Raw genomic sequence first — 57671 nt, forward strand, 5'->3', positions numbered from 1 at the left:
CTCCCTCACGGCGGACTCGGCCCGCTTCGCATCGAATACGCCGATCGAACCCTGCCCGTCGAGCGTCACCGGGTCGGTCATCTGTGCCTCGTTCCTCTGTGCAGTCACATGCGCGGACCCGCCCGGCCCTACGGAGTACGGCAGGCACAACGCAGGCATACGAAAAAGCCGCGCCCCCACAGGCTAGAACCTGGGGGGCGCGGCATCCATTCCGGGCCTGGTCGTAGCCCCGTGACAGGGGCCACACCGGATCGGTCAGGGGACCTAGCTCTCGGGGCGATCCTCGGGGAGCGCCTCCGTGGAGGTACCGGTCTTCTTCGTGATGTCGATGTCGGTCGGCGCGATCTCCGGAGTACCCGAGCCATTGGCAGAGCCGTTGGTGAGGGCGAGCTCCTTCGGAGAGAGCACAGGCGGACGCGTCGACGGTGTACGCCGGGCGGATCCGGTCCACGCCGGGCGGGCCGGACGCTTCACGATCGGGGCGAAAATCTCGGCGATCTGCTCCTTGCCGAGCGTCTCCTTCTCGAGGAGCTCGAGGACCAGGGCGTCGAGGATGTCGCGGTTCTCGACGAGGATTTCCCACGCGTCGTTGTGCGCGGTCTCGATGAGCTTCTTGACCTCTTCGTCGACGAGCGCCGCGACCTCTTCCGAGTAGTCGCGCTGATGGCCCATCTCCCGGCCCACGAACGGCTCGGTGTTGTCTCCACCGAACTTGATCGCACCCAGGCGCTCGGTCATGCCGTACTGCGTGACCATCGCGCGGGCCGTGGCGGTGGCCTTCTCGATGTCGTTCGCAGCACCGGTCGTCGGGTCGTGGAAGACCAGCTCCTCGGCCGCGCGCCCGCCCAGCATGTACGCCAGCTGGTCGAGCATCTCGTTACGCGTCGTGGAGTACTTGTCCTCTTCCGGGAGCACCATCGTGTAACCGAGGGCACGGCCGCGGGAGAGAATCGTGATCTTGTGGACCGGGTCCGACTGAGGTGAGGCCGCCGCGACCAGGGCGTGTCCGCCCTCGTGGTACGCGGTGATCTTCTTCTCCTTCTCGGACATGATCCGGGTCCGCTTCTGCGGTCCCGCCACGACGCGGTCGATGGCCTCGTCGAGCATGTGGTTGTCGATCAGCTTCTTGTTGCTGCGCGCCGTGAGGAGCGCCGCTTCGTTCAGCACGTTCGACAGGTCGGCACCGGTGAAGCCGGGCGTACGACGGGCGACCGCGTTGAGGTCGACGTCCTCCGCGACGGGCTTGCCCTTCTGGTGCACCTTGAGGATCTCGAGGCGGCCCTGCATGTCCGGGCGGTCGACCGCGATTTGCCGGTCGAAGCGTCCCGGGCGCAGCAGCGCCGGGTCCAGGATGTCCGGCCGGTTCGTGGCGGCGATCAGGATGACGCCGCCCTTCACGTCGAAGCCGTCCATCTCGACGAGCAGCTGGTTGAGCGTCTGCTCGCGCTCGTCGTGGCCACCGCCCATACCGGCACCGCGGTGCCGGCCGACGGCGTCGATCTCGTCGACGAAGACGATCGCCGGGGCGTTCGCCTTGGCCTGCTCGAAGAGGTCACGGACACGGGAGGCACCGACACCGACGAACATCTCGACGAAGTCGGACCCGGAGATCGAGTAGAACGGGACGCCCGCCTCGCCTGCGACGGCGCGAGCGAGCAGCGTCTTACCCGTACCGGGCGGCCCGTACAGCAGGACACCCTTGGGGATCTTGGCGCCGACGGCCTGGAACTTCGCCGGCTCCTGGAGGAATTCCTTGATCTCGTACAGTTCTTCGACGGCCTCGTCCGACCCCGCCACATCGGCGAACGTCGTCTTCGGCGTGTCCTTGGTGATCAGCTTGGCCTTGGACTTGCCGAACTGCATGACCTTCGAACCGCCACCCTGCATCTGATTCATCAGAAACAGGAACACGATCACGATCAGGACGAAGGGCAGCAGCGTCAGAAGGATCGAGACGAACGGGGACTGCTTCGACGGCGAGACGGTGTAACCCTTCTCGATGTCACCGCTCTCGAACTTCTTCTGCAGCGTGTCGGCAAGCTCGACGCCCTGGTTCCCGATGTAGCTCGCCTGGAACTTGCTGCCGGACTCGCCCTTGAGCTTCTGCTTGTCCTTCAGCTCGATCTTCAGGATCTGTTCGTCACCGGTGGTCAGCTTGGCCTGCTCCACCTGGTTCTTGCTGATCGCCTGGATCACCTTGCCGGTGTCCACCGTCTTGTAGCCGCCGGACGAGCCGACGACCTGCATCAACACGACCACGGCGAGGACGGCCAGCACGATCCACATGACCGGCCCACGGAAGTATCGCTTCACGTCCATCCATACGGAGCGAAGTCGCCCCGTCCCTCCTGCCCGTAGGTAAATGCTGCTGTGAGAAAAGACTGTTCTTCGGACGGTACCCCAGCATTGTCACCCGTGACCGCAGGGGAGGTACGACAAACCCGTCTTCGAAGGCTCCAACGGCCCGAACGCCACGAGGGTTCCCGGGAGTCCTGCCGGGTTCGGCCGCGCCGGGCCGGGCCCGGTCGGGTGGCCGCCTCAGCCGCCGTACACGTGAGGTGCGAGGGTGCCGACGAACGGGAGGTTGCGGTACTTCTCCGCGTAGTCCAGCCCGTAGCCGACGACGAACTCGTTGGGGATGTCGAAGCCGACCCACTTCACGTCGATCGCGACCTTCGCGGCGTCCGGCTTGCGGAGCAGCGTGCAGACCTCCAGGCTCGCGGGTTCACGCGAGCCGAGGTTGGTCAGCAGCCAGGACAGCGTCAGGCCGGAGTCGATGATGTCCTCGACGATCAGGACGTGCTTGCCCTTGATGTCGGTGTCGAGGTCCTTGAGGATCCGGACGACGCCCGAGGACTGGGTGCCGGCGCCGTACGACGAGACGGCCATCCAGTCCATGGTGACGGGGGTGGACAGCGCGCGGGCCAGGTCCGCCATGACCATCACCGCACCCTTGAGCACGCCGACGATGAGCAGGTCCTTGCCCGCGTACTCCGCGTCGATCTTCGCTGCCAGCTCGACGAGCTTCGCGTCGATCTCTTCCTTGGTGAGGAGCACCGACTGGAGGTCGGTGCCCATGTCCTTCTCGTTCACCCGCGTCTCTTTCTCTGCCCTGCCGGCCCCGGAACGTTCCCAGGGCCGGACCGGCGTTTCGCCTGCACTTCAGCCGCTTGCGCTTCAGCTCTGCCGAATCACCAGTCTGCCACCCTGCCGCCGCACCTCGACGCGGCCGGGCAGGTTGATGGCGCCCTGGCCCCGCCAGCCGGTGATGAGCCGGTCCACTTCCTCGATGTGACGGGCGAACAGCGAACCCGCGGGGGAGCCGGTGTCGATCACGGCCCGGCGCAGCACCCGGCGCCGCACCGCCGGCGGCAGCACGGAGAGTTTCGCGCACTCCAGCCGTCCGTCGTCGTCGCGGACCGAGCGTGCGGCCTCGGCGGCCCAGGTGTCCAGGGCGTCGGCATCGTCGCGGGAGAGCTGCGCCGTACGGGCGAGCGCCTCCACGACACCTTTGCCGAGCGCCTTCTCCAGGGCGGGCAGACCCTCGTGGCGAAGCCGGGAACGGGTGTAGGCGGGATCGATGTTGTGGGGGTCGTCCCAGACGGGGATCGACTGGACCAGGCAGGCCTTGCGTGCGGTCTGCCGGTCGAGCTGGAGGAACGGCCGACGGTAGCGGCCGGCGGGACCGGACGCCGCGGCCATCCCGGAGAGCGAGCGGATACCCGAACCCCTGGCGAGACCTAGCAGGACGGTCTCCGCCTGGTCGTCGCGGGTGTGGCCGAGGAGGACGGCGGCGGCACCGAGCCGCTCCGCCGCGGCGTCCAGGGCCGCGTAGCGCGCGTCCCGGGCGGCGGCCTCGGGCCCGCCGTCGCGGCCGACCCGCACGGCGACGGCCTCGACCGGGTCGAGCCGCATCTCGACCAGGCGGGCGACGACCTCGTCGGCGCGGAGTCCGGAGCCCGGCTGGAGATTGTGGTCGACGGTGATGCCCCCGGCGCGGACGGGGAGCTTGCGCGACTCGAAGGCGAGGGCGGAGGCGAGAGCCATGGAGTCGGCGCCCCCGGAGCACGCGACGAGCACCAGCGGGGTGTCGGGCCGCTCGGGAAGCACGGAACGCCGCCCGCCCGCCCCCGCTTCGGCGAACTCGGCGTGCTCGGCCTGTTCGGTGTGACGGTTGTGTTCGGTGACGACGTCGTGGAGTACGCGGCGGACCGCCAGGCGTATCGCCGCGACCGCAGGATGGGGACCCATGTCCGGTGCCCTTCGGGTGAAGTTTTGGGGGTGCCTCGGAGCGCGCGGGACGAAGCCCCGTCACTCAGAGTGCGTCGATGGTGACAGAGACAAGCTGTCCATCGAGCATTGCACGCCTTCCCATGCCCCTACGGTCCCTCGGATGGGTGATTGGAGGGGCAATCCCGTGCCGCCGGACCGGCCAAGATCGCTAATCTGCCTTACGGTGCACCCGCGCCACCCAGTCCGTCGGCGCGGCGATCTCGGCCTTGGTCGGGAGGGTGTTGGGAGAGGTCCACACCCGGTTGAAGCCGTCCATGCCGACCTCGTCCACCACGGCCCGGACGAACTTCTCGCCGTCGCGGTACTGCCGCAGCTTGGCGTCGAGCCCCAGCAGCTTGCGCAGTGCCAGGTCCAGCCTGCTCGCGCCGCGCGCCCTGCGCCGCTGGAACTTCTCCCGGATCTCGGCGACGGAGGTCACCACATCGGGGCCCACCCCGTCCATCACGAAGTCCGCGTGACCTTCGAGCAGCGACATCACGGCGGTGAGGCGGCCCAGGATCTCGCGCTGGGAGGGCGTCTGGACGATCTCGACGAGGCTGCGCCCGCCGTCGTCGCCCTCCTCCCCGCGTTCACCGTCGGGCCGACTGCCCCCCGAGAAGGCCTGCGCGGCCTCGCGAAGGCGTTCGAGCACCGTCATCGGGTCGACGTCGGTCTCTTCGAGGAACGACTGGATTTCGCCCTGCAGATGGTCGCGGAGCCAGGGAACCCCGGTGAACTGGGTGCGGTGCGTCTCCTCGTGGAGGGCCACCCACAGCCTGAAGTCGTGCGGGTCGACCTCGAGTTCGCGCTCGACGTGAACGATGTTGGGGGCGACCAGCAGCAGCCTGCCGCCCCCCTTCGACGAGGCGGGCAGCTCCCGGGTGGCGGGGGCGAAGGTCTCGTACTGCCCGAGGACCCGGGAGGCCAGGAAGGACAGCAGCATGCCCAGTTCGACACCGGTCACCTTGCCCCCGACCGCGCCGAGCACTGCGTTGCCCGGGCCGCCACCCCGCCGGTCCTGCATCTTCCCGAGCAGCGGACCCAGCAGCTCACGGAAGCCCGCGACGTTGGCCCTGATCCAGCCGGCCCGGTCGACGACCAGGACAGGGGTGTCCTCCGGTTCGTGCCCGTCCGGGATCATCCGGGTGAACGAACGGACGTGCTCCTCGGAGGCCTTGGCATGCCTGCGGAGCTCCGCGACGACGGCGCGGGCCTCCTCACGGCTGATCTCGGGACCCGGCCGCACGAACCGGGTCGCAGTCGCGACCGCGAGATTCCAGTCGACCATCTCGGCACCACCGATGCTCGTCATGCGTCAACCGTACGTGAGGTGGTCGCTCCGTGGTGGGGTGTCAGCCGCTCACCTGGTGCCTTCGGCGAGAACGGTGGCCAGGGCGTCGAGCGAGGCCTCCGCCTCGCCCGGCGACGTGCTGCCCGAGGCCAGGAAGGCGAAGGCGAGCAGTCGGCCCTGTGCGTCGACCGCGGTTCCGGCGAGGCTGTTCACCCCCGTGAGGGTGCCCGTCTTGGCCCTGATCAGGCCGGTCGCCGGGGAGGTCGCCGCGTAGCGGTCGCCGAGCGTGCCGCTGAACCCGGCGACGGGAAGGCCGGTGAGGACCGGGCGGAGCTCGGGGTGGTCCGGGTCGGCGGCGAGCGCGAGCAGCTCGGCCAGGAGGCCCGCCGTCACCTTGTCCGCGCGGTCGAGACCGCTGCCGTCCGCGAGCTGCGCGCCGGTCAGCGGCAGGCCGAGCGCCTTCAGCCGGGCGGTGACGGCGCGGCGGCTCCCGGCGAAGGAGGCGGGCTCCCCGGCCTTCAGCGCGGTCTGCCGGGCCAGAGCTTCGGCGATGTCGTTGTCACTGTTGGTCAGGGCCCGTTCGACCAGCGCGGAGAGCGGCTCGGACAGATGCTTGGCCACCGTCCGGGCCCCGTCGGGAGCGCGCCCGGACGAGGGGGCGGGCCGGGTGTCGACGCCGGCTTCGCCGAGGAGGCCGGCGAAAAGGCGCGCGGCGTCGCCCGCGGGGTCGTCGGTACGGGCGGCCGGCCCTCGGTCGCTCTTGTCGAGACGGCCCTCGTCGACCATGAGCGCGCTGACGGGCGCGATGTTCTCGTTGGGGCCGATGGGGTGGAGGGCCGGACCGGAGTAGCGCGAGGTGTCGTACGTCAGACGCACGGCCCCGGTGCCGCCGTCGCCGTCACGCAGGGAGCGCGCCGCGCCGGTGGCAAGGGAGCGCAGGGCCTTCTCGTCGAGGGTGGGGTCGCCGCCGCCGACGAGTGTGAGCGTCCGGGAGTCCGGGGAGAGCGTGACCTTCGTGGCGATGCGGTGGCCGGGGCCGAGAGCTGAGAGCGCGGCGGCGGTCGTGGCGATCTTCACGGTGGACGCGGGGGTCATGGGGGTCGTCGCCCCACGCGCGTACAGCTGCTTTCCGGTGGCGGCGTCGACGACCACTGCGGTGCGTACGGAACCGAGGGCGGGCGCGTCCAGCAGGGGCTCGATGGCGGTCTCCAGAGCGCTCGCTCCCGCCGGGGCCGTGAGGCCGACCGTGGCGCCGAGGGCGCTCAGGACGGAGGGTGCGCTGGGAGCGGGCGCGGGCCCGCCGGGCACCGTCCCTTCGTGATGTGCGCCACCTGCACGCTGCTGGACGGTCGCCCGGACCCGCTCGGCCTTACGCTGACCGGAGTCCCAGGGACCGGCGGCCAGGACGGCACCGACGGCGACGACCAGGCCGAGCACCGCGGAGCCTGCGACGAGCCTGAGGTCGTCCGGACCGCTCCCGCGCTTCAGGTACTTCGGGGCGTTCCACCTGCCCCACCCGTCCCACCTGCTCAACGGTTCGTCCGTCGGTCTCTTCACCGGCTCGGCCACCGTTGATCAGCCCCTTTCGCGAGCACTCATCTGCGTGAGGGACACTTAACCACCAGTCGTATGTGTTGATCATGGAGGAGCCACCCGTGGAGTTCGACGTCACCATCGAGATCCCGAAGGGTTCGCGGAACAAGTACGAGGTGGACCACGAGACCGGTCGGATCCGCCTGGACCGTCGACTCTTCACCTCGACCAGCTACCCGGCCGACTACGGCTTCGTCGAGAACACCCTCGGCGAGGACGGCGACCCGCTGGACGCGCTGGTCATCCTGGACGAGCCGACCTTCCCCGGCTGCCTCATCAAGTGCCGCGCCATCGGCATGTTCCGGATGACCGACGAGGCCGGCGGCGACGACAAGCTGCTGTGCGTCCCGGCGTCCGACCCCCGGGTGGAGCACCTGCGCGACATCCACCACGTGTCGGAGTTCGACCGCCTGGAGATCCAGCACTTCTTCGAGGTCTACAAGGACCTGGAGCCCGGCAAGTCCGTCGAGGGCGCAGACTGGGTCGGCCGCGCCGAGGCCGAAGCCGAGATCGAGGCCTCCTACAAGCGCCTCGAGGCGCAGGGCGGCGCGCACTGACGTACCCCTTCCGGCTTCCGCTTACGGGCGGGACGGCGCGGGCAACGGCACTTGGGGCCCACTGGCCCGGCTGACCGTACGACAACGGGCGGCGCACCTTGACCGGTGCGCCGCCCGTTGTGTGTGGCCGCCCATGTCCGTGCCCATACTGGGCAGAAGCGCTCCCGGAACGAGCGGTCGAGGAGGAACGAGGTCGAGTGGTGGCGGAACAGGGCGGTCCGGAGGACCAGAAGCCCCAGTCCGACGAGGCACACAGCGCCTTCGTCCCGCCCGTAGGTGTCGAGCAGCCCGCGGGCCCGCCCGAGGACGAGCATCCGACGTCGGAGTTCGCTCTCCCGCCCGGTCTGCACACCGATCCGTCGGCGCCGTCCGGCCCGGGCCAGGGTTCCGCTTCCGGTCCGGGGAGCGGTTTGGGATCCGACACGCTCACCTCCGCGTTCGTTCCGCCGAGCGGGTACAGCGCCCAGCACCAGCAGCCCTCGTTCACCCCCGCGCACGGCATTCCGATGGTCCGGCTGACCAAGGAAGCCCCGTGGCAGGACCGGATGCGCACCATGCTGCGCATGCCGGTCACCGAACGTCCGGCGCCCGAGAGCGTGCAGAGGACCGACGACTCGGGACCCGCCGTACCGCGCGTGCTCGACCTCACCCTGCGTATCGGGGAGCTGCTCCTCGCGGGCGGCGAGGGCGCCGAGGACGTCGAGGCGGCCATGTTCGCGGTGACGCGTTCGTACGGGCTCGACCGCTCCGAGCCCACGGTCACGTTCACGCTGCTGTCCATCTCGTACCAGCCGTCACTGGTCGACGACCCGATCACGGCCAGCCGTACCGTACGCCGCCGGGGCACCGACTACACCCGTCTGGCAGCGGTGTTCCGGCTGATCGACGACATCACGTCGGCGGAGCACGTCGAGGTCTCGCTGGAGGAGGCGTACCGGCGCCTGGCGGAGATCCGCCGTAACCGGCACCCGTATCCGGGCTGGGTGCTGACGGCAGCCGCAGGCCTGCTCGCGGGCTCCGCATCCGTGCTGGTCGGCGGTGGTGTGCTGGTCTTCATCGTGGCGGCGGCGGGCGCGATGCTCGGTGACCGGCTGGCCTGGCTCTGCGCCGGGCGCGGGCTGCCCGAGTTCTACCAGTTCACAGCAGCGGCCATGCCTCCGGCCGCGATGGGCATCGCGCTGACCCTCACCCATTCGACGGATGTGCGCCCTTCCGCGGTGATCACTGGTGGGCTGTTCGCACTGCTCCCCGGCCGGGCTCTGGTCGCCGGGGTGCAGGACGGCCTGACCGGTTACTACATCACCGCGGGAGCCCGTCTCCTGGAGGTCATGTACTTCTTCATCGGCATCGTGGCGGGCGTACTGCTGATGCTCTATCTGGGGGTCCAGCTCGGCGCCGAGCTCAACCCGGAGGCCCGGTTCATCGCCAACGACCGGCCGGTGCTCCAGATCCTGGTCTCGATGACCCTCACCCTGGCCTTCGCGATCCTGCTCCAGCAGGAGCGCTCCACGGTGCTCGCGGTGACCCTCAACGGAGGCGTGGCCTGGATCATCTATGGTGCGATGGCCCGCGAGGGCGGCATCTCCCCGGTGGCGGCGACGGCCGTGGCGGCCGGCCTGGTGGGGCTGTTCGGCCAGTTGTTCTCGCGCTACCGCTACACCTCGTCGCTGCCCTACATCACGGCCGCGATCGGCCCGCTGTTGCCAGGTTCGGCGACCTACTTCGGTCTGCTGGGCGTTGCGCAGAACGAGGTGAACACCGGGCTCACCTCACTCTTCACGGCTGTCGCCACGGCCCTGGCGATCGCCATCGGAGTCAATCTGGGGAGCGAGATCTCCAGGCTGTTCATGCGGGTGCCGGGCGCGATCGAGGGCGCCACCCGCCGGGCGGCCAAGCGGACCCGAGGCTTCTGACCGGCACACGACGGCGCCCCGGCCCCCTCATGGGGACCGGGGCGCCGTCGGTGCGTGCGCGGCGGGTCAGCGCCTGTCCTGCCAGCCGTACTGACCCGGGTCGTCCTGTCGGCCGTCGCCGCGCCCGGCCGGGGGCCTGTCGCCGTAGGGACCGCTCTCGGTGTCCTGACCGGGCCGGGCAGCGCCGTAGGGGCCGTCCTGCCCTCCGTCGTACGGGGCGGCCTGACTGCCGTACGGATCGCCTTGGCCGCCGTGGCCGCTGCCGTACTGAGCGGTCGGGTCCGCGGACCCGTACTGCTCCGCCTGACCGTATCCGTACCGGCCGCCCCGGTCGCCGCCGTACTGGCCGGGCTGCTCGCCGTACTGACCGCCCTGCTCGCCGTACTGACCGCCCTGCTCGCCGCCGTACCGGCCGTACTGCTGCTCGCCGTACTGGCCCTGGCCTGCGCCGTACTGGCCACCGGCCGGACCGGCGCCGTACTGGGCACCCCCCTGAGGGGCGCCGTACTGGGCACCCTGACCGCCGTACTGACCCGTCTGGCCGCCGCCGTACTGGGCACCCTGGCCGCCGTACTGTCCGCCGCCGTACGGAGCATTCCGGTCGGTGCCGTACGGAGTGCCCTGGTCAGTGGTGTATCCACCTGCCTGGTCGGTGCCGTACGGAGTGCCGCCGTACTGCCCTGCCTGGTCCGCGGTGTACAGGTGGGCGGCGGGGCCCCGGCCGTCGTTGCCCGCTCCGCCGTGAGGGCCTGCCGCGGGGCCTTCGCCGGAGGGGCCCTGGTCGTCGCCCTGCTGTGCGGCGCCTTCCTTCTTCGACCTGCTGCGGGCCCGCAGGAACTCGATCACGATCGGCACCACGGAGATGAGCACGATCAGGATGAGGATCATCTCGATGTTCTCGTGCACGAAGTCGATCTTGCCGAGGGCCGCGCCGAGTACCGTCACGCCGACACCCCAGAGGATGCCGCCGATGATGTTGTACGTGATGAACGAGCGGTAGTTCATCCGGCTGACACCGGCGATGATCGGCGTGAACGTCCGGACGATGGGGACGAAGCGGGCCAGCACCAGCGACTTCGGTCCGTACTTCTCGAAGAACTCGTGGGCCTTCTCGACGTTCTCCTGCTTGAAGAGACGGGAGTCCGGGCGCTTGAAGAGCGCCGGCCCCACCTTGCGGCCGAAGAGATAGCCGACCTGGTCACCGATGATCGCCGCCAGGGCGACCAGGACACAGACCAGCCACAGGGGGTACTTCAGGTCTCCCGTCGTCACCAGAAGTCCGGTGGTGAACAGCAGGGAGTCACCCGGCAGGAAGAAGCCGATGAGCAGTCCGGACTCGGCGAACACGATGAGCAGGAGTCCGGGAAGCCCGAAGGTGTTGAGCAGATAATCCGGGTCCAGCCAGCTCGGGCCGAGCGCAAGCGTATTCAAGGGTCCGGGCTCCAGGTTGGTCGGTGTGCGCGGCTGCGTGGCCGCCCCAAGCTATCAACGCTGCGGCGGACGCCTGGGTTCCACTGGCGTAAGCAAGGATGCGCCCGGTACGAACCGGAGCAAAGCTTTCCTCAGGAGGTGCCACGTCATGGGCATTGAGGAATACGGCGGCGGGCAGACGGCCCGCGCGGACGTGCTGGTCGTCACCACGAACGACGTACCCGGCTACCAGGTGACGCAGGTCATCGGGGAGGTGTTCGGGCTCACTGTCCGCTCCCGTCACCTCGGCAGCCAGATCGGCGCCGGTCTGAAGTCGATGGTCGGCGGTGAGCTGAAAGGGCTGACCAAGACGCTCGTCGAGACCCGCAACCAGGCGATGGAGCGGCTCGTCGAGCAGGCCAGGTCCCGCGGCGCGAACGCGGTGCTGATGATGCGCTTCGACGTGAGCGAGGCGGCGGACGTGGGCACCGAGGTCTGTGCCTACGGGACCGCGGCCGTGATCAGCGCCGCCTGACCGTCACGTCCTGAACATCGCGTCCTGATCCGCGCGTCCTGACCGCGCCTCCTCACCCCGCGCGTCCTGATCCGCACGTCCTCCCGCTCCCCGGTCCGTCCGCGTTCCTCTCCCGGAGGCTCCCGCATGCCCACACCCGTCAACGTCGCCGTCATCTACTACTCCTCCACCGGCACCGTCTCCACGATCGCCGAGGCCGTCGCCAGGGACGCCGAGAACGCCGGCGCGCAGGTACGCCTGCGCAAGGCCGCCGAACTCGCCCCACAGGCCGCCATCGACTCCAATCCGGCCTGGGCCGAACACGCCAGGGCGACCGCGGGCATCCCCGAGGTCTCGCCCGACGACATGGTCTGGGCGGACGCGGTGATCTTCGGGACACCCACCCGCTACGGGAACGTGACCGCCCAGCTCAAGCAGTTCCTCGACACGCTGGGGGGCCTCTGGCAGGCGGGCAGCCTCGCCGACAAGGTCTACAGCGGCTTCACCGCCAGCAGTACCGCCCACGGGGGCCAGGAATCCACCCTGCTGGCGCTCTACAACACCGTCTACCACTTCGGCGGCATCCTGGTCCCTCCCGGCTACACGGACCCCTCGAAGTTCGTCGACGGCAATCCGTACGGCACCTCCCACGTCTCGGGGCAGGGCGACATCCCGGTCGCAGAGCAGACCCTGACCGCCGCGCGGGTCCAGACCGAGCGCGTCGTGAAGTTCACCCGTGCCATCAAGGCCGGACTCGCGGCCGAGAACTGAGGAGACCGCCCATGCCGCTCCACAAGGGTTCGCACGGCGAGGCCGCGCCGACCGACGAGCACCGCAGACTGGCGCTGAACCCGTTCTTCGGCGAGGCCGACCCGACCGCACCGATGGTCGCCGCGCCGCCGACGCACCGTCTCCCGGACGGCCCACTGCCGCCGTCGACCGCCTACCGGCTCATCCACGACGAGCTGATGCTCGACGGCAACTCCCGGCTCAACCTCGCCACCTTCGTCACCACCTGGATGGAACCCCAGGCCGGCGTGCTGATGGGCGAGTGCCGGGACAAGAACATGATCGACAAGGACGAGTACCCGCGGACCGCCGAGCTGGAACGACGCTGCGTGGCGATGCTCGCCGACCTCTGGAACGCGCCCGACCCCGGGTCCACGGTGGGCTGCTCGACCACGGGCTCCAGCGAGGCCTGCATGCTGGCCGGGATGGCGCTGAAACGCCGCTGGTCCGCCAGGAACGCCGACCGTTATCCGGCGTCCGCCCGGCCCAATCTGGTCATGGGCGTCAACGTCCAGGTCTGCTGGGAGAAGTTCTGCACGTTCTGGGAGGTGGAGCCCCGGCAGGTCCCGATGGAGGGTGAGCGCTTCCATCTGGACCCGCAGGCGGCCGCCGAACTGTGCGACGAGAACACCATCGGTGTGGTCGGCATCCTCGGCTCCACCTTCGACGGTTCCTACGAGCCGATCGCGGAGCTCTGCGCGGCGCTGGACGATCTGCAGGAACGCACCGGGCTCGACGTCCCCGTCCATGTGGACGGGGCGTCCGGGGCGATGGTGGCGCCGTTCATCGACGAGGACATGGTGTGGGACTTCCGGCTCCCCAGGGTGTCCTCGATCAACACCTCCGGGCACAAGTACGGTCTGGTCTACCCGGGGGTGGGCTGGGCCCTGTGGCGTTCCCCGGCCGAGCTGCCGGAGGAGCTGGTGTTCCGGGTCAACTACCTGGGCGGCGACATGCCCACCTTCGCGCTCAACTTCTCCCGGCCGGGCGCGCAGGTCGTGGCGCAGTACTACACGTTCCTGCGGCTGGGCCGGGAGGGCTATCGCGCCGTCCAGCAGGCGTCCCGGGACATCGCGCTCCGACTGGCGACGGAGTTCGAGTCCCTGGACGACTTCCGGCTGCTGACCCGGGGCGACGACCTCCCGGTGTTCGCCCTGACGACGAAACCCCACGTGAAGGCGTACGACGTCTTCGACGTGTCGAGGCGCCTTCGCGAGCGCGGGTGGCTGGTGCCCGCGTACACCTTCCCCGCCAACCGCCAGGACCTGTCGGTGCTGCGCGTGGTGTGCCGCAACGGCTTCTCCTCCGACCTCGCGGAGATGCTGGTGGACGACCTGCGCGGACTCCTTCCGGAGCTGCGCGCCCAGGCGCATCCACTGAACCGGGGCGCGGGGGCCCGGACGGCCTTCCACCACTGACGCGCCGGAAGGCCGTCAGCGGCTGAGCCGCGCGAACCTCCGTACCGCCGCCGGGAAGAACACCGCGATCAGCACCACCGGCCAGAGCACCGCGAGCAGTTCGGCGTGTTCGGCGGCCCAGGAGCCCGTCGGGCCGCCCGGGTTGCCGAACAGGCCGCGTACCGCCGTCGCCGTGGCCGACATCGGGTTCCACTCCACGGCTGTGCCCAGCCAGCCCGGCATCGACTCCGGCGACGCGAAGACGTTGGAGAGGAAGCCCACCGGCCAGACGAGGATCTGCACGGCCTGCACCATCTCCGGCCTGCCCGCGACCATCGCGAGCTGGATGCCGATCCAGAGCATCGCGAACCGCAGCAGGAGCAGCAGCCCCAGAGCGGCCAGAGCGGCGGCCGTGCCGTTGTGCCAGCGCCAGCCCAGCGCGTAGCCGACTCCGGTCATCACGGCGAGAGCCGCCACCGACTGGAGCATGTCGGCGGCACTGCGCCCGACCAGGACCGCGCCCGAGACCATCGGCATGGAACGGAACCGGTCGATGAGCCCCTTGTCCAGGTCCTGGGTGACGGCCAGCATCGTGCCCTCGAGGCCGAAGGCCATGGTGAGCGCGAGCATGCCGGGGACCAGGAACTCGGTGTTGTCCCCGTCGACCGCGCTGCCGCCGCCGACCAGGTAGTTGAACATCAGGAGCAGCATCACCGGGAAGACCAGACCGACGACCACCTGGGCGGGTTGCCTCGCCCAGTGCGCCAGCTCGCGCCGGGTCATCGTCCAGCAGTCGGTCAGCGCCCAGCCGATGCGCCCCGGTCCCGCCACGGCCGTGCTCATGCCGCCACCTCCGTGTCCATGGGTGTGCGGGTCCCGCTGCCGCCTCCGGTGAGGGACAGGAAGACCTCGTCCAGCGTGGGCCGGCGCACCGCGATGTCCTCCGCCTCGATGCCCGCCTCCTCCAGCACCCGCACGGTGCGGGCCAGGGCCCGCATGCGGTCCGGGGCGGGTGCGCCGATCAGCCGCCGGTCCTCGTCCACGGTCACCCCGTCACCGAGCAACGCGGCAGCCTCGCCGAGCCGGTGCGCGTCGCGGACGACCACGTCGACGCGGTCCCCGCCGACCATCGCCTTCAGCCGGTCGGCCGTGCCCTCAGCGATGACCCGGCCGCCGTCGATGACCGAGATCCGGTCGGCCAGCTGGTCCGCCTCCTCCAGGTACTGGGTGGTCAGCAGGACAGTGGTGCCACCGACGGCCAGGGCACGCACGGCGTTCCACACCTCGGCCCGCCCCCGCGGGTCGAGTCCGGTCGTGGGCTCGTCCAGGAACAGCACCTCCGGGTCGGTGATCAGGGACGCGGCCAGGTCGAGCCGACGCCGCATGCCCCCGCTGTACTGCTTGACCGCCTTGCGCCCGGCGTCCTCGAGCCCGAACCGCTCCAGCAGTTCGTCGGCCCGGATACCCGCCCTGCGCGCGCCGAGGTGGTAGAGCCTGCCGAACATCTCCAGGTTCTGCCTGCCGCCGAGTTCCTCGTCCACCGCCGCGTGCTGCCCGAGCAGCCCGATCCGCCGCCTGACCTCACCGGCCTCGGACCGTACGTCGAACCCCGCCACCTCGGCCCGCCCCCCGTCGTGCCGCAACAGGGTCGTCAGCACGCGGACGGCGGTGGTCTTGCCCGCCCCGTTGGGGCCGAGGACCCCGTGCACCGTTCCGCCCCGGACGGCAAGGTCGAGGCCGTCCAGGGCGCGCTTCTCCCCGTACCGCTTGTGCACTCCTTCGACGACGATCGCGTCGCTCACGGTGTCCACCACCCCTTCTCTTTAGTCAAACTTGACTAGAAGGTAGAAGGTAAGCCCGTCGACATCATTCGTCAAACTTGATTAGCGGGGAGCTCGGTCAGCCGGGGTCCCCCGGACGGGGGACCTCCGCGGCATAGGGGTTCTCCTGCCCCTCGGCGAGCACCCCGATGAAGGGTTCGCCCTCACCCGCGAAGGTGTACGCCCCCGCCTCGATCCGGGCGATCAGGCCGCGGGTCCACTCGGCACCCGCGTCCGCCGAGTGCACCCACATGTTCATGATCTCGCCGATGTGGCCGATCGACTCCGGACCTTCCGCGGGCGTGTAGTGCTCCGTGACCGAGGCCCGCCAGCCCTCGATGGCGGTGATGCGCTCGCGCAGGAGCGACACCACCTCGGCCCGCTCCAGGTCGACGATGAAGCCGATGCCTGCCGACAGGACGTCCACGCCCTGGTCGTGGTCGTAGGAGGTCAGCGACGCCCTGAGCAGGGTGAAGAACTCCTGGGCGCCACGGTCGGTGATCTCGTACTCCGTGCGGGGTGGGCCACCGGCTGTCGACGGGGCGACCTCATGGGCACGCAGCAGTCCCTGCTTCGCCATCTGCTTGAGTGCGTGGTAGATCGATCCGGGCTTGGCGTTGGACCACTCGTGGGCGCCCCAGTACTCCAGGTCGTTGCGCACCTGGTAGCCGTGCGCGCGGCCGTGCTGACGCACCGCACCCAGGACCAGGAGACGGATCGCCGACATACCACCCATCCTTCGTACTCAACTTCGACCAGCGTAGCCCGCCTCTTCCGCGACCAGTTCGAGGGCCGTCCTGCCGTCCAGCGCCTCGCGGAGGATGTCGGCGTGCCCCGCGTGGCGTCCGGTCTCCTCGACCAGGTGGAGCAGCAGCCAGCGCATGGAGCACTGCCCGTTCTCGGGGAACCAGGGCGCCGGGGGCAGCGGGAAGGTGTCGCCCATGTCGTCGACGTCATCCAGGATGAACGCCTCCGTCTCAGCGGCGACCCGGGCCCAGAAATCGAGCATCCGCGGGATCGTCTCGTCACCCACGAGCCTGAAGCCGTCGGACCACGTCTCCGCGTTCCGCTCCTTGTCGTTCGGACGCCGCTGGGCCATTCGCAACCAGTTCAGCTCGCCCTCGGCGACGTGCTTGAGCAGTCCGGAGAGGGAGAGCTCGCTGACCAGGGGGCGGCTCGCGGCCTGCTCCTCGGTGAGGCCGGCCACGGAGCGCCGGATGGCGCCGCGCTGTGCTTCGACGAAGGCGAGGAGGGCGCCGCGCTCGTCGCCGTGACCCTCCGAGGGAACGTGGGTGACCATGATGTCTGCCTTCCGGACGTGACGACCGCTGGAGTACGGGCTGCTCGCCTGCCCGCTCGCCTGCTTGTGCCGTCAACGTACGGACCCATCAGGTCAGGTCCTGTCCTCGATCCGCCGGCGTCAGAAGGGAAAACCCGTTCGCCCGCGCTGCACGGAGATCCACTTCCGGGTGGTGAAGGCGTCCACGGAGGCCTCGCCGTTCAGGCGCCCCATGCCGGACCTCTCCTCGCCGCCGAACGCGACCGCCGGATCGTCCTGCGCGGTGGCGCCGTTGACATGGAACGTCCCGCCCCTGACGCGCCGGGCGAACCGCACGCCGCGTTCGGCGTCCACCGTGTGGACGGCGCCGCTCAGGCCATAGGGGCTGTCGTTGACCAGGCGTACGGCGTCGTCCTCACCGTCGAACGGCACCAGCAGCGCCACGGGACCGAAGATCTCCTGCTCCAGCAGCGGCGACCCCTCCGGCAGTCCGGTCAGTACGGTCGGCTCGACGAGATTGCCCCGCGTGCGGCCCCGCACGAGCGCGGTGGCACCTGCCTCGATCGCACCATCGACCAGCACGGCGAGCGACTCGGCCTGGAACGCGCTGATGACCGGCCCGATCCGGGTGTCCGGGTCGCGCGGATCTCCTGACGGGAGGGCTGCCACCGCCATGGTGAACCTGTCCGTGAAGTCCTTCTCCACCGACCGGTCCACCAGGATGCGGTTGGCGGCCATGCTGACCTGCCCTTGGAACAGGAAACGGCTGTAGACCGCCGCCCGGACCGCGTGGTCCAGGTCCGCGTCCTCGAGCACGACCAGCGCGCTGTCGCCACTCAGTTCGAGGACGGTTCGCTTGAACTGCCCGGCGGCGACCGCGGCGACATGGCGGCCCACCCGGTTCGAACCGGTGAACGAGATCACCTTGGGCACGGGGTGTTGGATGAAGGAGTCACCGATCTCGGCACTGTCGGTGATCGTGACGTTGAGGAGCCCCGGGGGCAGCCCCGCGTCCTCGAAGATCCGGGCCACCAGCCCGCCGCCGGCGACCGGGGCGTTCTGGTGGGGCTTCACGACGACGGCGTTGCCGAGCGCGAGCGCGGGGGCGACGGTCTTCATCGTGACGAGGAAGGGGAAGTTGAAGGAACTGATCACGCCGATGACCCCGACGGGTAGTCGGTAGACCCGGTTCTCCTTGCCGTCGTCGGCCGAGGGCAGCAGCCGGGCCACCGGGCGGATCGCCTGCCCGACGGCCTCACGCAGGAACTCCAGCGCGACACGCACCTCGTATTCGGCCTTGGCCCGGGTGCCGCCGAGTTCATCGACGATCAGCTCGATGATTTCCCCACCGCGCTCCCCGACAAGGCGCACCGCGTTCTCCAGAACGGTCCGACGCTCATAAGGACCGACCGTCGCCCATTCCCGCTGCGCGCGTTCGGCAGCCCGGTAGGCAAGGTCGACTTCGGCGGCGGTGGCCACGGTGACGGAGCAGAGCTTTTCGCCGTTGTAAGGATTGAAATCAATGATGTCCCACGCACCGTTGCCGGTCAGCCACTCGCCGTCGATGTACTGGCGGGCCAGTTCACTGGGGAAGGACATGCAATCCCTTACTGCAGGCGCAGACTCCTGTCGGAAAGTCATCTTACTGGCATATCAGGTCAGTTGAAGGAGTCCCCGGAGAAGATCCCGGCTCTCCTCGGGCCCAGGACAGTCCTCGTGGAGCCGGACCATGGCCTTTTCGTACTGGGCGACTTCTTCTGCCTTGTCCAGATAAAGCGCACTTGTCAGCTGTTCCAGGTAGACGATGTCCGACAGATCGGATTCCGGAAAGCGCAGCATCGTGAATGCGCCACTCTCACCGGCGTGGCCACCGAAGCTGAAGGGCATCACCTGGAGAGTGATATTCGGTTGTTCCGACATATCGATCAGATGCCGCAATTGCGCACGCATCACCTCGCGCCCGCCGTACGGACGGCGCAGTGCCGCCTCGTCGAGCACGGCGTGGAAGCGCGGGGCACGCTCGGAGACGAGCGCCTTCTGCCGCGCCAGCCGTAGCGCCACCCTCCGGTCGATCTCCGCGGCCGGCGCACCGGGCATGCCGCGCGCGACGACCGCGTGGGCGTACGCCTCGGTCTGCAACAGCCCGTGAACGAACTGGACCTCGTAGATCCGGATGAGCGAGGCCGCCCCCTCCAGACCGATATACGTCTGGAACCAGCCGGGCAGCACATCGCCGTAACTGTGCCACCAGCCCGCCACGTTGGCCTCACGGGCCAGGCCCAGGAGCGATTCACGCTCCGCCTCGTCCGTGACCCCGTACAGCGTGAGCAGGTCCTCGACGTCCCTGGCCTTGAAGCTCACCCGTCCCAACTCCATGCGGCTGATCTTCGATTCGGAGGCGCGGATGGAGTAGCCGGCCGCCTCACGGGTGATGCCGCGCGACTCGCGCAGGCGCCTGAGCTGTGAGCCCAGCAAAATGCGCCGCACCACAGAACCACTCGACTCGCCTGCCGACACCGGTTTCCCAACCCTCCCCATCGCTTCCCGTACACCGGGGTTCCCCCGAACCCCGGTGCCGGATTCTGCCACCAAAACGCTTCAGCCCGTACTCATTCGATTACAGAGATGGGAAGACTTTCGGAAAGCTTCAAAACTATGAAGCGGAAGAAATGAGTCCGAACCGGCACGCTGTCGGGCAGAACCATCGCGTGCACGTGCATCTGCCCTTGCATCTGCTCTGCGCATTCGGAACCATGGTCCCCGCGCACCTGCGTGCTCGTTCGTGTTGTGCCGCTGTACCCGCAGTGCCCGCAGGAAGCAGTGCCGCTACAGCCGCGACTCCCGGGAGTGCCTCGTATGGGGACGAATGGATCGACGACGCTCGAGCCGTTACGGCAGGGGCTTCCACCCATCGACCCCTCGGCGGTCGCGGGTTCGGCCACCTGCAAGCTGCCGACCCGGTACGAAGCGGTTGGCGGGGCGAGGAAATTCACCCGTACGACACTGAACTCCTGGGATCTGGGCGACCGCTTCGACGACGTCGCCCTGGTGGTGTCCGAGCTGGTCACGAACGCGCTGCGGCACGCCCTTCCGGCCGACGCGGCCCGGGAGCGGCAGGACTCATCCGTGCGGCTGCATCTGATGCGCTGGAGCTCACGCCTGGTGTGCGCGGTGCGCGACCCCAGCGAGAGGGGGCCCGTCGCGGGCACGGCGCCGGATTCGGCCGAGTCCGGCCGGGGCCTGTTCCTGGTCGAGTCGTTCAGTGACTGCTGGGGCTGGCACCCCTCCCCCGTGCCGGCCGGGGACACACCGAGCGGCGGTGGGCTCGGCAAGGTGGTCTGGGCGCTGTTCCGGCTGACGGACCACGCGGCGCAGGAGCGCCACGTGCCGGCGGACGCGTTCTCCGACGGCGCGCAGTAGTACGGCTCGCGCCGCGGTACGGGGCGCGAGCCGGGCGCGCAGCGGCGCGCGAAGCGGCCGGCCCGCGGTGGTGCGGCCTCCGCCCGCCCTGCCTGCGCGGTCAGCCGCCCGTGGCCAGGTGGTCGAACTCCCCGTCCTTCACGCCCAGCAGGAGCGCCTCGATCTCGGCCGGCGTATAGACCAGTGCCGGGCCGTCGGGGTGGCGCGAGTTCCGCATCGCCACATTCCCACCGGGCAGTTTCGCGAACTCCACGCATGATCCCTGGGAGTTGCTGTGTCTGCTCTTCTGCCAGACGACCCCGCGAAGCTCTGTGGCCGCCATGCCGTTGTACACGTGGTGCACAGGACGCTCCCCGAGTTGCAAGGTGCAAGTGTCAACTAGCTCGGATCATAGCTGTGTTCATATGCCAATGCATGAGCAGATGCACGTGCACGCGGGGTGCGCGGGTGATTACAGTTTCCCGCTGATCCACCCGCCCACCCGCCCCCTCTTCCACTCCTATGAGTTAGAGACGAACGGCGACCCAATTTGGCTCCCACTCGCGCGAGTTGTTCTCTTCACCGCCGGTGGCTCGGCGCGGTCCTCCGGCCGTCAATCCGGAAGGGGAACTCCATTTGGACAGGCTTCCGCGCTCAGGTGTTCCTGCCGCCGCCGGCCTCGACGGGGACACCGACCGCACCATGGGCACCGCGGAGTACGACGACGGCGAGCAGCTCGCCCTGAGCCGGGGCCCGGCGCCCGGGGCCGAGGAGATTCCGGCCGAGGACACGCCTCCGGGCTGCACCGGTCCGCCCGGACTCGCCGCGCCCTGACGCGTCCCGCCTCACGCCCGCCCGCTGCTGATCTTCAGCGCGTGCGAGAAGTCCTCCAGGGCGCGGAGCAACAGGGTGGCCCCGTTGCGCACGAAGGTGTCAGCGGGCGGCCCCGGGGAGCCCCCGGGCTCCAGCGCCTCCCTGACCTGCCCCCAGTCCGGGACGCGGCGCTCCCGCACCGCCTTCGCCCCCTCCTCGGTTGCCCGCCTCAGCACGTCCGCCAGCCCGGCGGCCTCAGGGACGGGAGTGGCGGAGGCGGCGGGCAGGTGGGCCTCCATGAGCATCGCCACCCTGCCGAACTGGGCGAGCGCCTCCTGGGCGTCCGCGGCGGAGGTCCGGGAGATGCCCCGGTGGCGCACGGGCTCGTGCCGGGCCGTCTCCAGCGCCTCCTGCCACGCCACCCGGGCCTCCCGTGTGGTGAGGAGAGCGGCACGCACGTCGTCCAGCGTCCTGGACGCGGGGTCGGCGTACCGGTCGAGGACCGTGGCAGCGTAGCGCCCGTCCGTCACCATCCAGGCGGCGAGCCGGTCGCGCAGACGCGGAGTCTCCCAGGCCGGGTAGATGGCGTACGCCACCATCGCGAGGAGTCCGCCGATGAGGGTCAGCACCACCCGTTCGGGCACGGTCTGCGACCAGTCGTCGCCCGCCATGCCGAGCAGGAAGACGACGTAGGCGGAGACGCAGACCTGGCTGACCGCGTATCCGGTGCGCATGAGCAGGTACATCAGCCCGGCGCTGACGACGGCCAGCAGGGCGGAGAGCTCCGCGTTCGGGTGTGCGGCCTGCACGATTCCGGTGGCGACGGCGACGCCGACCACGGTGCCCATGAAGCGGGCCACGGACCGTGAGTACGTCTGGGTGAACTCCGGGCGCATCACCATCACGGCGGTCATCGGTGCCCAGTAGCCGTGGCCGAACGGCAGCACCGCCCCCAGGAGATAGCCCGCCGCGGCCACCGCCGACACCCGGACGGCGTGGCGCAGGATCGTGGACCCCCGGCGCATCTCGCGGCGCATGGAGCGGTAGACGACGGGGACGAGCCGCAGCAGGGTGGGCCGGCGGCGGTGCGGGACGAGCGGCTCCCCCGGCGTCCGGTCGTCCGTACCGGTCCCCTCGGCGATCTCGACGACATCGGCCAGCAGTGACACGAGCCGGTCGGCGGCACGGCGTGGCGGGCCGGTGAGGATGACCTCGGTGTCGGGGGACTTCAGGACCGAGAGCGCCGTGTCGTCCAGCTGGACCGGGTCTCCGTGGCGTACCGCCCGCGCCGCGGAGTCGAGCAGGGACCCCGCGGCGCCGAGGATCTCCCACACCCAGTAACGCTCGGGCCCCTCGGCCGGGACCCCCAGGGCGGGATCCGCCAGCGACGCCAGGACCGGCCGCAGCCGTTCGGCGACCCCGCGCGCGCCGTGCAGGTCGGCTGGGCGCCGACGGGCCTGGCGCGGGGTGACTGCCGCGGCGTTGCGCGCGGTCATCAGCGGTACGGGGTCGAAGGGCGCGACCGGGTCGTTCCGCAGCCTGCGGGCGTAGTCCGCCACACCGGCCAGGGCGTCGGCGAGCGCGTCGCGCTGGGCACCCCATCTGCGGACCGGGAACAGCACGATCAGCGCCGCCTGGACGAGCCCGCCGAACGCCATCATCGCGGCGTGGGCGGCGGCGTCGAGGACGGAGGTCGGCAGGGTGATCGTGACGAGCATGATCGACACGTTGGAGCCGGCGATGATGCCGCCCGTGGGCCCCGCCGCCCAGGTCATCCCGGCGGCGAACGTCCAGAGGATCAGCAGGGCGAGGAACAGCACGGTGTGGGACACCGTGACGTAGCCGACGAACGTCGAAACGGCCAGGCTGGCCCCGGAGACCAGGGCGAGGACGGGACGGGGGCGCCAGCTGCGCTGGAAGGTGGCGATGGCGGCCTGGAACGCGCCGAACGCGGATCCGGCGGCGATCACCGGTCCGAAGAGCGCCAGGCTCACCCCGACGACGAGGGCGAGGCCTGCGGCGCCGCGCACCGCGATGAGCGGTTCGAGACGTTGCCGCTCGATCTCCAGCCCGGAGCGGGCCGTCTCCCTCAGCGCCCGGAGCCAGCTCATGGGCAGAGCCTAGCCGGATTACCCCACAATCCCGACTTGTGCCGCCCTACCGACCTAACGGCCTATTTCCGCACCTTCTCGACCCATCCTGGCCCGGTCGGCCGCGGCCGTGCCGTGGCTCCAGCCCTCGGCGTCCGTCGCCCCGCGCAGCCGCGTCGTGGTGGTTCTCGGGAACATCCGCTCGGCGGTCCCGGTGACGGCGACGTCCCGGGCCGCCAGGACCGGCAGCAGGGCACCGGCCTCAGCCCCGCGGTCCCCGGAGCCGTCTTCCGAGCCGGCCGCGGCCGTCACCCGCGCGGTGTCCGCCACGAGACGGCTGCCGAGCCGCTGGGCGTACGCCAGCAGGAAGGACTGACGGAAGGTCTTGGTCCGCTTGCGCCCGCCGGCCCGCTGCCCGGCCTCCGCACGCGTCATCGCGGCGGTGCCCTGCACCAGCAGCGAGGTGAAGAGCAGCTCGACGGCCTCCAGATCGGGCTCGAAGCCCACGACCGTGGTGAAACCGAGGTCGCTGTTCCACACGGCCCGGCAGCGGTTCGCCGAGGCGACGGAGTCGAGCAGGACCGCCTTCGCGCTCTCGTACGGGGCGTCGACACCGATCCGGACGGCCCCCGGGGTATCGGCGCTGTGCGTCCGGGCCGCGAGGAGCGCCTCGTCGATGCTGTGCCGGGCCATCAGCTCCTGCGCCTTGGTGGTGAGCGCCTCGGCCTCCTCCGGGAAACCGGTCGCCTCCGCCTTGGTGAGCAGCGCCCGGATCCTCGTGAGCATGCGGGGTTCGCCGTGGGCCGGCGGCAGGTGGGGAGCACCCGCCGCCGTGCCGGGCGGCGGCCCCACGGGCTCGATGACCGGGAGCCGCAGCAGCAGCCGGTACAGCTCGAGGAGCGCGGAGGCGTACGTGAAGCGGTCGGGCCGGTTGCGTGGCGCCGGGGCGGGCATCGCGGCGAGCTGCTCCGCCCAGCGTGCGGGCAGTCGGCCGTACCCCGCCGTCTCCGTGGTGATCAGGGCGGAGACGAGCGCGGCCCCGGCCTCGTCGAGCTCGTGCCGGACGGTCCGTACGACATCGGCGGGCTGCCAGCCGCGCGCCCAGGCCCGCCGCACGAACTCCTCGCCCCGGCGGTGCAGCTCCTCGTCGGCGGACGGGTCCGCGGCGAGGAGGGAGGCGCCGGTGTCCAGGCCCGCGTCACCGTCCGCGTACAGGGCCGCGGCACACGCCCGGTCGATCACCGATTCCATCGGGCCAGGGTAGGCGCCGGCAGGGCACTCACCGCTCCCCGGGGAGCAGGACGAGCTTGCCGCGCACGTGTCCGGCCTCGCTGAGCTCCTGGGCCCGCGCCGCCTCACGCAGCGGGAACGTGCGCTCCACGGGGATCCGCAAGCCGCCGACCGCCGCGGCCTCCGCGTACTCGGCGAGCCGCCTGCCCTCGTCCGGGAGGCTCCCGCCGCCCGCCGAGAAGGCCACCCCGTGGTGCGCCGCGTCCGGGTCCGCGATGGTGGTGATCCGGTCCGTGCCGCCACGCAGCTCCACCGAGTCGGCCAGCGCACCCTTCCCCGCCACGTCGAACACCGCGGCCACGCCCTGCGGCGCGGCCTCCCGCACCCGGTCCACCAGCCCCTCCCCGTAGGCCACCGGAACAGCGCCGAGCACCCGCAGGTAGTCGTGGTTGGCCGGGGAGGCGGTCCCGACGACCGTGGCGCCCCGGGCGGCCGCCAGCTGGACGGCGGCCGAGCCGACGGCACCCGACGCCCCGTGCACCAGCAGGGTCTCGCCCGCGGCCACCGCGAGTTCGTCGAGCACCCGGGCGGCGGTCGCGGTCGCGACCGGCAGCGCGGCGGCCTCCGGCCAGCCCAGGGCCTCAGGCTTGGGCGCCACGGCTCCCACGTCGGCCAGGACGTATGCCGCGTAGGCGCCGGTCGTGCTCCGGCCGAGGACCTCGTCACCGACCGCGAACTCCGTGACGCCCCTGCCGGTCTCGTCGACGACCCCGGCGAACTCGCTGCCGGGTGTGGCGGGCAGCCGGGTGGGGAAAGCCGCCTCCATCCAGCCGTTGCGGATCTTGTGGTCGACCGGATTGACCCCGGCGGCCCTGACCTCCACACGGATCTGGCCGGGCCCGGCGTGCACGTCCTCGACCTGGGCCGGACGCAGGACGTCGGGGCCGCCGAACTCCTCGTACACGATCGCTTCCATCACCGTCTCCTCCTCCGCCGCCGCGTTGCCGGTACGCGCCCGCGCACCTCACTCCGATCCTCGCGGCAGTCGGGCGCGCCCGCCCGGCGGGAGGGACTGGCGCTGTCAGTGCCGGGTGCAAGACTCGGCCCATGACCGATCGTTGGGCTCTGGGCATCGCGGAAGGGGGCGGCGCACTCCTCGTGCGGCTGACGCGCGACGGCCTGCCCGCCGGCCCCGTCCTGACCGAACCCGACCTCGTCGAGTCCGTCCGCTCCCGTCCCGAGGTGACCCGCTGGGTCTGGCGTTCGACCACCGGGATCTACCCCCGGCTGCTCACGGCGGGTGTCCGGGTCGAGCGGTGCTACGACATCGAGGCGGCCGAGCTTCTGCTGCTCGGCCACGAGGGGCGGCTCGGGGAGCCCCGTTCCGCCGCGGCGGCCTGGGCCCGGCTGCGCGACGCGCCCGTACCCCCTGATCCGCCACCGCGGTCGGCGGAGCGCGGCTCCCAGTCCTCCCTCTTCGAACCTCACTCCGGCACGGACCTGCCCTTCGAGGCGCTCCTCGAGGTCTACGCGGAGCAGCTGCGCCGCCACGACGCGGCGGAGCACCCGGGCAGGATGCGGCTGCTCACCGCCGCCGAGTCCGCGGGCATGCTGGTCGCCGCCGAGATGAACAGGTCCGGGCTCCCCTGGCGGGCCGACGTGCACCGCGAGGTGCTGAACGACCTGCTCGGCGAGCGCTACGCGGGCGGGGGCGAGCCCCGCAGGCTGGCCGAGGCGGCGGACGAGGTGTCGGCGGCGTTCGGGAGACGGGTGCGGCCCGACCTGCCCGCCGATGTGGTGAGGGCGTTCGCGCAGGCCGGGATCAAGGTGAAGTCGACCCGCCGGTGGGAGCTGGAGGAGCTCGACCACCCGGCGGTGGAGCCGCTGATCCGCTACAAGAAGCTGTACCGTGTCTGGACGGCACACGGCTGGAGCTGGCTCCAGGACTGGGTGCGCGAGGGCCGCTTCCGCCCCGAGTACCAGCCGGGAGGCACGGTCAGCGGGCGCTGGACGACCAACGGCGGCGGGGCGCTCCAGATCCCCAAGGTGATACGCCAGGCGGTCGTCGCCGACGAGGGCTGGCGCCTGGTGGTTGCCGACGCCGACCAGATGGAGCCGCGCGTGCTGGCCGCGATCTCCCGTGACCGGGGTCTGATGGACGTGGCCGGACACGAGGGCGACCTCTACAAGGCGCTGTCCGACCGCGCGTTCCAGGGTGACCGCGACCACGCCAAGCTGGCACTGCTGGGCGCGATCTACGGGCAGACCTCGGGCGACGGCCTGAAGAACCTGGCGGCACTGCGGCGGCGGTTCCCGCATGCCGTCGCCTACGTCGACGACGCGGCGAAGGCCGGCGAGGAGGGCCGCCTCGTCCGCACCTGGCTGGGCCGGACGAGCCCGCCCGCCGCGAGGGCCGGCGAGGACGAGGAGGCGGGCATCCCGCAGGAGAGCGAGGGGACGCCGGCCGACGAAGGCACCGGCACGTACGGATTCACCCCGGGGTACGCCTCGTCGAATGCCCGGGCGCGGGGCCGCTTCACCCGCAACTTCGTGGTCCAGGGCAGCGCCGCGGACTGGGCCCTGCTGCTCCTGGCGGCGCTGCGGCGGACGCTCACCGCCGGGGGGATGCGCGCTGAGCTGGTGTTCTTCCAGCACGACGAGGTGATCGTGCACTGCCCGGCCGACGAGGCACCTGCGGTGGTGGAGGCGATCCGCGCTGCCGGGGAGCTGGCCGGCCGGGTCGCGTTCGGGGAGACGCCGGTGCGGTTCCCTTTCAGCGCGGCGGTCGTCGAGCGCTATTCGGACGCCAAGTGAACCGTCCACCGCGGACCATGACGGTGTGCGGACCGGGACGCCCCGCCCAGGTCAGGACATGTGCCCGGCGCGCCCCGCGGCCGTAGCGGGGTGGGTGCGGCGCCGCTATAGGCTCCGGCCATGGCGACGCACGAGCACGAGATCACCGAGCCCGTCGACCTCTGCCTGCCCGACGGCAGTCTGAACCCGGCAGCCGTCGGCTGGTCCAGGAAGCCGCAGCACCGGGCCAATCTGCGCGGCTGGGGCCGGACGAAGCGCTGGGAGCACTGGTGCGTGACCACGCCGACCCATCTGGTGGCCCTGACCGTCAGCGACCTCGACTTCCTGGCGCTGAACACGGTCTACGTGCTCGAATTCGGCCCGGGCGGCCGTGAGTTCGAGTGCTCCTCGATCATCCCCGCCGGCCGGGGCGTCCGGCTGCCCGACACCATTGCCGGGGCGCCAGGCTCAAAGGACGTGGTCGTCGGCCCCGCCCGGCCGAGCGGGGGCAGGGTACGCGTCGAGATCCGCGACGAGAACGCCGGAACACGGCTGCGGGCCCGCTGCCTGACGCCGGAGCGACTCCCGCTGGAGGTCGGCCTCCTGGTGGCGCGGCCGGAAGGCCACGAATCGCTCTCCGTGGTCGTGCCGTGGAACGAACGGCGTTTCCAGTACACCTCCAAGCACACCGCCCTCCCCGCCTCCGGCAGGGTGCGCATCGGCGGCGAGATCGTGAAGTTCGGCGGGGAGGAGAACGACACCTGGGCCGTCCTGGACCACGGCCGCGGGCGCTGGCCGCGTACGGTCGACTGGAACTGGGGCGCCGCGTCCGGCCGTACGGACGGGCGCACGGTCGGCCTCCAGTTCGGCGGACGCTGGACCGAGGGCACCGGCTCCACCGAGAACGGCCTCTGCGTCGACGGCCGTCTCACCAAGATCGGTGAGGAGTTGGACTGGCAGTGGTCCGTCACCGACCCGCTGGCGCCCTGGACCCTCCGTGCGCCCTCGTCCGGACAGGTGGACCTGACGTTCACGCCCTTCCACAACCGGTCCGTACACACGGATGTTGGCCTGGTCGCGAACCGTACCGACCAGCGCTTCGGCCACTACGACGGCCGGATCCGCACGGACGACGGCGACGAGATCGCCGTGGAACACCTGCTGGGCTGGGCCGAGGATGTTCACATGCGCTGGTGACTCCCCCGGGTGGTGCCGCGCGGGTAGGTTCTCCCCCATGCATATAGGCCCGCTCCTGGGATCGGGACGCACCGCCGACGTGTACGCACTCGACGGCCCCTGGGTCCTGCGCCGTTACCGCCCCGGCATCGACTCCGCCGGTGAGCTGGCCGTGATGTCGTACCTGTCGGCTTCGGGCTTCCCGGTCCCGCGCATCGGGCCGCCGGCCGAGGACGCGCTGCCCACGGACCTGGTGGTGCAGCGGCTGACCGGCCCGACGCTGGCCGAGGCGCTGCTGGCGGGAACGGTGACCGCGGACGAGGGCGCGGACCTGCTGGCGCGGCTCCTGCGGGAGCTCCACGCGATCCCGCCCCGGCTCTCCCAGGACCCCGAGGACCGGATCCTGCACCTGGGTCTGCACCCGGAGAACGTGACCCTGACACCCGAGGGCGCCACGGTCACCGACTGGCTGACGGCCGGCGAGGGGCCGCCCGCGCTGGACCGGGCCATGACCTCGCTGATCCTGGCCCAGGTGGCCCTCGATCTGTCGTCTTCCGACGCCGGTGAGCAGGCCCGGGGACTGCTGGCGGCACTGCTCCCCCGCTTCACGGGCGACGGAGGCGTGCCCGCCGACGCACTCGCCGGCGCCACCGCCCTGCGCGCGGCGGACCCGCAGTACACCGCGCACGGGACGGCGGCGCCGGACGAGGCCGCGGATCTGGTCGCGTCACTGTCGGGCCGGGGCCCCGCTCACTCCCGCAGATAGGCCGGCACGGTGAGGACCCGGCGGTTGGTCGCGTCGGTCAGGGAGAGGTCCTGCTCGGTCAGGATCGAGCCGAAGTGCTTGCCGACCGCGCCCTCACCGACCGTGAGCGCCTAGGCGACGAAAGCGTTCGAGCGGCCCTCCGCCATCAGGACCGCGTCGCTGCCGAGCGGGGCACCGGGGCGCGGACGGGCGGTGAGTCCCCCGGTCCTCCGGGCCCGTCCGGCGGACGGCTCCCGCGCCTTCCGGCCGCTTACGGTGCGAGGCCCTCGCCCGGGAGCCATGGCGCCTCCCGGGCGGGCCGTCCTGCGTCCAGCGCCGCGGCACGGTCGAAGCCCGTCACGCGGAGCGTCCATCAGGCGCGCGGGCTCGAGCAGAGCAGTGGCGTACGCGAAGACGGTGTCGTGCCGTCCACACCCAGCGGCCTCGACCGGTCGCGGACTGCCTACCGCAGGGTGCTGCCGGGGGTGCGGTCCGCTTCCTGCGCGACGTCGAGAAGGACCTGGCTGGTGTAGCGGAACTCCTCCAGAAGCCGAGTCGCCTCGGTGACGAGAATGCCGTACGGCGCAGAGGGGTCGGCGAGGGACAGGGACAGCCGGTGGGTCTCCTCGACCACCTCGTCCCTGCGCGCCTCGGCCTCGTCGGTGAGCCGCTCCAGCCGTTTCGCCTGCGGAAGCAGCGTGGTCTCGTCCAGCGTCGTGAGCACCTCGGCCACCGCGCCGACGGATTCCAGGAAGGCCGCGTACCGCTGCAGGAACGGCCGCCGGGCCTCGTCCTCCGCACGGGACCGGTCGAGGCCGCGGGTGAGAGCGGCCACCTGATAGAGCGTGCGCTCCAGGGCGCCGAGCACGATCTCGTAACCCTGGAAGCCCGGGTGCCTCCGATGGCGGCGCAGCAGACGCCGTGGGTTCAGCAGGGCGCTCTCCTTGGCGGTCCGGAGCCCCGACCTCGCCTGCCCGATCATCTCCCCGGTGCGTGCCGCGCGGGCCCGCCACCTGCCCGTGGTGTCCTCGTCGGGCACCCCCTCGGCGAGCACGGGATGTATGTCGGCGAGCAGACCGTGGAGGGTGTGGGCGAGGCTGCGGATGCCGTACTCGGCGCTGCGGTGACGCAGCGGCGGGGCCACGAGGACGTTGACGGCTGTCCCGATCGCACTGCCGATGAGGACCAGCAGGACGATCTCTCCGAGGGCGCGCAGCCGCTGGGCGTCCCCGGACGCCGAGGTGTAGGTCGAGAAGGCGAAGAAGGCGGCGGTGGCGACCTGCGGTCCCTGGACACCGAGGACGTGCCAGCGCCCGATCGTCAGGGCGATGAGGGCGACGAGCAGGAAGGTCAGCAGGTCGGGGCCGGCGAGGAAGCCGAGAGCGGCCTGCACCAGGACCCCGGCGACGACGGCTCCGACGTAGCGAAGCGACTGGACGACCGAACGGTAGACGGTCACCTGCATCATCAGCACCGCGGAGAAGGGGGCGAACGCCGGCGACCGGGCTTCGAGGACGTCGTTGGAGATCAGCCAGGCCAGAGTGGCGGCGAGTGTGCTCTTCGCGATGACCAGCAGGGTGTCGCGCTCGTCCCCTGAGGAGGAGAGGGCCTGCCGCCACCACTGTGCGACGGCGGCGAACCGTCCCGTGCCCGTCCGCTCGGTCGTCGTTCCTCCGGTCATCAGTCCCCGCAACCTCCCGCTCCGATCCCGCTGTCCACACGCGCGGTTCCTCGTCGGCCCGCCGCATCCCTGGTGGCGGGATACCCCACGGCCCGGTAAAACGGCGGCGTGACCGCCCGCGCTCCACTCCCGTGCCCGGCGACACCTGATTGAAGCGAATCCGCGAGAAACGCCGGGCCTCCCCCGCCGGGGGCCGCCCTCGCAATCTGCCGGGTGCCCATGGGCTGTTCCGCGTGGCGGGGCGAAACGGCGCAGCGCACGCGTACGACTCCCGCCCTCCCGGCACCCCTGACGGCGTTCGTCGGCCGGGTGCGGGACGCGGTGAACTCGCCGCGGCTCCGAAGACGCGTCGGCAGGTGACCGCGGTCGGTCCGGGTCGCGTGGGCAGGACGCGGCCCGCGCCGGCGGTGCCGGCGGCAGGCCACGGTGGTCACAGCCTCTCCCGGCGGAGGTATGGAGCGTTTCCGTGCCGGCCCCGAAATCGTCCACGGATAAAGGGCCCGTGACCGTCCGGTACTCACGACACCGGGATCCACGCACGACGGCCACGCCTGACGAAGCCGATTGCCCCCCATCTCAGGCAAGCTGTTCCTGTCGTTGATGTGTCCCAGCTCACCGAGGAGCCGTCATGTCCGAGACCTTCCGCCTCGACCCGGCGAAGACCGCACTCGTCCTGATCGAGTACCAGAACGACTTCACCAGCGAGGGCGGTGCGCTCAACAGCGCCGTGTCCGGGGTGATGGAGAAGACCGGCATGCTCGCGAACACCGTGGCCCTGGTCGAAGCCGCGCGCGCCGCGGGAGTCACCATCATGCACGCGCCCATCACCTTCGCCCCCGGTTACGGCGAGCTCTCACGGACCCCGTACGGCATCCTCAAGGGGGTCGTGGACGGCTCGGCCTTCGTCAAGAACACCTGGGGCGCCGCGATCGTGGACGACCTCGCACCGGCCGAGGGCGACATCGTGATCGAGGGCAAGCGCGGCCTCGACACCTTCGCGAGCACGAACCTCGACTTCATCCTGCGGAACAAGGGAATCGACACGATCGTCCTCGGAGGCTTCCTCACCAACTGCTGTGTCGAGTCGACGATGCGCACCGGGTACGAGAACGGATTCCGGGTCGTCACCCTGCCGGACTGCGTCGCCGCCACCTCCCAGGAGGAACACGAGAACGCGATCACCTACGACTACCCCATGTTCTCGATCCCCATGACGTCCGCCGACGTCATCGCCGCCCTCTGACAGCACGCGACGGCTGTACCGAGCCTCCGTCGGCCGCCCCGGCGGCCGACGGAACCCCTCGTCTGGACCCGGACATAGAAAAACCCCAGGTCACGGCGAGTGAGTCCTGGGGTTCATCCGAGCCGCCTTCGGGATTCGAACCCGAGACCTACGCATTACGAGTGCGTTGCTCTGGCCAACTGAGCTAAGGCGGCACGCTCTGTCGCACCATGGTGCGGTCAGCAGCGACGCCAAGTCTACACAGTTTCCAGGGGTGCTCCGCACCGCCCGCCGCCACCGCTGTACCCGCAGGTCAGGTGCACTTCTTCCCGTTCCTGGGCGGCGTGCCCTCCAGCAGATAGGTGTTGATCGCCGTGTCGATGCAGTCGCTGCCCCGGCCGTACGCCGTGTGACCGTCGCCCTCGTAGGTGAGCAAGGTGCCGGAGGAGAGCTGGTCCGCGAGGGACTCGGCCCACTTGTAGGGAGTGGCCGGGTCGCGGGTGGTGCCCACCACGACGATCGGGGCGGCGCCCTCCGCCTCGGTGCGGTGCGGGGTGCCGGTGGCTTCCACGGGCCAGGAGCCGCAGTTCAGGGCGGCCCAGGCGAAGCCCCTGCCGAAGACGGGGGACGCCTTCTCGAAATCCGGGAGCGCCTTCTCCACTTCTGCGGGCCCGGTGAAGGCGGGGGTCAGGTCGAGGCAGTTCACGGCGGCGTTGGCGAACATCAGGTTGGCGTACTTGCCGCTCGGACCGCGGTCGTAATAACTGTCGGCCAAAGTGAGGAGGCCGGAGCCGTCGCCGCGCCGCGCCGCGGCGACGGCTTCGCGCAGCTGGGGCCAGGCGGCCTCGTCGTACATCGCGGCGATCACGCCCGTGGTCGCCAGGGATTCGGTCAGCTGCCGGGTGTCACCCGTCGGCACGGGCTCGGAGTCCAGGTCGCTGAAGAGCTTCTTCAGCGCGGTCGCCGCGTCGGCGGTGGACGTGCGGCCGAGCGGGCAGTCCGTCTGCTTCACACAGTCCGCGGCGAAGGACTGGAACGCGGCCTCGAAGCCGGCGGTCTGATCGCGGTTGATGTCGATCGCGGGGAGCGACGGGTCCATCGCCCCGTCCAGGACGAGACGTCCTGCCCGGGCGGGGAACAGCTCGGCGTAGGTCGCGCCGAGGAACGTGCCGTACGAGGCGCCGACGTAGTGCAGCTTGTCGTCGCCGAGCAGGGAGCGCAGGACGTCCATGTCACGTGCCGTCTCCACCGTGGAGACGTGCGGGAGGATCGTGCCGGACCGCTTCTCGCAGCCGTCGGCGAACTTCGCGTAGGACTTGTTCAGCTCGGCGATCTCGCCCCTGTCGTCCGGGGTCTGGTCCACCTGCGTGTAGGCGTCCATCTCCTTGCCGGTGAGGCACTCGACCGGTTCGCTGCGGGCCACACCCCGTGGATCGATGGACACCATGTCGTACCGGGCACGGACCGGGGCGGGGTAGCCGATGGCCGCGTACCCCTGGAGGTAGTCGACGGCCGAGCCGCCGGGGCCTCCGGGATTCACCAGGAGCGAGCCGATCCGCTTTCCGGGCCCGGTGGCCTTCTTACGTGAGACGGACAGCTTGACGTCCCCGTCGTCGGGCTTCGCGTAGTCCAGAGGGGCCTTCATCGTGGTGCACTGGAAGCCCTCGACACCGCAGTCCCGCCACTTCAGCTTCTGTCCGTAGTAGGGCTCGAGCCCTTCGGGGGCGGCCGAGCCCGTCGCCGACGCGCTCGGGGCCGAGCCTCCACTGCTGCAGCCGGAGACGAGCAGGCCGGCAGTGCCGAGCCCGATGGCGAACGTACGGAGCAGGCGCCTGGTGTCCATCCCCGGAGCGTAGCCGCCGCGTGACGACTCAACCGATTCCCTGCTCATACGGGTGAATTCACCCAGCTCCGCAGTCCACCCGGAACGCCGGTGCCAGCGGGCCGCACCTGCCCGACTCCGCCACCGGGCGTCAGCCGGCCCGGAGCGCCACCGTCATCGCCTCCACGGCGAGCAGGGGCGCCACGTTGCGGTCGAGGGCGCGGCGGCAGGCGATCACTGCCTCGATCCGGCGCAAGGTCCGCTCCGGCGTGGACGCCTCGGCGACCCGGTCGAGCGCGTCCCGGACATCCGTGTTGGCGAGGGCGATCCGGGAGCCGAGCTGAAGAGCCAGCACATCGCGGTAGAAACCGGTGAGTTCGCTCAGCGCGAGATCGATGCTGTCGCGCTGCGTACGTGTCCTGCGGCGCTTCTGCCTGTCCTCCAGCTCCTTCATCGCACCCGCCGTCCCGCGCGGCATCCGGCCCCCGGCCACACCGCCGAGCGCCGCCTTCAGGTCGTCCGTCTCCTTGACGTCGATCTCCTCGGCGACCTGCTTCGCGTCGTCCGTCGCCGTGTCGATCAGTTCCTGGGCCGCCTTGAGGCAGCCACCGACGTCGTGGACGCGGAGCGGGAGCCTGAGCACCGCCGTGCGGCGGGTACGGGCCCGCTCGTCGGTGGCCAGACGGCGCGCCCTGCCGATGTGCCCCTGTGTGGCGCGAGCGGCGAACGCGGCCCGCTCCGGGTCGATGCCGTCGCGCCTGGTCAGCACATCGGCCACTGCGTCCACCGGCGGCGTACGCAGGTTGAGGTGGCGACAGCGAGAACGGATCGTGGGCAGAACGTCCTCGAGGGACGGGGCGCAGAGCAGCCACACCGTGCGGGGCGCGGGCTCCTCCACCGCCTTCAGCAGGACGTTTCCCGCGCCCTCGGTGAGGCGGTCCGCGTCCTCCATGACGATGACCTGCCAGCGGCCCACGGCGGGGGAGAGCTGGGCACGGCGGACGAGTTCACGGGTCTCCTTCACACCGATGGAGAGCAGATCCGTGCGGATCACCTCGACGTCGGCGTGGGTGGCGATCAGCGCCGTGTGGCAGCCGTCGCAGAAGCCGCAGCCGGGAGCCCCTCCCAGGGCCCGGTCGGGGCTGGTGCACTGGAGCGCCGCGGCGAAGGCACGGGCCGCGGTGGACCGGCCGGAGCCCGGCGGGCCGGTGAACAGCCAGGCGTGGGTCATCTTCGAGCCGGGGGGCACCGGGCGCCCCTCGGACTGGGCGGTGACCAGCGCATCGGCGTCCCGGGCGGCGGCGCCGAGCTGCTCCTGCACCCGGTCCTGTCCGACCAGGTCGTCCCATACGGTCATGGTCACCGCCCTTCCGGTGGTGTGCTGCGCAACGCCGGTGTCCCAGCGCTTCCCTATTGTGCGGGAAGGGTCTGACAATCCCGGCGTTCCGCCTCCACCTTCCGCCCGTCAGCGGCGCGGCCCCCGCCCGCTCCGTCCGGAGCCGCCCTGATCGTCGTCGTGGCCGCCGAGCAGTTCGTCGGCCAGGGACGGCAGATCGTCCAGCGGCGTCTCCTCCGCCCAGTCCGGCCGCGGCCGTCCGCCGCGGCCGCCCTCAGCCGCGGAACCCCGGGCCTCACGCCCGCCCTGCGGGTCGTCGCTCACCTGGGGCAGCTCACGCGTGCGCTCGTTCTCGCTCTCGGCACCGGAAGCCCGACGCTCGTCGCGGAAGACGCCCGGCGGTACGCGGTCGGACGGATCCTCGTCCCGCACGGGCCGCAGAACGGCGGTCTCGTCCGCATCGCGCACCGGCGGCAGTACAGCCGTCTCGTCCGCGTCGCGCGCGGGGCCGTCCGGCCGGGCGACCGGCACGGGCTGCGTGATCTCGTTCGGATTCACGACCGGTGTCGCGACGGTGAGTTCGTTGTCCTGCGCCGAGGGCCCGGTCTTCCGGAACTCGGAGTCGCCCCGCTCCTCGGAACGCTGCGCGGCGGCCGCTGCCGCGGCCTCCTCGGCCCGGGCGGCTGCCTCGGCCTCGGCACGGCGGCGCGCCTCCTCGGACCTGACCAGCGCCTCCTCCGCCTTGCGCTGCTTCTCCAGGCGCAGTGCCTCCGCCTCCTTGCGGATCCGCGCCTCCTCCTGGGCCTGCCGGCGCAGCCGCTCCTGCTCGGCCTCACGCACCTGCTCCTCGGCCTCGAGGCGGGCCCGCTGCTCCTCGGCACGGCGTCGGGCCTCCTCGGCACGCTGCCGGGCCTCCTCGGCCTGGCGCTCGGCCTCGCGCTGACGCGCCTCCTCCTCCTCGCGGCGCCTGCGCTCCTCCTCCTCGGCACGGAGCTTCGCGAGCTGGGCCTGCCGCTCGGCCTCCAGCCGCTCCTCCTCCGCCTTGCGGGCAGCCTCTTCCTCGGCCTTGCGCCGGGCCTCCTCCTCGGCCGCCCTGCGCGCCTCCTCCTGGGCCTTGATCTCGGCTTCGGAGAGGGGAAGGAGCCGGTCGAGCCGGTGGCGTACGACCGTGGTGATCGCTTCGGGCTCCTGCCCTGCGTCCACCACCAGGTAGCGGGACGGGTCGGCGGCGGCGAGGGTCAGGAAGCCGGACCGCACGCGGTTGTGGAATTCGGCCGGCTCGGACTCCAGCCGGTCGGGCGCCTCGGTGAAGCGTTCCCGTGCCGTCTGCGGGTCGACGTCCAGGAGCACCGTCAGATGCGGTACGAGCCCGCTGGTCGCCCAGCGCGAGATCCTGGCGATCTCGGTCGGTGCGAGGTCCCGGCCCGCGCCCTGGTAGGCGACGGACGAGTCGATGTAGCGGTCGGAGATGACGACCGCGCCGCGCTCCAGTGCCGGGCGGACGACCGAGTCGACGTGCTCGGCACGGTCGGCGGCGTACAGCAGTGCCTCGGCCCGGTTCGACAGACCGGCCGACGAGACGTCCAGGAGGATCGAGCGCAGCCGCTTGCCGATCGGGGTGGCACCCGGCTCGCGGGTCACGACCACCTCGTGGCCCTTGGCGCGGATCCAGTCGGCGAGCGCGTCGACCTGGGTGGACTTGCCGGCTCCGTCGCCGCCCTCCAGGACGAGGAAGAAACCGTTCGCCGCGGGAGTGACCGCGGGGTCGCCGCCACGCATCGCCTCACGCAGGTCACGGCGCAGCGGGACGCCGGCGCGGTCGTCGGTCTTCGCGAGGACGATCACGGCGACGGGCAGCAGCAGCGCGCCGATGAGCATCAGCGCGAAGGCCGCTCCACCGTGTGCGAAGACGAAGTCACCGGACCCGAGACGGTGCCGTCCGATGGCGGCGGCGAGCAGCGGACCGCCCACCGCGCCGAGCGCGACGAGCACCCGGGCGACGGCCTGGAGGTGCTCGGTGGTCTTGGCCTGGCGGAAAGCCTCGGTCTCCTGGTCGATGACCGCATGCCCGATGTGTGCGGCGACCCCCGCCGCGTAACCGGCGAGCAGCGCGATCAGCAGACCGGTGGCGGTGTCGGGCACCAGGCCGAGCGCGAGGAGCGCGACCCCGGTGACGGCGACCGCCAGTGCCAGCAGCCGGCGGCGCGACAGGGCGGGCAGCACCTTGGGCGCGGTACGGATACCGAGCGCGGTGCCACCGGTCAGGACCAGGATCAGCAGGGCGAAGGTGGCGGGCCCGCCGTCGAGATCGGCGGCGTGCAGCACGGAGACGGCCGCTGCGGCGGCGATGGCCCCGGCAACCGCGGCGCACGCCGCGACGACCAGCGGAATGCTGCCGGTACGGCCCTTGTCGGAGCCCGTTCCGGCACTCGGCCGGCGCAGGCCCTCCAGGGGCGAGCGGGGGCGGGGTGTCCGGGTGGCCGGAATCTCCAGGAAGTAAAGGGTCGAGACCGAGGCGGAGAAGAGTCCCGCCGCGAGGTAGGAGCCGAGGGCGGCCTGGTGGAAGGAGAACCAGTCGAAGCCGGTACCGAGCAGTTCACCGACCAGCGCGGCGACCACCAGCACGGCGGCGGCCGCGGGGACCGCGAGGAAGTTGGTCCGCAGGGAGAGCCTGCGCAGGGCGTCGAGATGGTCCGGCAGCGGGCGCACGGCGGCGCCTTCGAGGGGCGGGGCGGGGAGCAGCGCGGGGGCCGCGCTCTCCTTGGCCACCGACCACAGCCGTTCGCCGGCACCGGTCACGAAGACCGTGATCAGGATCATCATGAGTGCCTTGTCCGGCATCCAGTCGATCCACAGGGGCGCGACGACCAGCAGAGCGAGCCGCAGCCCGTCCGCCCCGATCATCAGCCAGCGCCGGTCGACCGGACCGGCGGGCGCCATGAGCGCTGTCAAAGGCCCCAGGAGTACGGCTCCGAAGAGCACGGTGGAAAGAATCCGGGCGCCGAACACGGCGGCGACGGCAAAGGCCGCCCCGCGGTATCCGGCCCCGAAGGAGCCCTCGAGGACCGCCGCCTGCAGCGACAACAGCACGAGCACAAGAAGGGCGAGTGAATCGCCGATACTGCCGACGAGCTGGGCGCTCCACAACCGCCGGAGCGGGGGAACACGCAACAGGGCTCGTACGGCGCGCTCGCGTGAGTCTGCGGCAAGTGTGTCGGAGGTGGGGCTCACGACCGGTGGCTGCTCGGCTCGCGTCATCCGCCCAGCCTATCGGGAGCCACACGGTGCCCGGAGGTCGCGTCCGAACATATGCCCAACGGAAACGCGGCCCGGCCGTGGGGGGGGGGGGGGGGGGGGGCGGGGGGCCCCCCCCCCCCCCCCCCCCCCCCCCCCCCCCCCCCCCCCCCCCCCCCCCCCCGCCCCCGCCCCCCCCCCCCCCCGGGGGGGGGGGGGGGGCCCCCCCGCCCCCCCCCCCCCCCCCCCACGGCTCACGGCCGCCTCCGGACGGTCCTGCGACAGGCACCGGACGGCAAGCCGTCACCGCGCTGCGCGCCGGGCGAGCAGCACTTCGCCCCACTGCGTGGGAGGGCCACAAGCCCGTCGCCGCGCCGCGCGGGCGCCCCTTCGCGGCTCCCCGACCGACAGCCGGCTCGCAGCTCAGCGACCGGCCGTCAGCGTTTCACCGCCCACGCCCGGTGGTGGCCACTCACTGCCGACGTCTGCGGTCAGCTCTCCTCGGGCGAAGCGGAAGCCGTCTTCTTCGCCGTGGCGGTCGCCTTCTTCGCAGGCGCCTTCTTGGCGGCGGCCGTCTTCTTCGCGGCAGTCGTCTTGGTGGCGGTCGCCTTCTTGGCCGTGGCCTTCTTGGCCGTCGTGGCCTTCTTCGCGGTGGCCTTCTTGGCCGGAGCCTTCTTCGCCGTCTTCTTCTTCGCCGGCCCCTTGGCCCGCTTCTCGGCGAGCAACTCGTAACCGCGCTCCGGCGTGATGTCCTCGACGCTGTCGTCGGTCCGCAGCGTCGCGTTCGTCTCGCCGTCGGTGACGTAGGCGCCGAACCGGCCGTCCTTCACGACCACCGGGGAACCGCTCACCGGGTCGGTGCCCAGCTCCTTCAGCGGCGGCTTCGCGGCTGCCCGCCCGCGCTGCTTCGGCTGGGCGTAGATCGCCAGGGCCTCTTCGAGCGTGATGTCGAAGAGCTGGTCCTCCGACGTCAGGGAGCGCGAGTCCGTGCCCTTCTTGAGGTACGGCCCGTAGCGGCCGTTCTGCGCGGTGATCTCGACGCCCTCGGCGTCCTCACCGACCACCCGGGGCAGCGACATCAGCTTGAGCGCGTCCGCGAGTGTCACCGTGTCGAGCGACATGGACTTGAAGAGCGAGGCGGTCCGCGGCTTCACCGCGTTCTTGCCCGTCTTCGGCGTGCCCTCGGGCAGTACCTCGGTGACGTACGGGCCGTAGCGCCCGTCCTTCGCGATGATCTGGTTACCGCTGACGGGGTCGGCCCCGAGTTCGAAATCGCCGCTCGGCTTGGCCAGCAGCTCCTCCGCGAGCTCCACGGACAGCTCGTCGGGTGCCAGGTCCTCCGGCACGTCCGCTCGCTGGTGGCCCTCGGAGTCCTTCTCACCACGCTCGATGTACGGCCCGTAGCGGCCGACGCGAAGCTTGATGTCGTTGCCGACGGGGAACGAGGAGATCTCGCGGGCGTCGATCGCGCCCAGGTCGGTCACGAGCTCCTTCAGCCCGCCGAGGTGGTCCCCGTCGCCGTTGCCCGCGTCGGAGGCCGCACCGGCACCGGTCGTGTCGTCCCCGGCACCGAAGTAGAAGCGGCGCAGCCACGGCACGGACTGGGCCTCGCCCCGCGCGATGCGGTCGAGGTCGTCCTCCATGCGGGCGGTGAAGTCGTAGTCGACGAGCCGGCCGAAGTGCTTCTCCAGCAGGTTGACCACGGCGAACGAGAGGAACGACGGCACCAGGGCCGTGCCCTTCTTGAACACGTAGCCGCGGTCCAGGATCGTCCCGATGATCGAGGCGTACGTGGACGGGCGGCCGATCTCGCGCTCTTCGAGCTCCTTGACCAGCGAGGCCTCGGTGTACCGGGCCGGCGGCTTGGTCGCGTGGCCGTCGACCGTGACCTCGTCGGCGGTCAGCGCGTCGCCCTCGGCGACCTGCGGCAGACGGCGCTCACGGTCGTCCAGCTCGGCGTTCGGGTCGTCCGCTCCCTCGACGTACGCCTTCATGAAGCCGTGGAAGGTGATCGTCTTGCCGGACGCCGAGAACTCGGCGTCCCGGCCGTCGCTCGCCCGGCCACCGATCTTCACCGTGACCGAGTTACCCGTGGCGTCCTTCATCTGGGAGGCGACGGTCCGCTTCCAGATCAGCTCGTAGAGCCGGAACTGGTCACCGGTGAGGCCCGTCTCGGCCGGGGTGCGGAAGCGGTCGCCGGAGGGGCGGATCGCCTCGTGCGCCTCCTGGGCGTTCTTGACCTTTCCGGCGTACGTGCGGGGCTTCTCGGGCAGGTAGTTCGCGCCGTACAGCTGCGTGACCTGCGCCCGGGCCGCGGAGACCGCGGTGTCCGAGAGGGTCGTGGAGTCCGTACGCATGTAGGTGATGAAGCCGTTCTCGTACAGCTTCTGCGCCACCTGCATCGTGGCCTTGGCCCCGAAGCCCAGCTTGCGGCTCGCCTCCTGCTGGAGGGTCGTCGTACGGAAGGGCGCGTACGGCGAGCGGCGGTACGGCTTCGACTCGACCGAGCGGACCGCGAACGCGGAGTCGGCGAGCGCAGCGGCCAGGGCGCGGGCGTTCGACTCGTCCAGATGCAGCGTCTGGGCGGAGCCCTGCTTGAGCTGCCCGTCGGGACCGAAGTCGCGGCCCTGGGCAATACGGCGCCCGTCGACCGCACTGAGGCGGGCGGTGAGCGTCGAGGGGTCGGAGATGTCACCGGTGCGGCCGGTGGCGAAGGTGCCGGTCAGGTCCCAGTACTCGGCGGAACGGAAGGCGATGCGTTCGCGCTCCCGCTCGACGACGAGGCGAGTGGCGACGGACTGGACACGGCCCGCGGACAGCCGCGGCATGACCTTCTTCCACAGGACCGGCGAGACCTCGTAGCCGTAGAGGCGGTCGAGGATACGGCGGGTCTCCTGGGCGTCGACCATGCGCTGGTTGAGCTCGCGCGGATTGGCGACGGCTGCCCTGATCGCGTCCTTGGTGATCTCGTGGAAGACCATCCGGTGGACCGGGACCTTGGGCCTGAGGACTTCCTGCAGGTGCCACGCGATGGCTTCGCCCTCGCGGTCCTCATCGGTGGCGAGGAAGAGTTCGTCGGATTCGGCGAGGAGCTGCTTGAGCTTCCTGACCTGGGACTTCTTGTCTGCGTTGACGACGTAGATCGGCTGGAAGTCGTTATCGACGTCCACGCCGAGGCGGCGTACCTCACCGGTGTACTCGTCCGGCACCTCGGCGGCGCCGTTCGGCAGGTCGCGGATGTGCCCGACGCTCGCCTCGACGACGTATCCGGGGCCGAGATAGCCCTTGATCGTCTTCGCCTTGGCAGGCGACTCGACAATGACGAGTCGGCGGCCTGCGGTCTCGCTGGTCGGGGACAACTTCGCTCTTCTCTCCGGTCGGCACTCGTGGGCATCCGGGCAGCGCTCTGTGCTGCCTGCGGTGCTGTCGCTGCGGAGTGTGACGGTACAACCCGCCCCCGTGTCAAACGGCAAAAGCCCGCAACGGCCACTCGAACGGTAACCCGACTTCCGCCATTCCTGCCGCCCGGACCGTCCGGTCCGGGCCTCGCGGTGCTGTCGCCTGCGGGATTCGCGGCCCCGCCGGGGAACCGCGCGTCACGGCCGCCCGAAGCCCGACGCACCTGCCGGAGAAGTGGATCAGATGCGGGTGAGGCACCACACGCCGAGGACGAGGAAGAGTACGCCGAAGAGCGTGGCGAGAGCGGTGGCGGCGACGGGGCTCACACCGAGCGCCACCGGCGCGCGCTGAATGGTGCGCGCCCCCGTCCAGACCAGGAGGGCGGCACCGAACAGTGCGAAAGCCGCACCGGCGAAAACGGCGGTGGCACTTTCCATGTCCGTACCCCTCACGCTCTTCCCCGGCTGCCGCCGAGGCGCTCGTACGCCGCCGCGATTCCCGCGGCTCACGTGCCGTGGCTCCGGTGCCGTCGCGCGCAGTGCGGGCGGCTCGGCAGAGGGGAGGCTGCCACTCCGGGGCGTCGTCGGCACGAACCGGGGATGAACACCGTGCGGCCGCCCCGGGAACTGCCCTGAGCGGAATCCGCAAGCCGCACCGGGGTTGGTGTACGACCGGGCGAGGGTTCGCTGGTCAGAAGGCTTCCGAGCGCAGGAGGACATGGCCAAGGGAACGGTAACGGAGCGCGCCTGCGTCCGGGTTGCCGGCATCACCGGACGACGCCGCGCCGACATCGTCGGACCACCGGCGTCGGCAGCCGCAAGGGCCGCCGGCATCGCAGGACCCCGGCAGCGTTGACGGCTGCGCCGCGTTACCGCAGGGGCTCCAGGAAGCCTTCCTCCACCAACAGCCGGATCGCCTGCGGGGTGCGGTCGCGCAGCAGCACCGGGTCCTCGGCCATCAGCTGGGCGATGGCGTCCAGAATCCTGCCCGCCGGCAGCGAACCGTCGCACACACCGGCGAACCCGGCCCCGACGGCGTCGACCTTGGTGGCACGGCGCATCCCGCGGTGCTGACGCAGCACCACATGCTCGGGGTCCTCGGCGCCCGGCATCCCGACCTGCTCCTGCACGACCTCCTCGGCAAGGGTGAAGTGCGCGGCGAGCAAAGCCGCGTCGTCGTGCGCCCGCAGATAGTCCTGCCGTGCGAAATGGGCCTCGACGGCAGGACCGAGGGGCTGCTCCACCGCGTGCGGCCATTCCTCGGCCACGAGCGAGGGATTCCCCGCGGCTGCCGCGGCGGACTTCCGGAGCGTGATCCAGCCGAAGCCGACGGCCTTGGTGCTGCGGGCCTCGAACTCGTCCAGCCAGGCCTCGTACCGCTCGGTGTACAGCGCGGGGTCCGTGCGGTGGTCACCGCTGTCGCGCAGCCAGAGCTCGGCGTACTGCGTGACGTCCTGCACCTCACGCTGCACGATCCAGGCATCGCAGCCGGCGGGCACCCAGGAGCGCACCCGGTCCTGCCATTCCTCGCCCTCCACGTGCTGCCAGTTGGCGAGGAACTGCGCGTACCCGCCCTCGTTGAGCCGGTCCCCGGCCTGCTGCACGAGGGTCCGGCACAGGTCGTCGCCACCCATGCCGCCGTCGCGGTACGTCAGCCGGGCACCGGGCGAGATGACGAAGGGAGGGTTGGACACGATCAGGTCGTACGTCTCGGAACCGACCGGTTCGAACAGCGAGCCCTCCCGCAGATCCGCGGGGGCCGCTCCGGACAGGCCGAGGGTCAGGCGGGTGAACTCGAGAGCACGCGGGTTGACGTCCGTGGCGGTGACCCGAGTGGCGTGCTGAGCGGCGTGCAGGGCCTGGATGCCGGAGCCCGTACCGAGATCGAGTGCGGACGCCACGGGCCTTCGCACGGTGACCCCGGCGAGCGTGGTGGACGCCCCGCCGACGCCGAGGACGACGCCTTCCTCGTGCGAGCCGATGCCGCCGGCCCCGCCGACCGCGCACCCCAGGTCGGAGACGATGAACCAGTCCTGCCCCTCGGGACCGCCGTAGGGCCGGATGTCCACCGTCGCCCTCGCCGTGTCCCCCTCGCGGACCACCCAGCCGTCCCCGACGCACTCCTCCAGCGGGAGGGCGGCGCCGGCCGCTGCGACCGGCACGGGCCGCTGCAGCAGGAAGAGCCGCACGAGCGTGTCGAGCGGGGAATCCCCGCGGGTGGCCCGGAGCGCCGGAACGGTCTCACTGCGGGCGAGCGCGGCGTACGCGGGCGCGCCGAGCCGCTCGAGGAGGCCATCGGCCGTGAAGGCGGCGGCGATCAGGGCTTCGCGGAGCCGGGGGGCGCGGTCGGATGCGGGGAGGCTGGTCGTACTCACCCCACCATTGTGGCCGCTCGCTCCGACAACGGCAGCGGCCCGGCGCCCACGAGGGGCGTCCGGGCTGCCCCGAGGCGCTCACCCCTCGCGACCGCACGCCCTCCGACGTCCGCGAGGGCCCCCTCCGCCACGGCTTCACGCCGGTCACGGTTTTCGGCGGTGAGGACTTCACCCAGACACACCTGCGCGTGGTCCGCGCCCGCTGCGGGTTCCCCTCCCTGCCGCCCCTACGACTTCTCGCTCGCCGAGGCGGCGGGCGAGGCGGACTTCGACGCCGGGGCGGAGGGGGCGGATGCGGGAGGAGCTGAGGCCGTCGGCTTCTGGCAGCCCTTCTGCTTCGCCATCGCGGAGCCGACCTCACCGGACTGGAGCTTGTTCAGCGCCTGGTCACCGTTGTTGCTGATCTTTTTCAGTTCGTCGGCGAGACCGCTGAGACTGTCGGCGAACTCCGCCTGGTCCTTGGTGTCGAACTTGTCGACCTTCGTCTTCAGGTCCGCGTAGGCAACAGAGGCGGCGTTGAGCTCCTTCACGGCCTCCTTCTGCGTGGTCTCTCCGCCGTCCACGGGGGGTGCGCCCGCGGACTGCACGGCCGCGCCCAGCTGCTTGTACGCCTGCGAGATCTGCTGGAAGGCGGCAGAGTCGGTCTTCTGGACGTCGGCGGGCTTGCTCTGGTCATCCGTCTGCTGTCCGATCGCGGCATTGGCGTTCGCGATCTTCTGCAGCTGCGGCTGAACCTGGTCGCAGAACTTCTTCGCCCAGTCGTTCACCTTGTTGTCGCTGTCGTCGCTGCAGCCCGACAGAGTCAGCACGAGTACCGCACCGCCGGACAGTGCGGCTGCAAGCTTCTTGTTCACCGGATTGGGTCCCTTCCAAGGCTCTCGGCCCCGGAACTTACACGCCAAGTGGGCGGCAATCAGGCGAAGGGTATCCGATATACATCCCTTTGCAGCCATTTGCACCAAGGAGAATGAGGGAGATACAACTCACCTGCCCACAGGGACACTGGCACGGCCCCGCCTCCGGTGAGCAGCGGCGCGCCCAGACCGCCTGGACGACGGACGGCACGTCAGGACGCGACGCCCACCGCCTCACTGAACCGGTGTCACCTTGGGACGAACGCGCCCATGACCGGGCACGTCACGAAAGCGCCGCGGAGCCGGTGGACTTGGCGGGCCCGCCGTCCCCTCCGTCGTCACCGCCACTACCACCCCGTCCGCCGCCGTCACCCACGGCAATCCCCCGTCGCTTGGACACGTGGACCGCGCCGACGATGACGACGAGGGCGATGGCGGCCACCGCGGCCCGCACCGCCGCGCTCGCGTCATCGCCGTAACTGAACTGCACCACCGCGGGGGCGATGAGCAGCGCCACGAGATTCATCACCTTGAGGAGCGGGTTGATGGCCGGGCCGGCCGTGTCCTTGAACGGGTCCCCGACCGTGTCGCCGATGACTGTCGCGGCATGCGCCTCACTGCCCTTGCCGCCGTGGTGGCCGTCCTCGACAAGCTTCTTGGCGTTGTCCCACGCACCACCCGAGTTGGCGAGGAAGACGGCCATCAGGGTGCCGGTGGCGATCGCACCCGCGAGGTACGAGCCGAGAGCCCCCACGCCCAGGGTGAATCCCACCGCGATCGGCGCCAGAACGGCGAGCAGCCCGGGCGTGGCGAGCTCGCGCAGCGCGTCCTTGGTGCAGATGTCGACGACGCGCCCGTACTCCGGCTTCTCCGTGTAGTTCATGATCCCGGGACGCTCCCGGAACTGCCGCCGGACCTCGTGGACCACGGCCCCCGCCGAACGGGAGACCGCGCTGATGGCCAGCCCTGAGAAGAGGAAGACGACCGCGGCTCCGAGGATCAGACCGACCAGGTTGTTCGGCTGCGAGATGTCCAGGCTCAGCCCCAGCTCCCCCGCCCGGGCCCCCACGTCGTCGACCGCCGTGGCGATGGCATCCCGGTAGGAGCCGAAGAGCGCGGACGCCGCCAGGACCGCCGTGGCGATCGCGATGCCCTTGGTGATGGCCTTGGTGGTGTTGCCGACGGCGTCGAGGTCCGTGAGGACCTGGGCTCCCGCACCCGTGACGTCCCCGGACATCTCGGCGATGCCCTGGGCGTTGTCGGAGACCGGACCGAAGGTGTCCATGGCGACGATGACACCCACGGTGGTGAGGAGACCGGTCCCTGCCAGGGCCACCGCGAAGAGCGCCAGCACGATCGACGTACCGCCGAGCAGGAAAGCCCCGTAGACGCCGAGGCCGATCAGCAGCGCGGTGTAGACGGCCGACTCCAGGCCGATGGAGACGCCCGCGAGCACGACGGTCGCCGGGCCGGTCAGTGAGGACTTCCCGATGTCCCGGACCGGACGCCTGCTCGTCTCGGTGAAGTAGCCGGTGAGCTGCTGGATCAGGGCAGCGAGCACGATCCCGATGGCTACGGCGACCAGGGCGAACACCCGCGGGTCACCACCGTGCGACGTGACGGAGCCGTCGGTGACCCCGTCCAGCCCGGCGTACGTGGAAGGCAGATGGACGAACACGGCCACCGCCACGAGGGCGATCGAGACCACGGCGGAGACGAAGAATCCACGGTTGATGGCACTCATGCCGCTGCGGTCGGCGCGCCTGGGAGCAACAGCGAAGATCCCGATCACGGCCGTGATCACCCCGATCGCCGGAACGATCAACGGAAAGGCCAGCCCCGCGTCCCCGAAGGCGGCCTTGCCCAGGATGAGTGCGGCCACGAGTGTCACGGCGTACGACTCGAACAGGTCCGCGGCCATGCCCGCACAGTCACCGACGTTGTCCCCCACGTTGTCGGCGATGGTGGCGGCGTTGCGCGGATCGTCCTCGGGGATGCCCTGCTCCACCTTGCCCACGAGGTCGGCGCCCACATCGGCGGCCTTGGTGAAGATGCCGCCCCCGACCCTCATGAACATGGCGATCAGCGCGGCACCAAGGCCGAACCCCTCCAGCACCTTGGGCGCGTCGGCGGCGTAGACGAGCACCACGCACGAGGCACCCAGCAGGCCGAGGCCCACCGTGATCATGCCGACCGCACCACCCGTACGAAAAGCGATCTTCATCGCTTTGTGCGAAACGGCGGCGAGATCCTTTTCCGGTTCCCCCTCGGCGGGAGTCGCCTCACGCGCGGCGGCAGCCACGCGCACATTGCTTCGAACGGCCAGCCGCATACCGATGTATCCGGTGGCCGCCGAAAACAGAGCACCCACCAGGAAGAAGAGCGAGCGCCCCGTGCGCTGCGACCAGTTGTCGGCCGGAAGCAGCAGAAGCAGGAAGAACACGACGACTGCGAAGACACCGACGGTACGCAGCTGACGGGCCAGATAGGCATTCGCGCCCTCCTGGACTGCCGCCGCGATCTCCTTCATGCGTTCGGTGCCTTCACCCGCCGCCAGCACCTGGCGTACGAGCAGCCGGGCCACGACCAGCGCGGCCAGCGCGACGACCGCGATGACGGCGACGATCAGCCGGTTGCCATCGGTGAGTACCGCGGCTGCGAGTGAGGTGGAGCGGCCGGAAGGTACGGAAACGTGCGTCAGTTCTGTCAGTGGGGTGTTGAAGAACTCCGGGGTGTTGAAGAACTCCGCCATACGTCCTCCTTGACGCTGAGCGCTCAAGTCGTGGAGGGATTGTAGGGAGCGGAACCTGATCAAAACAGTGGATGGCCAATGAAATCGACATTCGTCCACCCAATGGAAAATGATCTCGATCGCACTTGGACCCGAATGCAGTAAAGGAGCAGACGAGTGACATGTGCGAAATCAGCGAGATCACCGATCAAGCGCAAGGAAAAACCGCTGCTCAACCGGGCTCGATCACGCAGCCTCGCCTGCCGGCCGAGGCTGCGAGGGCACGCTGGCGCGAGGCTGCGAGGGCATGAGGACGTGTGGCCGGCAGCGGGACGGGCTCGCCAGAGGCAAAGGGTGCGGTATCCGAGCCGGGGAGGGCCCGGGCGGGATCGCGGCGCCGGGCGGGGCACGAAGGCTGAGGCCACGACCGGGTGACGCGCGGGCGCGGCGCGACTGGGGCGCCGAGCGGCGTGGAACACGGAGCTGGACCGAACGCACTGGGCGAGGCACATGGTCGGCCGCTGTGGGTACCGGCCACTGCGGATCACCGGGGGCTTTGGGCAACCCGCCGCTACGGTCACCGGGGGCTGTGGGCAACCGGGCGCTACGGATCACCGAGCGCTGTGGGCAACCCGCCGCTACGGATCACCGAGCGCTGTGGGCAACCCGCCGCTACGGATCACCGGGGCTGTGGGCAACCCGCCGCTACGGATCACCGGGGCTGTGGGCAACCCGCCGCTACGGATCACCGGGGCTGTGGGCATCCCGCCGCTACGGATCACCGGGGCTGTGGGTCAGGGAAGCACTACGGCCGGTGTCGTCGGCCAGGTCATGCGGATCACTCCACCGTCCGCACCCGTGCGGACTTCCACGTCGTCGACCAGGCCGCTGATGACCGCAAGGCCCATCTCGTCCTCGCTGTCGGCGTCGCTCTCCGGTACGTCCGGAATTCCAGCTCCGGGCGCTCGCGGCGCCGATGCTCCGCTGCCCGGGGCGGGGAGCCCGTCTCCGACCTCGATGGAGAACGCCTTCTCCTCCTCGGTCAGAACGACCGTGACCGGAGCGTCGACGTGGTGGCTCCGGTGCAACCCCACGGCGCGGCTGCACGCCTCGCCGACCGCAAGTCTGACCTCGTCGAGCACCGCCTCGTCAACGCCGGCCCGGCGTGCCACGGCGGCTGCCACGAGGCGCGCCGTCCTGACGTGTTCGGGCTGAGCGCTGAAGCGGAGTTCAACGGTTGGCATGTCATCCCCCTCGAACTTTTGGGCGTGCATTTCAGGGGCCCGGGCGTGGCGCCCGGTACCCCTGCTCACACTTCCTCCGGAACCGACGAAGCCGACAGCCGACCACATGGTCGACCGCCTGCTCCTGGCGGCCAGTCTGCTGCCGCCTGCCGGTCTGTCACTGCGTGCCTGCCGGCCTGGGAACTGCCGACCCGCACCGACGGTCAGTCGGTCGCAGCGACTGCCTCGTCGACCGTGGTGTGAATGGGAAACACCTTGGTCAGACCTGTGATCCGGAAGATCTTGAGAATGCGCTCCTGGTTACACACCAGGCGCAGCGAGCCCTCATGGGCCCGGACACGCTTCAGGCCGCCCACGAGCACGCCGAGGCCGGTGGAGTCGAGGAAGTCGACGCCTTCCATGTCGACAACCAGGTGGTAGCTGCCGTCATTCACCAACTCGACCAACTGCTCGCGCAGCTTGGGCGCGGTATACACATCAATCTCGCCACCGACCTCGACGACCGTACGGTCGCCACCAGGGCCGGACACATTGCGAGTCGACAGGGACAGGTCCACGGATCCTCCAGCACCTTGCTATCGAGCGGTCGCCCCTCGGTCTCCCCGACGGAGGCCAGGGGACGGATCGCCAGCCGCGATGGCATTCAATCACTTACCAGCAGCCATGCACGACGCCTTGGGACCATTGTCCGTCATGCCAGTGACACACTCGGTGCCGATGGCCAAGAATCACCGCCCCAGTCGACCACCCGAGAGCGCGGGCTCGCGCCCCTCTCCCACGGTGGTTCTCGACCGGCTCGCCGCAGCGGCGGGCCGGGCAGCGCGCATCACTCATACGGAGCACCTGCCCCCGCGTGCGGGAACCCATGCCTTCTGGCCGGAACGCATCCGGCCAGAAGTCGTCTCGGCGATCGGCCGGGCCGGAATCGACCATCCGTGGACGCACCAGGCCACCGCAGCCGAGCACGCCCTGGACGGCGAGTCCGTCGTGATCGCCACGGGGACCGCGTCCGGCAAGTCGCTCGCCTACCTCGCCCCCGTGCTGAGTACGCTCCTCGACGGCTCCCAGGCCCCTGACGGCCGCGGTACCACCGCCCTGTACCTCGCCCCCACCAAGGCCCTGGCCGCCGATCAGCGCCGCGCTGTGAAGGCGCTCGCGGCGCCCCTCGGCTCCGCGATCCGGCCGGCGGTCTACGACGGGGACACGCCGGTCGAAGAACGCGAATGGGTGCGTCAGTACGCCAATTACGTCCTGACGAACCCCGACATGCTGCATCGGGGCATCCTCCCGTCCCACCCCCGCTGGGCCTCCTTCCTCCGCTCCCTGCGCTTCGTCGTCATCGATGAGTGCCACACCTACCGGGGCGTCTTCGGCTCCCACGTCGCTCAGGTGCTCCGCCGTCTACGCCGTCTCTGCGCCCGCTACGGATCCGATCCCGTCTTCCTCCTCGCCTCCGCCACCGCGGCGCAGCCCTCTGTCGCCGCAGGCCGCCTCACGGGCCTCCCCGTCAAGGAGGTCGCCGACGACGCCTCCCCCCGCGGAGAACTGGTATTCGCCCTCTGGGAGCCGCCCCTGACCGATCTGCACGGCGAGAAGGGGGCGCCGGTACGCCGTTCCGCCACGGCCGAGACCGCCGACCTCCTGACCGACCTGACCCTCCAGGGCGTGCGTTCGGTCGCCTTCGTACGCTCTCGGCGCGGCGCCGAGCTCATCTCCCTCATCGCCAAGGAGCGGCTGGCCGAGGTCGACCGCTCACTGCCCGGACGCGTCGCCGCCTACCGCGGTGGTTACCTGCCCGAGGAGCGGCGGGCCCTGGAACGCGCGCTGCACTCCGGGGACCTGCTGGGACTGGCAGCCACAACCGCCTTGGAGCTCGGCATCGACGTCTCGGGGCTGGACGCCGTGGTCATCGCCGGATACCCGGGCACCCGCGCCTCCCTCTGGCAGCAGGCCGGCCGCGCGGGTCGTTCGGGCGAGGGCGCCCTCGCCGTCCTGGTGGCCCGGGACGACCCACTGGACACCTTCCTCGTCCACCACCCCGAGGCGCTGTTCCAGCAGCCCGTGGAATCGACCGTTCTGGACCCGGACAACCCTTACGTACTTGCCCCACACCTGTGTGCCGCGGCCGCGGAGCTCCCCCTCACGGAGGCGGACGTCGCCCTCTTCGGCCCGGCGGTACCCGAGCTTCTGCCACAGCTGGAGGCCGCGAAGCTGCTGCGCAGACGGCCGACGGGCTGGCACTGGACCCGCCGGGAACGGGCCGCCGATCTCACCGACATCCGTGGCGGAGGCGGCCGTCCCGTCCAGATCGTCGAGGAAGGCACCGGGCGGCTGCTGGGAACCGTGGACGAATCAGCCGCGCACACCGCCGTGCACGAAGGTGCAGTCCACCTCCACCAGGGCCGGACCTACCTGGTCCGGACACTGGACCTGGAGGATTCAGTGGCCCTGGTGGAGGAAGCCGTACCTCCCTACTCGACGAACGCGCGCGACACCACCGCGATCGCCGTGCTGGAGACCGACACCGAGATTCCCTGGGGCGCCGGCCGCCTCTGTTTCGGCTCGGTCGAGGTGACCAACCAGGTCGTCTCGTTCCTACGCCGCAGGCTGATCACCGGAGAGGTCCTGGGAGAGACCAAACTCGACCTGCCACCCCGCACCCTGCGCACCCGCGCCGTGTGGTGGACGGTCACCGAAGACCAGCTCGATGCCGCACGGATCAGCCCGGAGATCCTCGGCGGTGCCCTGCACGCCGCCGAACACGCCTCCATCGGCATGCTGCCGCTCTTCGCCACCTGCGACCGCTGGGACATCGGCGGTGTCTCAGTCCCTCTGCACCCCGACACGCTCCTTCCCACGGTTTTCGTCTACGACGGCCACCCGGGCGGGGCCGGCTTCGCGGAGCGCGCCTTCCACACCGCCGGCACCTGGCTGACGGCGACGCGCCAGGCCATCGCGTCATGCGAGTGCGAAGCGGGCTGCCCGTCCTGCATCCAGTCCCCCAAGTGCGGCAACGGCAACGAACCACTGCACAAACGGGGCGCCGTACGCCTCCTGACCGAACTGCTCAGGACCGCGCCGTCGGCCTGAGGTAGGCCCCCGTAACAGGACGCGGAGGGGCCGGCCGGAAAGCCTGCGCGCTGAGGTCTGCAGGCGCACCTGTCCTTCGGCGAATGACGACGCCGCCGACCGCGCAGGGCTCAACGGGTCTCCGGGGGGCCCGCCCTCGACCTGACCTCAGGCGCGTACGGTCCGAAGCGCGCGCGGGCCGTCACGTCGGCGATCTCTCCCCGCACCCCGCAACGCACGATCTCCGCTCCTTGGGCCACGGCGACCTCACCGGCCGCCCCGCACGCCGCCTCCGCACCCCGCAGCGCCTGGTCGGCTGCGGCAAGCGCCGCCAGATCCGCCGCGCCGCCGGCCCTGTGACGGGCGGACACAGCCTGGCCGAGGGCCAGCACCGTGGCGAACACCGCGCAGAGCGTCGTCGTCGTGACAGCCACCCAGACGGTCGCCAGCCCCCGGTCCCCGGTGCCGGGGGCGCCTCTCATGCTTCTCACGGTTCCGTCCCCACGGTGTCCTCGGCCAAGGCGACAGCCTCAGCACTCAGCGTCAGGTTCAGTGGCCCAGGACCTGGAGTCGGCGCCTCCACCCGGACTCGCCACAGCGCCCCGGCCCGTTTTACGGCGACGCGAGCCCCGCCAGGCGCCGCATCCTGCGCCGTGGCCCGCACGACGCCCTCCGGCTCCGACCGGGCCGCGGCCCGCGCTCCGGCCCGCGCCGCGTCCACACAGCGGATCTGGTCCGCTGCGGCCACCAGCGCCCAGACGAGTGCGAGGACGAACGCCACCAGCACAGGGAGTGCCATGGCCGCCTCCGCCGTCACCGCTCCTCTGTCGCCGGACAGACCCCTCCCCGGGACCTCAGAACTTCGCATCGAGGGCGTCCTTGATCAGCGACTGCAGCGCCGACATCACCGCCCCGCTGGTGACCACCTTGTAGAGCACCGCCGCGAAGGCGCAGGCGGCAATGGTTCCCACCGCGTACTCCGAAGTCGTCATTCCTCGGTCGAGACCGCGGCACCGGGCGTGCCTGCCGAACCCGCTCTCCCACGCACGACGCAGAGCCCACAGCGCCCTCAGAGAGCGGTCCATGACTTTCCTTCCCACAACAACCCCCATGTCCAGAAACCACGTCGTTTTCATTCGGAACTTCCATGCGGTACTTCCGGCGAGCCGGAGCTGCAGGACAGCGGGAGTCCGGTCCGGCTCCCGCTCGAACCCAGCCGCACCGCGGCCGGGGGACCCGCCAGGACTCCGGCACAGCTCTTCTCCGGCGCCTCATCCGGGTCACAGCAGTCACCCTCAGTCCCCCGCCGTCGGAGCCGGCCCCCCGAAGGACGGCTGTACGCACTCAGCCGCGGTCCAACAGACCGTTCGCCAGTCCGATCACCACCGGCGCCACGCCCACCGCCAGAAAGGCGGGCAGGAAGCAAAGCCCAACCGGCGCGGTGATCAGCACACCCGCACGCTGAGCACGTGCCACGGCCGCACTCGTCCGCGCAGCGCGCATTTCGTCGGCCAGCCTGGAAACAGGCTCCGCTGCGGGCGCTCCCGTGGATGCGGCACGTTCCAGACAGCGCGCCAATTGCGCAGCGCCTGGTATCTCACCGAACCGGCCCCATGCCTGCGCCGGTTCACCCCCGAGGAGGATCTCGGCCGCCGTACGGGCAAGCCGCTCGCCGACCGGACCGGTCATGGATTCCCCGACTGCCTCCGCAGCGTCCCGCGGTCCGGCACCGGCCGACAGGCAGGATGCCAACAGGTCCGCGACCACGGGCAGCTGCCGGGCGATCACAGCGGCCTCGGCCTCCTGGACAGCGCCTCCACGCCGTCTCACGGAGCGCCGCCACCGCCGCAGTCCGTAGACCACGGCAAGACCGACCCCGCAACCGGCGGGTGCGCCTACGAGGATCCAGCCCGCCGCCGCGGCTGCCAGGAACACCACCCACCGCCGAGCGCGGCTCCAGTCCTGCGCACGAAGGTGCGTCCACCCCGGCCGCGGCCTGCTCGCGCAGGACCTGGTCAGCAGCGCGCCCCTTCGACGTATCGCGCGCTCGTGCCGCCGCACGGTCAGCGTGGAGGCGAAATAGACGGCTGCACCCACTGCCGCCCCCGCTGCCCCGGCCACTCCCAGCGATCCCCCCGCCCCTGGCACCCCGCTCACGGCACCTCCCCCGACCGCACGATCCGCGATGCCCAGAACAGCCCCGCGGTCTCGAGCAGTCCGCCCGCCACCAGACAGGTGAGCCCACCCGGGCTGTGCAGCAGCACCCCCAGCGGATCCGCTCCGAGTGCGGCGCCCATTCCCAAGCCGAGCACCGGCAGCAAAGCAAGGACCGCGACGGTCGACCACGCGCCCGCCAACTGCGCCCGCAGCTCCTCCCGCTGACGCCTCTCACCTCGCAGCGCACCCTCCAGACGCGCCAGACCTGCCGCGAGACCGGCTCCGCCGTTCACTGCCACCCGCCAGCACGCTGCCATCCCCGCGAGTCCGTCGAGACCGGGACCTGCCGATGCCTGCCGCAGTGCGCCCGGCACATCGCCACCGAACCTCGCGGCCGCCAGCACGGCGGATTCGGCTGCTCCGAGCTCGCCGCCCGCGGTCCGCGTGGCGGCGAGCAGCGCCTGACCGGGCTCGCGCCCTGCCCGCAACTCGCCGACCACCGCTCCGCAGAGGGCAGTCACCGCGTCGGCCGCCCGCTCACGCTCGTCCCAGTCCGCCCGCCGCCGCAGCCAGCGCCTCACCAGCGCAACCGCCACAGCGCCGGCGAGAAGCGGGAGCACCGATTCCCCCAACACGGCGAGAAGGGCCGCCACGGGGGCACACAGCCATTCCCGTCGGCCGTCGAACAGCTCGCGGACCATAGCCCACGCCGTAGGCCCCCACTGCTCCTCCCGCGGTCGCGCCATCAGCATCCGAGCTCGCCGCGCCCCGGGGTCCCGCGCCACGGCCAGACCGCCGGCCAGACCCGCACATCCCGTCATCGCCAAGGCCAGCACCTGCGTCAGCGCGTCGGGGCCCGCCGCCGTCACGACAACTCCCCGATCAGCGACCCGAGCCGCTCCCAGCCCCGCTCCGGCTCGAAGCCCTCGGCTCCCCAGCGCAGTGCGGGCACGGTGACGACCAGGCCTGCGGAATCCCGCTCGAGGACATGCACCTCGGCCAGACGCCGCTGCCCACCCCTGTCCCGTACGAGGTGTACGACCACGGACAGCGCCGCCGCCAACTGGCTGTGCAGAGCGGCGCGGTCGAGACCCGCGGCGGTCCCGAGGGCCTCCAGCCGCGCCGGAACATGCTCGGCCGCATTGGCGTGCACCGTGCCGCACCCGCCTTCGTGTCCGGTGTTGAGAGCCGCAAGGAGCTCCGTCACCTCGGCTCCACGGACCTCCCCCACCACCAGCCGGTCAGGACGCATGCGCAGCGCCTGGCGTACCAGGTCCCGTAGCGTCACCCGCCCGGCACCTTCCTGGTTCGCGGGACGCGACTCCAGGCGCACCACGTGCGGGTGATCCGGGCGCAACTCCGCCGAATCCTCCGCCAGCACGATGCGCTCCCGCTGCCCGACCGCCCCCAGCAGGCTCGACAGCAGGGTCGTCTTCCCTGCGCCGGTCCCTCCACTGATCAGATACGAGACCCGGGCCTCGACCAGTGCTCTCAGCAGCCGGTCGCCGCCGGGCGGGACGGTCCCCGCCTTCACGAGCTCCGCCAACGTGAAAGCCCTGGGCCGCACCACCCGCAGAGAGAGGCATGTCGAGCCGACGGACACGGGCGGCAGCACTGCGTGCATACGCGTGCCGTCCGGCAGCCGGGCATCCACCCACGGCCGGGCATCGTCCAGTCGGCGCCCCGCGACTGCGGCAAGCCTCTGAGCCAGCCTCCGGACGGCCGCCGCGTCCTGGAAGGCGACGCGCGTCAGCTCGAGTCCGCCGCCGCGGTCCACCCACACCCGGTCCGGAGCGGACACGAGTACATCGGTCACCGCGGGGTCTGCCAGCAGCTGCTCCAGCACTCCTGTGCCGACCAGTTCACCCCGCAGCTCCTCCGCCGCGCCGAGGACCTCCGCGTCGCCGAGCAGTCGGCCCTGCTCCCTCAGTGCGGCCGCCACCCCGGCCGGCGTGGGCGCCGCACCGGTGCGTGCCAGCCGTTGGCGTACGGCGTCGAGCAACGCATCGCTCATGACGTCGCCCCCCTGCGCGGCAGGGTCGCGGCCCCGGACGAGCGGCTCGCCGGGGCATCTGCCAGATCCCAGAAGGCGGTACAGAAGCGCGCCAGCGAACCGCGGGAATTCCCGCCCGGGGGCACACCGCTGTCCAGAGCCGAAGGCAGACCGGCCTCCGCAGGCAGGTCGCCCACGAGCGGCAGTCCCAGCGCCTGTGCCACCCACTGCTCGTCCAGGCCCGCCGTGTAGGGGCCCCGGGCGACCACGCGCAAATCGTCGAGGACCATGCGGGCAGAAGCCGCCACACGCTGCGCGGCCGCGACCGCTCTGAGCTCCCCGGGTACGACCAGCAGTCCGACGTCCATCTGTGCGAGCGCCTCAGCCACGCTTTCGTCGACCCGCCGCGGCAGATCCACGACCACCACTCCGCCGAGCCGACGTGCCGCGGCGAGCACCGACTGCATGGCTTGCGGCGGCACGATCACCTCGTCGTCGCGACCCCAGCTGAGCACTCGCAGCCCGTGCACCGCAGGCAGGGAATCCTCCAGCGCACCTCCGCCCACCCGCCCTTTCGAACGAGCGAAATCCGGCCACCGCAGGCCCTCGGACTCCTCCCCGCCGAGCAGCACGTCGATCCCGCCGCCCAGGGGGTCTCCGTCGATCAGCATGGCCCGTCGGCCCGACCGTGCCGCCGTCACGGCAAGCGCACAGGCCAGCGTGGAAGCTCCGGAGCCGCCGCGCCCTCCCATCACTCCCACGGTGAGCGCGGATCGGCCCACACCCTCGACCGCATCGGCGATCTGGTCAACGAGCCACCTTTCGGAATCAGGCAGCCTCAGCACGTATTCGGCTCCGATCTCCACCGCTCGGCGCCATACATCAGGGTCGTCCTGCTCCCGCCCGACGAGCATGACGCCCGGCCTACGGGGCAATCCACGGCAGCTGCGCGCCATGTCGTCGCCGACCAGAACCATCGGGGCACGCTCCCAGCCACCCCTTTTTCCCGGTGGGCCGTGATGCACCTCAGGCATCGCCCCGGCGGCCGCGCAGAGCCTGAGCAGGTCGTCCAGCAGGTCCGGGTCCTCGGTCACGATCGACGGCCCGTCCCGCCGCCCCTCGGTGCTCGACGGACCTCCGCCCGCGAAAAATCCAGCCACGATCCACGCCCCTCCGCATGTCCCTTCAGTGCGGTTTCGCGGCGATCTCGAACCCTCCCGAGACGCGCGATTCCGGAACCCACGGACTTCGCGGGTGGAATCAACATGCAGCGACGCGAAAAAACATGTGGATCTTGCTCAAAAACTGTGGACAACCGCAGCGTTGTGAATATCTCTGTAGCTCGTCCAGGGGACTTTCGCAGCACACCCCTTCCACTACACAGGGTGACGATGCATGGTCGAACGAGCCGACGCCAGGACGGGAGCGGAGAAGCCAGCGTGGACAGGAGCGCCCTGATCTCATACTCGAAAAG

Annotated in this window: 47 protein-coding genes, 1 tRNA gene and 1 pseudogene (1 of these 49 only partly in view); 12 read left to right on the forward strand and 37 right to left on the reverse strand. The window is 71.0% G+C overall.

Annotated elements, in window-relative coordinates; all coding sequences use genetic code 11:
• From folE to dacB, 6 genes are all read right to left on the reverse strand, one after another.
• Positions 1-81 carry the start of a GTP cyclohydrolase I FolE gene (folE, locus tag JOC24_RS04625; protein ID WP_205018820.1) on the reverse strand. The gene continues 525 nt to the left of window position 1, outside the view, so 81 of the gene's 606 nt are visible here — the first part of the coding sequence; the start codon lies at positions 79-81; the stop codon falls past the left edge of the window.
• A 183-nt stretch (positions 82-264) separates the two neighbouring features.
• Positions 265-2319 (reverse strand): ATP-dependent zinc metalloprotease FtsH, encoded by a 2055-nt coding sequence (gene ftsH / locus JOC24_RS04630; RefSeq protein ID WP_205018821.1) that lies wholly within the window; start codon positions 2317-2319, stop codon positions 265-267.
• A gap of 219 nt (positions 2320-2538) precedes the next feature.
• Positions 2539-3078 carry a hypoxanthine phosphoribosyltransferase gene (hpt, locus tag JOC24_RS04635; RefSeq protein WP_014155504.1) on the reverse strand — a complete coding sequence of 180 codons (540 nt, stop codon included), beginning with the start codon at positions 3076-3078 and terminating at the stop codon, positions 2539-2541.
• A 99-nt stretch (positions 3079-3177) separates the two neighbouring features.
• Complete coding sequence (gene tilS / locus JOC24_RS04640) at positions 3178-4251, reverse strand: tRNA lysidine(34) synthetase TilS (protein WP_205018822.1); 1074 nt, start codon at positions 4249-4251, stop codon at positions 3178-3180.
• Between the two features lie 190 nt (positions 4252-4441).
• Positions 4442-5584 (reverse strand): zinc-dependent metalloprotease, encoded by a 1143-nt coding sequence (locus tag JOC24_RS04645; RefSeq protein WP_205018823.1) that lies wholly within the window; start codon positions 5582-5584, stop codon positions 4442-4444.
• Positions 5585-5632: 48 nt separating this feature from the next.
• Positions 5633-7132, reverse strand: coding sequence for a D-alanyl-D-alanine carboxypeptidase/D-alanyl-D-alanine endopeptidase (gene dacB, locus JOC24_RS04650; protein WP_205018824.1), 1500 nt, complete (start codon positions 7130-7132; stop codon positions 5633-5635).
• 86 nt (positions 7133-7218) lie between these two features.
• Here dacB and JOC24_RS04655 point away from each other — a divergent pair, with 86 nt between their 5' ends.
• Entirely contained in the window at positions 7219-7713 is a 495-nt protein-coding gene (locus JOC24_RS04655) for an inorganic diphosphatase (RefSeq protein WP_003968257.1), read from the forward strand.
• A 197-nt stretch (positions 7714-7910) separates the two neighbouring features.
• The gene (locus tag JOC24_RS04660; protein ID WP_205018825.1) at positions 7911-9626 is read left to right on the forward strand and encodes a threonine/serine exporter family protein; all 1716 of its coding nucleotides are present in this window, start codon (positions 7911-7913) and stop codon (positions 9624-9626) included.
• Between the two features lie 66 nt (positions 9627-9692).
• Here the strand turns inward: JOC24_RS04660 and JOC24_RS04665 are convergent, their stop codons facing one another.
• Positions 9693-11057: a DedA family protein gene (locus JOC24_RS04665; RefSeq protein ID WP_205018826.1), complete on the reverse strand. Its 1365-nt coding sequence runs from the start codon at positions 11055-11057 to the stop codon at positions 9693-9695.
• A gap of 148 nt (positions 11058-11205) precedes the next feature.
• On the opposite strand from JOC24_RS04665, the gene JOC24_RS04670 reads away from it, so the two are divergent.
• From JOC24_RS04670 to JOC24_RS04680, 3 genes are all read left to right on the forward strand, one after another.
• On the forward strand, positions 11206-11571 hold the full coding sequence (locus JOC24_RS04670; protein ID WP_205018827.1) for a YbjQ family protein: 366 nt from the start codon (positions 11206-11208) through the stop codon (positions 11569-11571).
• 126 nt (positions 11572-11697) lie between these two features.
• The gene (gene wrbA / locus JOC24_RS04675) at positions 11698-12321 is read left to right on the forward strand and encodes an NAD(P)H:quinone oxidoreductase (protein ID WP_205018828.1); all 624 of its coding nucleotides are present in this window, start codon (positions 11698-11700) and stop codon (positions 12319-12321) included.
• An 11-nt stretch (positions 12322-12332) separates the two neighbouring features.
• Positions 12333-13757 carry a glutamate decarboxylase gene (locus tag JOC24_RS04680; RefSeq protein ID WP_205018829.1) on the forward strand — a complete coding sequence of 475 codons (1425 nt, stop codon included), beginning with the start codon at positions 12333-12335 and terminating at the stop codon, positions 13755-13757.
• Between the two features lie 15 nt (positions 13758-13772).
• Here the strand turns inward: JOC24_RS04680 and JOC24_RS04685 are convergent, their stop codons facing one another.
• The 6 genes from JOC24_RS04685 to JOC24_RS04710 all read right to left on the reverse strand — a co-directional run bounded on the left by JOC24_RS04685 (position 13773) and on the right by JOC24_RS04710 (position 19373).
• Positions 13773-14579, reverse strand: coding sequence for an ABC transporter permease (locus JOC24_RS04685; RefSeq protein ID WP_205018830.1), 807 nt, complete (start codon positions 14577-14579; stop codon positions 13773-13775).
• Positions 14576-15538: an ATP-binding cassette domain-containing protein gene (locus JOC24_RS04690; RefSeq protein WP_205018831.1), complete on the reverse strand. Its 963-nt coding sequence runs from the start codon at positions 15536-15538 to the stop codon at positions 14576-14578. Before JOC24_RS04690 ends, JOC24_RS04685 begins: the two co-directional genes overlap by 4 nt.
• A 97-nt stretch (positions 15539-15635) precedes the next feature.
• The gene (locus JOC24_RS04695) at positions 15636-16283 is read right to left on the reverse strand and encodes a PadR family transcriptional regulator (RefSeq protein ID WP_205018832.1); all 648 of its coding nucleotides are present in this window, start codon (positions 16281-16283) and stop codon (positions 15636-15638) included.
• Positions 16284-16301: 18 nt separating this feature from the next.
• On the reverse strand, positions 16302-16856 hold the full coding sequence (locus JOC24_RS04700; protein WP_205018833.1) for a DinB family protein: 555 nt from the start codon (positions 16854-16856) through the stop codon (positions 16302-16304).
• A gap of 120 nt (positions 16857-16976) precedes the next feature.
• Positions 16977-18434, reverse strand: coding sequence for an aldehyde dehydrogenase family protein (locus JOC24_RS04705; protein WP_205018834.1), 1458 nt, complete (start codon positions 18432-18434; stop codon positions 16977-16979).
• Between the two features lie 54 nt (positions 18435-18488).
• On the reverse strand, positions 18489-19373 hold the full coding sequence (locus JOC24_RS04710; RefSeq protein ID WP_205019315.1) for a helix-turn-helix domain-containing protein: 885 nt from the start codon (positions 19371-19373) through the stop codon (positions 18489-18491).
• Positions 19374-19691: 318 nt separating this feature from the next.
• Between JOC24_RS04710 and JOC24_RS04715 the strand changes: the two genes are divergently transcribed.
• Positions 19692-20255, forward strand: coding sequence for an ATP-binding protein (locus JOC24_RS04715; protein WP_205018835.1), 564 nt, complete (start codon positions 19692-19694; stop codon positions 20253-20255).
• Between the two features lie 100 nt (positions 20256-20355).
• On the opposite strand, the gene JOC24_RS04720 is transcribed toward JOC24_RS04715, so the two are convergent.
• Entirely contained in the window at positions 20356-20598 is a 243-nt protein-coding gene (locus tag JOC24_RS04720; protein ID WP_056793446.1) for a DUF397 domain-containing protein, read from the reverse strand.
• A 272-nt stretch (positions 20599-20870) separates the two neighbouring features.
• On the opposite strand from JOC24_RS04720, the gene JOC24_RS04725 reads away from it, so the two are divergent.
• Positions 20871-21068, forward strand: a complete 198-nt coding sequence (locus JOC24_RS04725) for a hypothetical protein (RefSeq protein ID WP_205018836.1) — start codon at positions 20871-20873, stop codon at positions 21066-21068.
• 11 nt (positions 21069-21079) lie between these two features.
• On the opposite strand, the gene JOC24_RS04730 is transcribed toward JOC24_RS04725, so the two are convergent.
• Genes JOC24_RS04730 through JOC24_RS04740 form a run of 3 tightly spaced genes read right to left on the reverse strand, consistent with a single transcriptional unit; the run spans position 21080 to position 25343 of the window.
• A complete protein-coding gene (locus JOC24_RS04730) occupies positions 21080-23158 on the reverse strand; it encodes an FUSC family protein (protein ID WP_205018837.1) in 2079 nt (692 codons plus the stop codon).
• Between the two features lie 54 nt (positions 23159-23212).
• Entirely contained in the window at positions 23213-24388 is a 1176-nt protein-coding gene (locus JOC24_RS04735; protein WP_205018838.1) for a DUF2786 domain-containing protein, read from the reverse strand.
• A 28-nt stretch (positions 24389-24416) separates the two neighbouring features.
• Positions 24417-25343 carry an NADP-dependent oxidoreductase gene (locus tag JOC24_RS04740; RefSeq protein WP_205018839.1) on the reverse strand — a complete coding sequence of 309 codons (927 nt, stop codon included), beginning with the start codon at positions 25341-25343 and terminating at the stop codon, positions 24417-24419.
• Positions 25344-25474: 131 nt separating this feature from the next.
• Between JOC24_RS04740 and JOC24_RS04745 the strand changes: the two genes are divergently transcribed.
• The 3 genes from JOC24_RS04745 (at position 25475) to JOC24_RS04755 (ending at position 29102) form a co-directional block, all read left to right on the forward strand.
• Complete coding sequence (locus JOC24_RS04745) at positions 25475-27181, forward strand: bifunctional 3'-5' exonuclease/DNA polymerase (RefSeq protein WP_205018840.1); 1707 nt, start codon at positions 25475-25477, stop codon at positions 27179-27181.
• A 120-nt stretch (positions 27182-27301) separates the two neighbouring features.
• On the forward strand, positions 27302-28357 hold the full coding sequence (locus tag JOC24_RS04750) for a DUF2804 domain-containing protein (protein WP_205018841.1): 1056 nt from the start codon (positions 27302-27304) through the stop codon (positions 28355-28357).
• Between the two features lie 37 nt (positions 28358-28394).
• A complete protein-coding gene (locus tag JOC24_RS04755; RefSeq protein ID WP_205018842.1) occupies positions 28395-29102 on the forward strand; it encodes a phosphotransferase in 708 nt (235 codons plus the stop codon).
• On the opposite strand, the pseudogene JOC24_RS33040 reads toward JOC24_RS04755, so the two are convergent.
• Together JOC24_RS33040 and JOC24_RS04760 are read right to left on the reverse strand one after the other, a co-directional pair.
• Positions 29087-29251: pseudogene (locus tag JOC24_RS33040) on the reverse strand (DNA-binding response regulator); the annotation flags it as partial. The gene JOC24_RS04755 and the pseudogene JOC24_RS33040 overlap by 16 nt on opposite strands.
• Positions 29252-29544: 293 nt before the next feature.
• On the reverse strand, positions 29545-30762 hold the full coding sequence (locus tag JOC24_RS04760) for an FUSC family protein (RefSeq protein WP_205018843.1): 1218 nt from the start codon (positions 30760-30762) through the stop codon (positions 29545-29547).
• 628 nt (positions 30763-31390) lie between these two features.
• On the opposite strand from JOC24_RS04760, the gene JOC24_RS04765 reads away from it, so the two are divergent.
• Positions 31391-32005: a cysteine hydrolase family protein gene (locus JOC24_RS04765; RefSeq protein WP_205018844.1), complete on the forward strand. Its 615-nt coding sequence runs from the start codon at positions 31391-31393 to the stop codon at positions 32003-32005.
• Positions 32006-32125: 120 nt separating this feature from the next.
• Here JOC24_RS04765 and JOC24_RS04770 read toward each other — a convergent pair.
• The 11 genes from JOC24_RS04770 to JOC24_RS04820 form a co-directional block, all read right to left on the reverse strand.
• Positions 32126-32199 (reverse strand) — tRNA-Thr (locus JOC24_RS04770).
• A 98-nt stretch (positions 32200-32297) separates the two neighbouring features.
• Positions 32298-33827: an alpha/beta hydrolase gene (locus JOC24_RS04775; RefSeq protein WP_205018845.1), complete on the reverse strand. Its 1530-nt coding sequence runs from the start codon at positions 33825-33827 to the stop codon at positions 32298-32300.
• Positions 33828-33957: 130 nt separating this feature from the next.
• Positions 33958-35163: a DNA polymerase III subunit delta' gene (locus tag JOC24_RS04780; protein WP_205018846.1), complete on the reverse strand. Its 1206-nt coding sequence runs from the start codon at positions 35161-35163 to the stop codon at positions 33958-33960.
• Positions 35164-35271: 108 nt separating this feature from the next.
• Positions 35272-38400 carry a dTMP kinase gene (gene tmk, locus JOC24_RS04785; protein WP_205018847.1) on the reverse strand — a complete coding sequence of 1043 codons (3129 nt, stop codon included), beginning with the start codon at positions 38398-38400 and terminating at the stop codon, positions 35272-35274.
• 467 nt (positions 38401-38867) lie between these two features.
• Positions 38868-41735 carry a type I DNA topoisomerase gene (topA, locus tag JOC24_RS04790; protein ID WP_205018848.1) on the reverse strand — a complete coding sequence of 956 codons (2868 nt, stop codon included), beginning with the start codon at positions 41733-41735 and terminating at the stop codon, positions 38868-38870.
• 279 nt (positions 41736-42014) lie between these two features.
• Complete coding sequence (locus tag JOC24_RS04795; protein WP_205018849.1) at positions 42015-42212, reverse strand: hypothetical protein; 198 nt, start codon at positions 42210-42212, stop codon at positions 42015-42017.
• Positions 42213-42643: 431 nt separating this feature from the next.
• The gene (locus JOC24_RS04800; RefSeq protein ID WP_205018850.1) at positions 42644-44149 is read right to left on the reverse strand and encodes a N5-glutamine methyltransferase family protein; all 1506 of its coding nucleotides are present in this window, start codon (positions 44147-44149) and stop codon (positions 42644-42646) included.
• Between the two features lie 227 nt (positions 44150-44376).
• Complete coding sequence (locus JOC24_RS04805; RefSeq protein ID WP_205018851.1) at positions 44377-45003, reverse strand: small secreted protein; 627 nt, start codon at positions 45001-45003, stop codon at positions 44377-44379.
• A 283-nt stretch (positions 45004-45286) separates the two neighbouring features.
• Positions 45287-47755, reverse strand: a complete 2469-nt coding sequence (locus tag JOC24_RS04810; protein ID WP_205018852.1) for a sodium-translocating pyrophosphatase — start codon at positions 47753-47755, stop codon at positions 45287-45289.
• A 773-nt stretch (positions 47756-48528) separates the two neighbouring features.
• Positions 48529-48978 (reverse strand): ATP-binding protein, encoded by a 450-nt coding sequence (locus JOC24_RS04815; protein ID WP_205018853.1) that lies wholly within the window; start codon positions 48976-48978, stop codon positions 48529-48531.
• A 203-nt stretch (positions 48979-49181) separates the two neighbouring features.
• The gene (locus JOC24_RS04820) at positions 49182-49535 is read right to left on the reverse strand and encodes an STAS domain-containing protein (protein ID WP_003967428.1); all 354 of its coding nucleotides are present in this window, start codon (positions 49533-49535) and stop codon (positions 49182-49184) included.
• Positions 49536-49614: 79 nt separating this feature from the next.
• Here JOC24_RS04820 and JOC24_RS04825 point away from each other — a divergent pair, with 79 nt between their 5' ends.
• Positions 49615-52068, forward strand: coding sequence for a DEAD/DEAH box helicase (locus JOC24_RS04825; protein WP_205018854.1), 2454 nt, complete (start codon positions 49615-49617; stop codon positions 52066-52068).
• Between the two features lie 110 nt (positions 52069-52178).
• Here the strand turns inward: JOC24_RS04825 and JOC24_RS04830 are convergent, their stop codons facing one another.
• The 7 genes from JOC24_RS04830 to ssd form a co-directional block, all read right to left on the reverse strand.
• A complete protein-coding gene (locus JOC24_RS04830; protein ID WP_205018855.1) occupies positions 52179-52529 on the reverse strand; it encodes an Rv3654c family TadE-like protein in 351 nt (116 codons plus the stop codon).
• A gap of 5 nt (positions 52530-52534) precedes the next feature.
• A complete protein-coding gene (locus JOC24_RS04835; RefSeq protein ID WP_205018856.1) occupies positions 52535-52915 on the reverse strand; it encodes a TadE family type IV pilus minor pilin in 381 nt (126 codons plus the stop codon).
• Complete coding sequence (locus JOC24_RS04840) at positions 52902-53132, reverse strand: DUF4244 domain-containing protein (RefSeq protein ID WP_205018857.1); 231 nt, start codon at positions 53130-53132, stop codon at positions 52902-52904. The genes JOC24_RS04835 and JOC24_RS04840 overlap by 14 nt, the downstream gene beginning before the upstream one ends.
• 259 nt (positions 53133-53391) lie before the next feature.
• A complete protein-coding gene (locus JOC24_RS04845; protein WP_374104474.1) occupies positions 53392-54204 on the reverse strand; it encodes a type II secretion system F family protein in 813 nt (270 codons plus the stop codon).
• A complete protein-coding gene (locus JOC24_RS04850; RefSeq protein WP_205019317.1) occupies positions 54201-55025 on the reverse strand; it encodes a type II secretion system F family protein in 825 nt (274 codons plus the stop codon). The genes JOC24_RS04845 and JOC24_RS04850 overlap by 4 nt, the downstream gene beginning before the upstream one ends.
• A gap of 44 nt (positions 55026-55069) precedes the next feature.
• A complete protein-coding gene (locus tag JOC24_RS04855) occupies positions 55070-56218 on the reverse strand; it encodes a TadA family conjugal transfer-associated ATPase (RefSeq protein WP_205018858.1) in 1149 nt (382 codons plus the stop codon).
• On the reverse strand, positions 56215-57357 hold the full coding sequence (gene ssd / locus JOC24_RS04860) for a septum site-determining protein Ssd (RefSeq protein WP_205018859.1): 1143 nt from the start codon (positions 57355-57357) through the stop codon (positions 56215-56217). Before ssd ends, JOC24_RS04855 begins: the two co-directional genes overlap by 4 nt.
• Positions 57358-57671: the final 314 nt, after the last annotated feature.

Origin of the sequence: Streptomyces sp. HB132, assembly GCF_016909575.1 — a bacterium.
In the GTDB taxonomy this organism is placed as follows: domain Bacteria; phylum Actinomycetota; class Actinomycetes; order Streptomycetales; family Streptomycetaceae; genus Streptomyces.

Excerpts from the sequence above, each read along its gene's own strand:
- JOC24_RS04750 (WP_205018841.1), top strand. The coding sequence starts at position 27,302 with ATGGCGACGCACGAGCACGAGATCACCGAGCCCGTCGACCTCTGCCTG.
- JOC24_RS04810 (WP_205018852.1), bottom strand. The coding sequence starts at position 47,755 with ATGGCGGAGTTCTTCAACACCCCGGAGTTCTTCAACACCCCACTGACA.
- tmk (WP_205018847.1), bottom strand. The coding sequence starts at position 38,400 with ATGACGCGAGCCGAGCAGCCACCGGTCGTGAGCCCCACCTCCGACACA.
- JOC24_RS04730 (WP_205018837.1), bottom strand. The coding sequence starts at position 23,158 with ATGAGCTGGCTCCGGGCGCTGAGGGAGACGGCCCGCTCCGGGCTGGAG.
- JOC24_RS04715 (WP_205018835.1), top strand. The coding sequence starts at position 19,692 with ATGGGGACGAATGGATCGACGACGCTCGAGCCGTTACGGCAGGGGCTT.
- ftsH (WP_205018821.1), bottom strand. The coding sequence starts at position 2,319 with ATGGACGTGAAGCGATACTTCCGTGGGCCGGTCATGTGGATCGTGCTG.
- JOC24_RS04840 (WP_205018857.1), bottom strand. The coding sequence starts at position 53,132 with ATGGACCGCTCTCTGAGGGCGCTGTGGGCTCTGCGTCGTGCGTGGGAG.
- JOC24_RS04830 (WP_205018855.1), bottom strand. The coding sequence starts at position 52,529 with ATGAGAGGCGCCCCCGGCACCGGGGACCGGGGGCTGGCGACCGTCTGG.
- wrbA (WP_205018828.1), top strand. The coding sequence starts at position 11,698 with ATGCCCACACCCGTCAACGTCGCCGTCATCTACTACTCCTCCACCGGC.
- JOC24_RS04795 (WP_205018849.1), bottom strand. The coding sequence starts at position 42,212 with ATGGAAAGTGCCACCGCCGTTTTCGCCGGTGCGGCTTTCGCACTGTTC.
- JOC24_RS04685 (WP_205018830.1), bottom strand. The coding sequence starts at position 14,579 with ATGAGCACGGCCGTGGCGGGACCGGGGCGCATCGGCTGGGCGCTGACC.
- JOC24_RS04695 (WP_205018832.1), bottom strand. The coding sequence starts at position 16,283 with ATGTCGGCGATCCGTCTCCTGGTCCTGGGTGCGGTGCGTCAGCACGGC.
- tilS (WP_205018822.1), bottom strand. The coding sequence starts at position 4,251 with ATGGGTCCCCATCCTGCGGTCGCGGCGATACGCCTGGCGGTCCGCCGC.
- JOC24_RS04710 (WP_205019315.1), bottom strand. The coding sequence starts at position 19,373 with ATGGGGAGGGTTGGGAAACCGGTGTCGGCAGGCGAGTCGAGTGGTTCT.
- JOC24_RS04700 (WP_205018833.1), bottom strand. The coding sequence starts at position 16,856 with ATGGTCACCCACGTTCCCTCGGAGGGTCACGGCGACGAGCGCGGCGCC.
- JOC24_RS04760 (WP_205018843.1), bottom strand. The coding sequence starts at position 30,762 with ATGACCGGAGGAACGACGACCGAGCGGACGGGCACGGGACGGTTCGCC.
- JOC24_RS04775 (WP_205018845.1), bottom strand. The coding sequence starts at position 33,827 with ATGGACACCAGGCGCCTGCTCCGTACGTTCGCCATCGGGCTCGGCACT.
- JOC24_RS04850 (WP_205019317.1), bottom strand. The coding sequence starts at position 55,025 with ATGACGGGATGTGCGGGTCTGGCCGGCGGTCTGGCCGTGGCGCGGGAC.
- JOC24_RS04765 (WP_205018844.1), top strand. The coding sequence starts at position 31,391 with ATGTCCGAGACCTTCCGCCTCGACCCGGCGAAGACCGCACTCGTCCTG.
- JOC24_RS04815 (WP_205018853.1), bottom strand. The coding sequence starts at position 48,978 with ATGCCAACCGTTGAACTCCGCTTCAGCGCTCAGCCCGAACACGTCAGG.
- JOC24_RS04780 (WP_205018846.1), bottom strand. The coding sequence starts at position 35,163 with ATGACCGTATGGGACGACCTGGTCGGACAGGACCGGGTGCAGGAGCAG.
- JOC24_RS04645 (WP_205018823.1), bottom strand. The coding sequence starts at position 5,584 with ATGACGAGCATCGGTGGTGCCGAGATGGTCGACTGGAATCTCGCGGTC.
- JOC24_RS04855 (WP_205018858.1), bottom strand. The coding sequence starts at position 56,218 with ATGAGCGATGCGTTGCTCGACGCCGTACGCCAACGGCTGGCACGCACC.
- JOC24_RS04745 (WP_205018840.1), top strand. The coding sequence starts at position 25,475 with ATGACCGATCGTTGGGCTCTGGGCATCGCGGAAGGGGGCGGCGCACTC.
- JOC24_RS04740 (WP_205018839.1), bottom strand. The coding sequence starts at position 25,343 with ATGGAAGCGATCGTGTACGAGGAGTTCGGCGGCCCCGACGTCCTGCGT.
- JOC24_RS04705 (WP_205018834.1), bottom strand. The coding sequence starts at position 18,434 with ATGTCCTTCCCCAGTGAACTGGCCCGCCAGTACATCGACGGCGAGTGG.
- JOC24_RS04835 (WP_205018856.1), bottom strand. The coding sequence starts at position 52,915 with ATGCGAAGTTCTGAGGTCCCGGGGAGGGGTCTGTCCGGCGACAGAGGA.
- JOC24_RS04755 (WP_205018842.1), top strand. The coding sequence starts at position 28,395 with ATGCATATAGGCCCGCTCCTGGGATCGGGACGCACCGCCGACGTGTAC.
- JOC24_RS04735 (WP_205018838.1), bottom strand. The coding sequence starts at position 24,388 with ATGGAATCGGTGATCGACCGGGCGTGTGCCGCGGCCCTGTACGCGGAC.
- hpt (WP_014155504.1), bottom strand. The coding sequence starts at position 3,078 with ATGGGCACCGACCTCCAGTCGGTGCTCCTCACCAAGGAAGAGATCGAC.
- JOC24_RS04825 (WP_205018854.1), top strand. The coding sequence starts at position 49,615 with ATGGCATTCAATCACTTACCAGCAGCCATGCACGACGCCTTGGGACCA.
- JOC24_RS04680 (WP_205018829.1), top strand. The coding sequence starts at position 12,333 with ATGCCGCTCCACAAGGGTTCGCACGGCGAGGCCGCGCCGACCGACGAG.
- JOC24_RS04670 (WP_205018827.1), top strand. The coding sequence starts at position 11,206 with ATGGGCATTGAGGAATACGGCGGCGGGCAGACGGCCCGCGCGGACGTG.